This window comes from Streptomyces sp. A0958 (assembly GCF_004795035.1).
Taxonomy (GTDB): Bacteria; Actinomycetota; Actinomycetes; order Streptomycetales; family Streptomycetaceae; genus Streptomyces.
In genome coordinates, this window is record NZ_SSBK01000019.1 from 1 (window position 1) to 56209 (window position 56209).

Annotated in this window: 52 protein-coding genes, 1 rRNA gene and 1 riboswitch (1 of these 54 cut by a window edge); of the genes, 34 read left to right on the forward strand and 19 right to left on the reverse strand. The window is 71.7% G+C overall.

Annotation, left to right across the window (positions count from 1 at the left end):
• The 11 genes from rrf to E6P78_RS19415 form a co-directional block, all read left to right on the forward strand.
• Positions 1-74: ribosomal RNA gene (gene rrf / locus E6P78_RS19365) — 5S ribosomal RNA — on the forward strand; the annotation flags it as partial.
• A gap of 148 nt (positions 75-222) precedes the next feature.
• Positions 223-831: a CDP-alcohol phosphatidyltransferase family protein gene (locus E6P78_RS19370; RefSeq protein WP_018555060.1), complete on the forward strand. Its 609-nt coding sequence runs from the start codon at positions 223-225 to the stop codon at positions 829-831.
• 112 nt (positions 832-943) lie between these two features.
• The gene (locus E6P78_RS19375; RefSeq protein ID WP_136204876.1) at positions 944-3439 is read left to right on the forward strand and encodes a mannose-1-phosphate guanyltransferase; all 2496 of its coding nucleotides are present in this window, start codon (positions 944-946) and stop codon (positions 3437-3439) included.
• A gap of 127 nt (positions 3440-3566) precedes the next feature.
• On the forward strand, positions 3567-4469 hold the full coding sequence (locus E6P78_RS19380) for a DUF881 domain-containing protein (protein WP_136204877.1): 903 nt from the start codon (positions 3567-3569) through the stop codon (positions 4467-4469).
• A complete protein-coding gene (locus E6P78_RS19385) occupies positions 4466-4798 on the forward strand; it encodes a small basic family protein (protein ID WP_003970459.1) in 333 nt (110 codons plus the stop codon). The genes E6P78_RS19380 and E6P78_RS19385 overlap by 4 nt, the downstream gene beginning before the upstream one ends.
• A gap of 5 nt (positions 4799-4803) precedes the next feature.
• Complete coding sequence (locus tag E6P78_RS19390; RefSeq protein WP_136204878.1) at positions 4804-5592, forward strand: DUF881 domain-containing protein; 789 nt, start codon at positions 4804-4806, stop codon at positions 5590-5592.
• 82 nt (positions 5593-5674) lie between these two features.
• On the forward strand, positions 5675-6538 hold the full coding sequence (locus E6P78_RS19395) for an FHA domain-containing protein (protein ID WP_240799284.1): 864 nt from the start codon (positions 5675-5677) through the stop codon (positions 6536-6538).
• A gap of 41 nt (positions 6539-6579) precedes the next feature.
• Positions 6580-7323 carry a MerR family transcriptional regulator gene (locus E6P78_RS19400; protein WP_136204880.1) on the forward strand — a complete coding sequence of 248 codons (744 nt, stop codon included), beginning with the start codon at positions 6580-6582 and terminating at the stop codon, positions 7321-7323.
• Positions 7324-7376: 53 nt separating this feature from the next.
• Complete coding sequence (locus E6P78_RS19405; protein WP_003946924.1) at positions 7377-7853, forward strand: bifunctional nuclease family protein; 477 nt, start codon at positions 7377-7379, stop codon at positions 7851-7853.
• Positions 7854-8021: 168 nt separating this feature from the next.
• Positions 8022-8639, forward strand: a complete 618-nt coding sequence (locus E6P78_RS19410; protein WP_136204881.1) for a MerR family transcriptional regulator — start codon at positions 8022-8024, stop codon at positions 8637-8639.
• A 92-nt stretch (positions 8640-8731) separates the two neighbouring features.
• Entirely contained in the window at positions 8732-10195 is a 1464-nt protein-coding gene (locus tag E6P78_RS19415) for a DNA polymerase IV (RefSeq protein WP_136204882.1), read from the forward strand.
• Here the strand turns inward: E6P78_RS19415 and E6P78_RS19420 are convergent.
• Positions 10120-10488: a PRC-barrel domain-containing protein gene (locus tag E6P78_RS19420; protein ID WP_136204883.1), complete on the reverse strand. Its 369-nt coding sequence runs from the start codon at positions 10486-10488 to the stop codon at positions 10120-10122. The genes E6P78_RS19415 and E6P78_RS19420 overlap by 76 nt on opposite strands.
• A 115-nt stretch (positions 10489-10603) precedes the next feature.
• A riboswitch (glycine riboswitch) is annotated at positions 10604-10700 on the forward strand.
• A gap of 192 nt (positions 10701-10892) precedes the next feature.
• Between E6P78_RS19420 and gcvP the strand changes: the two genes are divergently transcribed.
• Positions 10893-13778: an aminomethyl-transferring glycine dehydrogenase gene (gcvP, locus tag E6P78_RS19425; protein WP_136204884.1), complete on the forward strand. Its 2886-nt coding sequence runs from the start codon at positions 10893-10895 to the stop codon at positions 13776-13778.
• Positions 13779-13874: 96 nt separating this feature from the next.
• Here gcvP and E6P78_RS19430 read toward each other — a convergent pair whose 3' ends face one another.
• The gene (locus E6P78_RS19430; RefSeq protein WP_136204885.1) at positions 13875-14081 is read right to left on the reverse strand and encodes a DUF5999 family protein; all 207 of its coding nucleotides are present in this window, start codon (positions 14079-14081) and stop codon (positions 13875-13877) included.
• A gap of 325 nt (positions 14082-14406) precedes the next feature.
• Entirely contained in the window at positions 14407-15003 is a 597-nt protein-coding gene (locus E6P78_RS19435) for a hypothetical protein (RefSeq protein WP_136204886.1), read from the reverse strand.
• A 482-nt stretch (positions 15004-15485) separates the two neighbouring features.
• Here E6P78_RS19435 and E6P78_RS19440 point away from each other — a divergent pair, with 482 nt between their 5' ends.
• Positions 15486-16991: a glutamate-cysteine ligase family protein gene (locus E6P78_RS19440; protein ID WP_136204887.1), complete on the forward strand. Its 1506-nt coding sequence runs from the start codon at positions 15486-15488 to the stop codon at positions 16989-16991.
• Between the two features lie 129 nt (positions 16992-17120).
• Here E6P78_RS19440 and E6P78_RS19445 read toward each other — a convergent pair whose 3' ends face one another.
• Positions 17121-18905 (reverse strand): substrate-binding domain-containing protein, encoded by a 1785-nt coding sequence (locus E6P78_RS19445; protein ID WP_206307847.1) that lies wholly within the window; start codon positions 18903-18905, stop codon positions 17121-17123.
• 184 nt (positions 18906-19089) lie between these two features.
• Here E6P78_RS19445 and E6P78_RS19450 point away from each other — a divergent pair, with 184 nt between their 5' ends.
• Complete coding sequence (locus tag E6P78_RS19450) at positions 19090-19869, forward strand: type II CAAX endopeptidase family protein (RefSeq protein ID WP_136204888.1); 780 nt, start codon at positions 19090-19092, stop codon at positions 19867-19869.
• Positions 19870-19946: 77 nt separating this feature from the next.
• On the opposite strand, the gene E6P78_RS19455 is transcribed toward E6P78_RS19450, so the two are convergent.
• Complete coding sequence (locus E6P78_RS19455) at positions 19947-20765, reverse strand: PhzF family phenazine biosynthesis protein (RefSeq protein ID WP_136204889.1); 819 nt, start codon at positions 20763-20765, stop codon at positions 19947-19949.
• 164 nt (positions 20766-20929) lie between these two features.
• Between E6P78_RS19455 and E6P78_RS19460 the strand changes: the two genes are divergently transcribed.
• Positions 20930-21658 carry a HEAT repeat domain-containing protein gene (locus E6P78_RS19460; RefSeq protein ID WP_136204890.1) on the forward strand — a complete coding sequence of 243 codons (729 nt, stop codon included), beginning with the start codon at positions 20930-20932 and terminating at the stop codon, positions 21656-21658.
• A gap of 6 nt (positions 21659-21664) precedes the next feature.
• Positions 21665-22672, forward strand: a complete 1008-nt coding sequence (locus E6P78_RS19465) for a HEAT repeat domain-containing protein (protein ID WP_168712650.1) — start codon at positions 21665-21667, stop codon at positions 22670-22672.
• 32 nt (positions 22673-22704) lie between these two features.
• Here the strand turns inward: E6P78_RS19465 and E6P78_RS19470 are convergent, their stop codons facing one another.
• The 3 genes from E6P78_RS19470 to E6P78_RS19485 form a co-directional block, all read right to left on the reverse strand.
• Positions 22705-23100 (reverse strand): hypothetical protein, encoded by a 396-nt coding sequence (locus E6P78_RS19470; RefSeq protein WP_136204891.1) that lies wholly within the window; start codon positions 23098-23100, stop codon positions 22705-22707.
• Between the two features lie 339 nt (positions 23101-23439).
• On the reverse strand, positions 23440-24003 hold the full coding sequence (locus E6P78_RS19475; protein ID WP_136204892.1) for a DinB family protein: 564 nt from the start codon (positions 24001-24003) through the stop codon (positions 23440-23442).
• 1141 nt (positions 24004-25144) lie between these two features.
• Positions 25145-25867, reverse strand: coding sequence for an alpha/beta hydrolase (locus E6P78_RS19485; RefSeq protein ID WP_136204893.1), 723 nt, complete (start codon positions 25865-25867; stop codon positions 25145-25147).
• 341 nt (positions 25868-26208) lie between these two features.
• Here E6P78_RS19485 and E6P78_RS19490 point away from each other — a divergent pair, with 341 nt between their 5' ends.
• Positions 26209-26835: a PadR family transcriptional regulator gene (locus E6P78_RS19490; RefSeq protein ID WP_136204894.1), complete on the forward strand. Its 627-nt coding sequence runs from the start codon at positions 26209-26211 to the stop codon at positions 26833-26835.
• A gap of 127 nt (positions 26836-26962) precedes the next feature.
• Here the strand turns inward: E6P78_RS19490 and E6P78_RS19495 are convergent, their stop codons facing one another.
• Entirely contained in the window at positions 26963-27394 is a 432-nt protein-coding gene (locus tag E6P78_RS19495; protein ID WP_136204895.1) for an SRPBCC family protein, read from the reverse strand.
• A gap of 78 nt (positions 27395-27472) precedes the next feature.
• The gene (locus tag E6P78_RS19500; protein WP_136204896.1) at positions 27473-27673 is read right to left on the reverse strand and encodes a hypothetical protein; all 201 of its coding nucleotides are present in this window, start codon (positions 27671-27673) and stop codon (positions 27473-27475) included.
• Positions 27674-27895: 222 nt separating this feature from the next.
• On the opposite strand from E6P78_RS19500, the gene E6P78_RS19505 reads away from it, so the two are divergent.
• Complete coding sequence (locus E6P78_RS19505; RefSeq protein ID WP_136204897.1) at positions 27896-28909, forward strand: EamA family transporter; 1014 nt, start codon at positions 27896-27898, stop codon at positions 28907-28909.
• Between the two features lie 38 nt (positions 28910-28947).
• On the opposite strand, the gene E6P78_RS19510 is transcribed toward E6P78_RS19505, so the two are convergent.
• A complete protein-coding gene (locus E6P78_RS19510) occupies positions 28948-29643 on the reverse strand; it encodes a pyridoxamine 5'-phosphate oxidase family protein (RefSeq protein ID WP_136204898.1) in 696 nt (231 codons plus the stop codon).
• Between the two features lie 80 nt (positions 29644-29723).
• On the opposite strand from E6P78_RS19510, the gene E6P78_RS19520 reads away from it, so the two are divergent.
• Entirely contained in the window at positions 29724-31055 is a 1332-nt protein-coding gene (locus tag E6P78_RS19520) for an aminotransferase class I/II-fold pyridoxal phosphate-dependent enzyme (protein WP_136204899.1), read from the forward strand.
• A gap of 20 nt (positions 31056-31075) precedes the next feature.
• Here E6P78_RS19520 and E6P78_RS19525 read toward each other — a convergent pair whose 3' ends face one another.
• On the reverse strand, positions 31076-32119 hold the full coding sequence (locus E6P78_RS19525) for a DMT family transporter (RefSeq protein ID WP_206307848.1): 1044 nt from the start codon (positions 32117-32119) through the stop codon (positions 31076-31078).
• A gap of 74 nt (positions 32120-32193) precedes the next feature.
• Between E6P78_RS19525 and E6P78_RS19530 the strand changes: the two genes are divergently transcribed.
• Positions 32194-33114, forward strand: a complete 921-nt coding sequence (locus E6P78_RS19530; RefSeq protein WP_136204901.1) for a LysR family transcriptional regulator — start codon at positions 32194-32196, stop codon at positions 33112-33114.
• A gap of 21 nt (positions 33115-33135) precedes the next feature.
• Here the strand turns inward: E6P78_RS19530 and E6P78_RS19535 are convergent, their stop codons facing one another.
• On the reverse strand, positions 33136-33603 hold the full coding sequence (locus E6P78_RS19535; protein ID WP_136204902.1) for a pyridoxamine 5'-phosphate oxidase family protein: 468 nt from the start codon (positions 33601-33603) through the stop codon (positions 33136-33138).
• Positions 33604-33753: 150 nt separating this feature from the next.
• Here E6P78_RS19535 and E6P78_RS19540 point away from each other — a divergent pair, with 150 nt between their 5' ends.
• A complete protein-coding gene (locus E6P78_RS19540) occupies positions 33754-34404 on the forward strand; it encodes a cysteine hydrolase (protein ID WP_136204903.1) in 651 nt (216 codons plus the stop codon).
• A 19-nt stretch (positions 34405-34423) separates the two neighbouring features.
• Here the strand turns inward: E6P78_RS19540 and E6P78_RS19545 are convergent, their stop codons facing one another.
• The 3 genes from E6P78_RS19545 to E6P78_RS19555 all read right to left on the reverse strand — a co-directional run bounded on the left by E6P78_RS19545 (position 34424) and on the right by E6P78_RS19555 (position 38985).
• Positions 34424-36589, reverse strand: coding sequence for a prolyl oligopeptidase family serine peptidase (locus E6P78_RS19545; protein WP_136204904.1), 2166 nt, complete (start codon positions 36587-36589; stop codon positions 34424-34426).
• Between the two features lie 85 nt (positions 36590-36674).
• On the reverse strand, positions 36675-38276 hold the full coding sequence (locus tag E6P78_RS19550) for an MDR family MFS transporter (RefSeq protein WP_136204905.1): 1602 nt from the start codon (positions 38274-38276) through the stop codon (positions 36675-36677).
• Positions 38277-38382: 106 nt separating this feature from the next.
• Positions 38383-38985, reverse strand: coding sequence for a TetR family transcriptional regulator (locus E6P78_RS19555; protein WP_136204906.1), 603 nt, complete (start codon positions 38983-38985; stop codon positions 38383-38385).
• Positions 38986-39183: 198 nt separating this feature from the next.
• Between E6P78_RS19555 and E6P78_RS19560 the strand changes: the two genes are divergently transcribed.
• Positions 39184-40014, forward strand: a complete 831-nt coding sequence (locus tag E6P78_RS19560; protein ID WP_206307853.1) for an IclR family transcriptional regulator — start codon at positions 39184-39186, stop codon at positions 40012-40014.
• 103 nt (positions 40015-40117) lie between these two features.
• On the opposite strand, the gene E6P78_RS19565 is transcribed toward E6P78_RS19560, so the two are convergent.
• Positions 40118-40687: a flavin reductase family protein gene (locus E6P78_RS19565; protein ID WP_136204908.1), complete on the reverse strand. Its 570-nt coding sequence runs from the start codon at positions 40685-40687 to the stop codon at positions 40118-40120.
• A 320-nt stretch (positions 40688-41007) separates the two neighbouring features.
• Between E6P78_RS19565 and E6P78_RS19570 the strand changes: the two genes are divergently transcribed.
• Genes E6P78_RS19570 through E6P78_RS19600 form a run of 7 tightly spaced genes read left to right on the forward strand, consistent with a single transcriptional unit; the run spans position 41008 to position 48804 of the window.
• Positions 41008-41877, forward strand: a complete 870-nt coding sequence (locus E6P78_RS19570) for an alpha/beta fold hydrolase (protein ID WP_136204909.1) — start codon at positions 41008-41010, stop codon at positions 41875-41877.
• A complete protein-coding gene (locus E6P78_RS19575; RefSeq protein ID WP_136204910.1) occupies positions 41874-43571 on the forward strand; it encodes an FAD-binding protein in 1698 nt (565 codons plus the stop codon). Before E6P78_RS19570 ends, E6P78_RS19575 begins: the two co-directional genes overlap by 4 nt.
• A complete protein-coding gene (locus tag E6P78_RS19580; RefSeq protein WP_136204911.1) occupies positions 43568-44599 on the forward strand; it encodes a ferredoxin--NADP reductase in 1032 nt (343 codons plus the stop codon). Before E6P78_RS19575 ends, E6P78_RS19580 begins: the two co-directional genes overlap by 4 nt.
• A 58-nt stretch (positions 44600-44657) precedes the next feature.
• Positions 44658-45566: an acetaldehyde dehydrogenase (acetylating) gene (locus E6P78_RS19585; protein ID WP_136204912.1), complete on the forward strand. Its 909-nt coding sequence runs from the start codon at positions 44658-44660 to the stop codon at positions 45564-45566.
• Between the two features lie 28 nt (positions 45567-45594).
• The gene (gene dmpG / locus E6P78_RS19590) at positions 45595-46650 is read left to right on the forward strand and encodes a 4-hydroxy-2-oxovalerate aldolase (protein WP_136204913.1); all 1056 of its coding nucleotides are present in this window, start codon (positions 45595-45597) and stop codon (positions 46648-46650) included.
• Positions 46651-46658: 8 nt separating this feature from the next.
• The gene (locus tag E6P78_RS19595) at positions 46659-47843 is read left to right on the forward strand and encodes an acyl-CoA dehydrogenase family protein (RefSeq protein WP_136204914.1); all 1185 of its coding nucleotides are present in this window, start codon (positions 46659-46661) and stop codon (positions 47841-47843) included.
• 40 nt (positions 47844-47883) lie between these two features.
• Complete coding sequence (locus tag E6P78_RS19600) at positions 47884-48804, forward strand: VOC family protein (protein WP_136204915.1); 921 nt, start codon at positions 47884-47886, stop codon at positions 48802-48804.
• A gap of 301 nt (positions 48805-49105) precedes the next feature.
• Here E6P78_RS19600 and E6P78_RS19605 read toward each other — a convergent pair whose 3' ends face one another.
• Positions 49106-49351, reverse strand: coding sequence for a ferredoxin (locus tag E6P78_RS19605; protein ID WP_168712651.1), 246 nt, complete (start codon positions 49349-49351; stop codon positions 49106-49108).
• Entirely contained in the window at positions 49351-50508 is a 1158-nt protein-coding gene (locus E6P78_RS19610) for a Rieske 2Fe-2S domain-containing protein (protein ID WP_136204916.1), read from the reverse strand. Before E6P78_RS19610 ends, E6P78_RS19605 begins: the two co-directional genes overlap by 1 nt.
• 334 nt (positions 50509-50842) lie before the next feature.
• Between E6P78_RS19610 and E6P78_RS19615 the strand changes: the two genes are divergently transcribed.
• The 5 genes in view from E6P78_RS19615 to E6P78_RS19635 are tightly spaced (at most 13 nt apart) and all read left to right on the forward strand, a layout consistent with a single transcriptional unit that may run on beyond the window.
• Positions 50843-52003: a steroid 3-ketoacyl-CoA thiolase gene (locus E6P78_RS19615; RefSeq protein ID WP_136204917.1), complete on the forward strand. Its 1161-nt coding sequence runs from the start codon at positions 50843-50845 to the stop codon at positions 52001-52003.
• 10 nt (positions 52004-52013) lie between these two features.
• The gene (locus E6P78_RS19620; protein WP_136204918.1) at positions 52014-54209 is read left to right on the forward strand and encodes an acyl-CoA dehydrogenase; all 2196 of its coding nucleotides are present in this window, start codon (positions 52014-52016) and stop codon (positions 54207-54209) included.
• Between the two features lies 1 nt (position 54210).
• Positions 54211-55104: a MaoC/PaaZ C-terminal domain-containing protein gene (locus E6P78_RS19625; RefSeq protein ID WP_136204919.1), complete on the forward strand. Its 894-nt coding sequence runs from the start codon at positions 54211-54213 to the stop codon at positions 55102-55104.
• Positions 55104-55751, forward strand: a complete 648-nt coding sequence (locus tag E6P78_RS19630; protein WP_136204920.1) for a PaaI family thioesterase — start codon at positions 55104-55106, stop codon at positions 55749-55751. The genes E6P78_RS19625 and E6P78_RS19630 overlap by 1 nt, the downstream gene beginning before the upstream one ends.
• 13 nt (positions 55752-55764) lie before the next feature.
• Positions 55765-56209, forward strand: partial view of an SDR family oxidoreductase gene (locus E6P78_RS19635; RefSeq protein ID WP_136204921.1) — the 5' portion only. It continues 317 nt past the right edge of the window; only the first 445 of its 762 coding nucleotides appear in the window; its start codon is at positions 55765-55767; its stop codon lies off the right edge, out of view.

Consider the following 56209-nt stretch of genomic DNA (forward strand, 5'->3'; position numbering starts at 1 on the left):
ACCCGGAAGCTAAGCCTTTCAGCGCCGATGGTACTGCAGGGGGGACCCTGTGGGAGAGTAGGACGCCGCCGAACTCCTTTTAGGAAGAGCCCCGTGCCCTTGTGGCACGGGGCTCTTCTGCGTTTCCAGGGCCATCGGCACCCCTGTGCACCCGCCTGAGGGGGCTGAGGGTAGGGTCAGGGGGCACATCATTGGCACGTTCTTGACACAGGAGGCCCCCGGGTGGAGGTCCAGGAGACCCGCGTTCAGACGGACCGGGTACTCACCATCCCCAACATCCTCAGCATGGCGCGCCTCGTCGGCGTACCTGTCTTCCTGTGGCTGATTCTCCGCCCCGAGTTCGGCGGACCCCAGAGCGATGGCTGGGCATTGCTGGTCCTGATGTTCAGCGGCGTCAGCGACTACCTCGACGGCAAGCTCGCGCGTCGATGGAACCAGATCAGCAGCCTCGGCCGGCTCCTCGACCCGGCCGCCGACCGTCTCTACATCCTTTCTACTCTCGTCGGGCTGACCTGGCGCGAGATCCTGCCCCTCTGGCTCACCGCCGCTCTGCTCGCCCGTGAGCTGATGCTTCTCGTGATGGTGGGAATCCTGCGCCGGCACGGCTATCCGCCGCCGCAGGTGAACTTCCTGGGCAAGGCCGCCACGTTCAACCTCATGTACGCATTCCCCTTGTTGCTGCTCAGCGACGGAAGTGGTTGGCTGGCAGAGGTGGCCACCGTTTTCGGATGGGCGTTCGCAGGATGGGGTACAACGCTCTATTGGTGGGCAGGAATCCTCTACGTGGTTCAGGTCCGCCGACTCGTCAAGGCGGATGCAGTAGCCGATTGAGCTCGTTGAAGTGGTGCCGCGCAACGTCGCCGGCCCGCGGCTGATGACACAGATGCTGCCCTGACGGGCGAAGTCGGCTCGACCGTCGTCTCTCAAGGAGGACGTTTCCGACATGAAGGCCGTCGTGATGGCTGGCGGCGAAGGCACTCGCCTTCGCCCCATGACCTCGAGCATGCCCAAGCCGCTCCTGCCCGTGGCCAATCGGCCAATCATGGAGCATGTGCTCCGACTGCTGAAACGGCACGGGCTCAATGAGACGGTGGTGACCGTCCAGTTCCTCGCCTCTCTGGTGAAGAACTATTTCGGAGACGGCGAAGAGCTGGGCATGGAGCTCAGCTATGCCAATGAGGAGAAGCCGCTCGGCACCGCCGGCAGCGTGAAGAATGCCGAGGAGGCGTTGAAGGACGACACCTTCCTCGTCATTTCCGGCGACGCGCTCACCGACTTCGACCTCACCGACCTCATCGCCTTTCACAAGGAAAAGGGCGGCCTGGTCACCGTCTGCCTCACTCGCGTTCCCAACCCCCTGGAATTCGGGATCACGATCGTCGACGAGGAGGGCCAGGTCGAACGGTTCCTGGAGAAGCCCACCTGGGGCCAGGTCTTCTCCGACACCGTCAACACGGGCATCTACGTCATGGAGCCCGAGGTCTTCAACTACGTCGAGGCCGACGTCTCCGTCGACTGGTCCGGGGACGTCTTCCCGCAGCTGATGAAGGAAGGCAAGCCCATCTACGGCTACATCGCCGAGGGCTACTGGGAGGACGTCGGCACACACGAGAGCTACGTGAAGGCCCAGGCCGACGTGCTCGAGCGCAAGGTCGACGTGGAGATCGACGGCTTCGAGATCTCGCCCGGGGTCTGGGTGGCCGAGGGCGCGGACGTACATCCCGACGCGGTACTGCGGGGCCCGCTGTACATCGGTGACTACGCCAAGGTCGAGGCCGACGTGGAGATCCGTGAGCACACGGTCATCGGGTCGAACGTCGTCGTGAAAAGTGGCGCCTTCCTGCACAAGGCCGTCGTCCACGACAACGTGTACATCGGCGACCACAGCAACCTGCGCGGCTGCGTAATCGGCAAGAACACCGACATCATGCGCGCCTCCCGGATCGAGGACGGCGCCGTCATCGGCGACGAATGCCTCGTCGGTGAGGAATCGATCATCCAGGGCAATGTGCGCGTCTATCCCTTCAAGACCATCGAGGCCGGCGCCTTCGTCAACACCTCGGTGATCTGGGAGTCCCGCGGACAGGCGCACCTCTTCGGAGCGCGCGGTGTCTCCGGAATCCTGAATGTGGAAATCACCCCGGAGCTGGCCGTCAGGCTGGCCGGCGCCTACGCGACGACGCTCAAGAAGGGCTCCACCGTCACCACCGCCCGGGACCACTCCCGCGGCGCCCGGGCCCTCAAGCGCGCCGTGATCTCCGCCCTCCAGGCCAGTGCCATCGACGTCCGGGACCTGGAGAACGTACCGCTGCCCGTCGCGCGGCAGCAGACCGCGCGCGGAAGTGCCGGCGGGATCATGATCCGGACGTCGCAGGGCGTGCCCGACTCCGTCGACATCATGTTCTTCGACGAACGGGGAGCGGACCTCTCCCAGGCACGGCAGCGGAAGCTGGACCGGGTCTACGCCAGGCAGGAGTACCGGCGCGCCTTCCCGGGCGAGATCGGGGACATCTACTTCCCGTCCAGCGTCTTCGACTCGTACACCGGGTCACTCCTGCGGAACGTGGACACCACCGGAATCGCCGACGCCCAGCTCAAGGTCGTCGTCGACGCCTCCAACGGCAGCGCCGGACTCGTGCTGCCGAGCCTCCTGGGGCGGCTGGGCGTGGACGCGCTCACCATCAACCCCGGACTCGACGAATCCCGCCCCACCGAGTCGGCCGAGACCCGGCGCAACGGGCTCGTGCGCCTGGGGGAGATCGTCTCCTCCGCGCGGGCAGCCTTCGGCGTCCGGTTCGACCCCGTGGGCGAACGGCTCTCGCTGGTCGACGAGCGGGGCCGGATCGTGGAGGACGACCGGGCCCTGCTGGTCATGCTCGACCTCGTCGCCGCCGAGCGGCGCAGCGGACGGGTGGCGCTGCCGGTGACCACCACCAGGGTCGCCGAGCAGGTCGCCGCGTACCACGGCACCCAGGTCGAATGGACGATGACCTCGCCCGACGACCTGACGCGGGTGGGGCGTGAGGAAGGCACCATCTTCGGTGGAGACGGCCGCGGCGGCTTCATCGTTCCCGAATTCAGCAGTGTCTTCGACGGAACGGCCGCATTCGTGCGGCTCATCGGACTCGTCGCCCGTACTCAGCTCACGCTGAGCCAGATCGACGCCCGCATCCCGCGCGCCCACGTCCTGCGCCGCGACCTCGCGACGCCGTGGGCCGTGAAGGGCCTGGTGATGCGCCGGGTCGTGGAGGCCGCCGGGGACCGCGACGTCGATACGACGGACGGCGTACGGGTCGTGGAGGCGGACGGGCGCTGGGTGATGGTCCTGCCGGACAGGGCGGAAGCGGTCACTCACCTCTGGGCGGAAGGCCCCGACGACGCCTCGGCGCAGGCGCTGCTCGACGAATGGGCGGCGGTCGTCGACAGCGCGGGCGACTGAGTCCGGCCACCGGAACGGGTGAACGGGCGGCCGGCCCGGGGACGGGCCGGCCGCCCGTTTCCGCGCCCGGCGGGCCATCGGTGGGGCCATTCGGCGGATGCCGCCGCGACATGCGACGATGTGCGGCATGTCGCAGCAGTCCCCAGGTCGGAGCACGGCCCCGCCGCCCAAGCGCCCCGACGCGTCCATGCTGCTGCTGACCAATGTGATGGAGCACAGCCTGGACGACGGCTACGCCGAAGCGGCGGCGCGGCGCGCGGCCGACGGGCGCGCGGGCATGCCCCGTACGATCAAGGCGAAGCTCGGGTTCGCCGCGTGTCTGGTCCTGGCCGCCCTGGTCGTCACGCTCGGCGCCGCCCAGGCGCGGGTGACGGCCCCGGTGCTGGCCAAGGAGCGCCAGGAGCTGATCGACCGGATCGACGCGGAGACGGCGGCGGCCGACACCCTCGAGTCGCAGGTGGAGGACGTCCGCGACGACGTGGGCAAACGCCAGCGCAAGGCCCTGCAGGAGCACGGGGGCGACCAGGCCGAGCTGGTGGCGCTGCTCTCCGGGGCGACACCCGTGCACGGTCCGGGAGTCAAGGTCGTCGTCGACGACGCCGAGGACACCGACCAGGGTGGTGGCGGGCCGCGTGAGACCAGCGGCTTCTCCGACACGGGGCGGGTCAGGGACCGGGACATGCAGCGGGTCGTCAACGGCCTGTGGCAGTCCGGCGCCGAGGCCATCGCCATCAACGGACAGCGTCTGACGGCCCTGTCGGCGATCCGCGCCGCGGGCGACGCCATACTGGTCGACAACAAACCGCTCGTGCCCCCGTACTCGGTGCTCGCGGTGGGGGACGGCAAGAAGCTCCGCGCGGCCTTCCGCGACAGCGCCGACGGCCAGTACCTGCAGGCGCTGAAGGACACCTTCGACATCAGGACCAGCATCTCCGTCCAGGAGAAGGTGAATCTCCCGGCCGCCCCGAGCCTGATCGTACGGACAGCAGAGCCATACAAGGCTGCAGACACAGGGAAGGGCACATCGTGATCGCCGTACTGGGCCTCGTCGTGGGAGTCGTGGTCGGACTGTTGGTCCGGCCCGAAGTGCCGGCGGTGGTCGAGCCCTATCTCCCGATCGCCGTCGTGGCCGCCCTCGACGCGGTCTTCGGCGGGCTGCGGGCCATGCTCGACGGCATCTTCGTCGACAAGGTCTTCGTGGTCTCGTTCCTCTCCAACGTGGTCGTGGCGGCCCTCATCGTCTTCCTGGGCGACAAACTGGGCGTCGGCGCCCAGCTCTCCACGGGTGTGGTGGTCGTGCTGGGCATCCGGATCTTCTCCAACGCCGCGGCGATCCGCCGGCACGTCTTCCGGGCATGACGCCGATGAGCAACGACGCCTTCGACGACGGCGGGGAGCGGAACGGCGAGCAGCCGGCGAGCGCTCCCCGGGAGCTCACCGGGCGCCAGCGGCTGGTGGCCGGCATCTGGCCGCCCCGGGTCACCCGCGCCCAACTCGTCGTCGCCCTGCTGCTGTTCGTCCTCGGCCTGGGGCTCGCCATCCAGGTGCGGTCCAACAGCGACAACAGCGCCCTGCGCGGCGCCCGCCAGGAGGACCTGGTGCGCATCCTGGACGAGGTGGACGAGCGTACGCAGCGGCTGGAGGACGAGAAACAGCGCCTGGACGACCAGCGCACGGAGCTGGAGAACAGCTCCGACCAGGCCGAGGAGGCTCGGAAGCAGACGGTCGAGAAGGAGCGGCAACTCGGCGTGCTCGCGGGCACCGTCGCGGCGCACGGACCCGGGATCACGCTGACGGTCAACGACCCCGTCGGGGCGGTGCGGCCGGACATGCTGCTCGACGCCCTGCAGGAGCTGAGGGCGGCCGGTGCCGAGGCGGTCGAGGTCAACGGCGTACGCGTGGTGGCCAATACCTACTTCTCCGGCGACGGCGGCGCCGTCAAGGTCGACGGCCGTAAGATCTCCTCCCCGTACGTCTTCAAGGTCATCGGCAAGCCGCAGGATCTGGAACCGGCGCTCAACATCCCCGGGGGTGTGGTGCAGACGCTGGAGAAGGAGCAGGCCACGGTGCATGTGGCGCGGGCCGACGACATTGTCGTGGACGCCTTGCGACCGGCGGAGCGGCCTGACTACGCTCGGTCGTCGGGCCAGTGAGCCCCGGGCGCCCGGGCGTCGGGGGACACGAGCGGAAGGTTGCGGGGGGTCGCCGCATCGTAATCGTGGCGCGTGGTGGAAACTGTCGAGTGGATACGGACGTTGTGCAGATGTCCGGGTCGGCAGGTGTGTTCATTCAGGGTTCGTCCTGCCCCACGGGCGGGTCTGTTTCGGTCAAGGGGAATCGCCCGTGAAGTTGTTTGGGAAGTTGTTCGGCAAGAGCGCACGCGATGAGGCCGCAAGGCATCGCGCGCCGCGCCATGGTCAGCCCGACGAGCAGGGCTCGGAGCGCCCGCTCTTCCGCGACCAGGTGGCGGGCCAGGGGGGTGACCACCCGGGCGGTCCCGGCGCGTCGTCCGTTGACCCTGCCGGTCCCGGCCGCATAGGTTTCGGAGCCCCGAGCCAGGAGGCTTCGTCCATGCCGGTCTGTACGAGGTGTGGCCACCGCAATGCCGAGGCCAGCCGTTTCTGCTCCAACTGCGGTGCGCCGCTGCGGGGCGGAGTCCCCGAGCGTGCCTCGGAGACGACGTCGACCATCTCCATCTCGGGCCTGGAGGCCTACGAGGCGGAGGCGACCGGCCAGACCGCCGTGCCGTCGCTCTCTCCCGAGGCGCAGGCCGCCGTCGACGCCCTGCCGCTCGGCTCGGCGCTCCTGGTGGTTCGGCGCGGCCCGAACTCCGGCAGTCGCTTCCTGCTGGACGGTGAGCTGACCACGGCCGGCCGCCACCCGCAGAGCGACATCTTCCTCGACGACGTGACGGTGTCGCGCCGCCACGTGGAGTTCCGTCGCAACGCCGACGGCAGCTTCACGGTCGGGGATGTCGGCAGCCTCAACGGCACCTACGTCAACCGTGAGCGGATCGACTCCGTCGCCCTGTCCAACGGCGACGAAGTGCAGATCGGCAAGTACCGGCTGGTCTTCTACGCGAGCCAGCGCGGCATCTGACCCGTCCCCGGACTCCGTCCGGGGGACCCTCAGGAAGGTCCATGCTGAGAACACCGAGCGGCGGTGCCGGGAACGGCATCGCCGCCGACGACCGGCCGGTGAGCATCGGCACGGTGCTCCTGCAACTGCGGGAGGAGTTCCCCGAGGTCACCATCTCCAAGATCCGTTTCCTGGAGGCCGAAGGGCTCGTCGAACCACAGCGGACGCCTTCCGGCTATCGGAAGTTCAGCCCCGCCGATGTCGAGCGGCTCGCCCAGGTGCTGCGGATGCAGCGGGACCACTACCTCCCGCTCAAGGTCATCCGCGAGCATCTGGACGCCCTCGCCCGGGGCGAGCAGGCGGCCCTGCCGTCCCCGGGCGGGGAGCGGCGGGACACGGCGGACGGCGGCTGGACCGGCGGGCCCGGGCAGGCCACGGCCGCCCGCATCGGCCGCGCCGAGCTGCTGGTCGCCGCCGAGGTCACCGAGAGCGACCTCGATTCCTGGGAGTCCTACGGCCTCGTCGCACCGATGCCGGAGGGCGGCTACGACGCCGAGATGGTGACCGTCGCCAGGCTTGTGGCGGATCTGGGGCGATTCGGTCTGGAACCCCGTCACCTGAGGGCCATGCGGGCGGCTGCCGACCGGGAGGCGGGGCTCATCGAGCAGGTCGTCGCGCCGCTGCGCCGGCACCGGAACCCGCAGACCAGAGCACATGCCGAGGCCACCACCAAGGAGCTGGCGGAACTGTCCGTACGGCTGCATTCCGCCCTCGTGCAGACCGCTCTGCGGGTGCGGCTCCACTGATGCCGGCCGAGCCCGACTACCCAAACCTGCCGGGCACGTCCTAGGGTTGCTGTGTGAACGAGCTCGACGTTGTGGGTGTCCGGGTGGAAATGCCCTCCAACCAACCGATCGTGCTCCTGCGTGAAGTGGGAGGCGACCGGTACCTCCCCATTTGGATCGGTCCTGGTGAGGCGACCGCGATCGCCTTCGCCCAGCAGGGCATGGCTCCGGCCAGGCCGCTGACCCATGATCTCTTCAAGGATGTGCTCGAGGCCGTGGGCCAGGAGCTCACCGAGGTCCGCATCACGGACCTGCGCGAAGGGGTTTTCTACGCGGAGCTGGTCTTCGCCAGCGGTGTCGAGGTGAGCGCGCGTCCTTCGGACGCCATAGCGCTCGCCCTGCGCACCGGCACGCCGATCTACGGCAGTGACGGGGTGCTCGACGACGCGGGGATCGCGATCCCCGACGAGCAGGAGGACGAGGTGGAGAAGTTCCGCGAGTTCCTCGACCAGATCTCTCCGGAGGACTTCGGTACGAACAACAGCCAGTGACGTCCCCGGGGGGCCGCCGTCGGCATATCCGGAGAGCCTTTCCCCGTCGAGAGTCACGCGAAACCACCCTCAGGGTGATTATCACTCGGCGTGCCGAGTGTGGCGATCGTTGACGCACCCCGGGTGACTGCCTACCTTCGAGTGGGCAGGTCAAGGACGGAGGTCGGCGTGAGAAGCAGCGGCGACGGTACGGCGGCGGGTGCGCCGTATCCGCAGCAGGGGAGTACAGCCGACCGCACCATGAGGCAGCCGGCTGTGCCGGCTGCGGTGGCAGGGGGCGGCGTGGCATCGGCCGACGACATCGGCTATCGCGGGCCGACGGCGTGCGCGGCGGCAGGGATCACTTATCGGCAGCTCGACTACTGGGCCCGTACCGGCCTGGTCGAGCCGAGCGTCCGTCCGGCGTACGGATCGGGCACGCAGCGGCTCTACAGCTTCCGGGACGTCGTCCTGCTGAAGATCGTGAAGCGCTTCCTCGACACGGGTGTGGCGCTCCAGAACATCCGCACCACGGTCCAGCATCTGCGGGCCCGCGGCTTCCAGGATCTGGAGCGCATGACGCTGATGAGCGACGGGGCGACGGTCTACGAGTGCTCCTCGCCCGCCGAGGTCGTGGACCTGCTCCAAGGGGGCCAGGGCGTCTTCGGCATCGCCGTGGGGGTGGTGTGGCGGGATGTGGACGCCGCGCTGTCGCAGCTGCACGGGGAGCGCGTGGACACCGGGGAGACCCTCATCGGGCACAACCCCACCGACGAGCTCGCGCGGCGCCGCAACCGGGCCGTCTGAGCCGCTGAGCCCCCGGTCCGGGACGGGAATCGCGGACCGGCGGGCCCTGGTGGCGCGGCGATTGTCAGTGCCGTAGGGCAGCATCGACTGGTGTGAGAGCCGCGCCCACCATCCTGCATCTGGACATGGATGCCTTCTACGCCTCCGCGGAGCAGGCGGCGAAGCCGAGCCTGCGCGGCAAGCCGGTCGTGGTGGGCGGGCTCGGCCCCCGCGGGGTCGTCGCGACGGCCTCGTACGAGGCACGGCGGTTCGGGGTGCACTCGGCCATGCCGATGGCGCAGGCCAGACGGCTCGCGCCGAACGCCGCCTATCTGGTGCCGCGCTTCGCGCTGTACCGCTCCGTGAGCGACCAGGTCATGGAGCTGCTGGGCCGGCTCTCGCCGCTGGTGGAACCGCTCAGCCTGGACGAGGCCTTCGTCGACCTGGAAGCGGGCTCCACGGCCGACGACGCCGCCTCGGCCCTGAAGATCGGGCGGCAGCTGCGCGAGGCGATCGAGGCGGTCACCGGACTGAGCGGTTCCGTCGGTCTCGCCGGTTCCAAGATGCTCGCCAAGATCGCCTCCGAGGAGGCGAAGCCCGACGGGATGCGGCTGATCGAGCCCGGCACCGAGCGGGAACTGCTCGCGCCCATGCCGGTGCGTACGCTGCCCGGTGTCGGCCCCGCCACCGCGGACCATCTGCGCCGCGCCGGGATGACCACGGTGAACGACCTGGCCGAGGCGGGCGAGGCGGAGCTCGTACGGCTGTTGGGGAAGGCGCACGGCGGCTCGCTGCACCGGATGGCGTTCGGGTACGACGACCGGCCGGTGGTGGCCGAGCGCGACGCGAAATCGGTGTCGGTCGAGGACACCTTCGACATCGACCTGCACGACCGGGTCCGGGTGCGCACAGAGGTGGAGCGGCTGGCCGACCGGTGCGTCCAGCGGCTGCGGGCCGCCGAGCGGTCGGGGCGCACGGTGGTGCTGAAGGTACGCAGGTACGACTTCTCCACCCTGACCCGCTCGGAGACGCTGCGCGGGCCCACGGACGACCCAGCGGTGGTGCGGGAGGCCGCCGCACGGCTCCTGGAGTCCGTGGACACCACCGGGGGCGTGCGGCTGCTGGGCGTGGGCGTCACCGGGCTCGCCGACTTCACCCAGGAGGATCTGTTCGCCCAGGCCGCCGGCGAGCGGGCGGCGGCCGGCCTCCCGGACGGCGTCGAGGAGCGGCCGGAGGCGGCCACCGAAAGCCGCGAGGGACGCGCCCGGGCCGAGCCGGGACCGGAGGGCGCCGAGCAGCTCGCCGCGCGGCGCTGGCCGGCCGGACACGACGTACGGCACGACACCCACGGGCACGGCTGGGTGCAGGGGAGCGGGGTCGGCCGGGTCACCGTACGGTTCGAGGAACCGGGATCGGCACCCGGCCGGGTGCGTACGTTTCGGATCGACGACCCCGCGCTGCGGCCGGCCGACCCGCTGCCGCTCGTGCGGGAGCCGCCGGACTACTCCTCCTGGCCGGCCAGCCTGCCGAAGTCGCGGTCCGGGGCCGGGGCGTCCGGGACGGAGTCCAGACCGTAGTGCCGGTAGAGCTGGAGCTCCTGCTCGGGGGAGAGATGGCGGCCCACCCCGAAGTCGGGTGCGTCCTTGATCAGCGCTCGGTCGAAGGGGACGCGCAACGTGTCCCCGACCAATTCGCTGGGTTCCAGCGGGACGAAGGCGTCCCGGCTGAACAGGCCGGTGCGTACGGCCGCCCACTCGGGTACGCCGGTCGCGTCGTCGAGGTACACCTCGTCCACGGTCCCGATCTTGGTGCCTTTGCGGTCGAAGGCCTTGCGGCCGATCAGACTGCGCGGGTCGATGTCGGTCTGCACGGTCCCTCCCACACGGGTCGCGGCTGGTCCACAGCACTACAGAAGTGCAGTTCCGTGGTGTTGGCCACTCGAGAATTCTCGTCGTGTACCCCGCTGGTAGGCTGTTAACGGCTGCTGACCCCGTGCGGGAGAGTCCTCCGGAACCAACCCGGAGGCGCCGAAGGAGCAAATCCTCCCCGGAATCTCTCAGGCCCCCGTACCGCGCGGACGAGGTCACTCTGGAAAGCAGGGCGGGTTGTGCGCGGCCATGGGCCGGGCGGGGCCTCTCCCTCACCGACGGTGAAAGCCGGCGCCCGTGCGGTGCCGGTGAAGCTCTCAGGTTGAGATGACAGAGGGGGAGGCCGTTCGGGCACCCCGCGCCGTGGTGCCCCTCGCAGGTCGTGACAGACCAGGAGGCCTCCACCATGACCCCCCGTCGCACCCCGCTCGCCGAGCTGGAACAGGGCATTCCGTTCGAGCAGCGTCACATCGGCCCCGACGCCGAGGCACAGGCGAAGATGCTCGCCCAGGTCGGCTACGGCTCGCTGGACGAGCTGACCGAGGCCGCCGTGCCCGATGTGATCAGGAGCACCGAGGCGCTGCGGCTGCCGGAGGGCCGTACCGAGGCCGAGGTGCTGGCCGAGCTGCGCCGGCTCGCCGACCGCAACGAGGTCCTCGCCCCGATGATCGGGCTCGGCTACTACGGCACGTTCACCCCGCCGGTGATCCTGCGCAACGTCATGGAGAACCCCGCCTGGTACACGGCCTACACGCCGTACCAGCCCGAGATCTCCCAGGGCCGCCTCGAAGCCCTCCTGAACTTCCAGACGATGGTCGCCGAGCTCACCGGGCTGCCCACCTCCGGTGCCTCGCTGCTCGACGAGGGAACGGCCGCCGCCGAGGCCATGGCGCTGGCCCGGCGCGTCGGCAAGGTCAAGAACGGCGTCTTCCTGGTCGACGCCGACACCCTGCCGCAGACCGTCGCCGTCATCGAGACCCGTGCCGAGCCCACCGGCGTCGAGGTCGTCGTCGCCGACCTCGACGCCGGCATCCCGGCCGAGATCGCCGAGCGCGGTGTCTTCGGCGTGCTGCTCCAGTACCCCGGCGCCTCGGGGGCCGTCCGGGACATCAAGCCCGTGATCGACCAGGCGCACGAGCTGGGCGCGGTCGTCACCGTGGCCGCCGACCTGCTGGCCCTCACCCTGCTCACCTCGCCCGGCGAGCTGGGCGCCGACATCGCCGTCGGCACCACGCAGCGCTTCGGCGTGCCGATGGGCTTCGGCGGACCGCACGCCGGCTTCATGGCCGTCCGCGACAAGTTCGCGCGCAGCCTCCCGGGCCGCCTCGTCGGCGTCTCCGTGGACGCCGACGGCAACAAGGCGTACCGGCTGGCCCTGCAGACCCGCGAGCAGCACATCCGCCGCGAGAAGGCCACCAGCAACATCTGCACCGCACAGGTGCTGCTCGCCGTGATGGCCGGCATGTACGCCGTCTACCACGGCCCCGAAGGCCTGCGCACGATCGCCCGGCGCACCCACCGCTACGCCGCGATCCTCGCCGAGGGCCTGCGCGCCTCCGGGGTGGACGTGGTGAGCGGGGCGTATTTCGACACGCTCACCGTCCGCGTCCCCGGCAAGGCGGCCGACGTCGTCTCCGGCGCCCGCGAGCGCGGTGTGAACCTGCGCCTCGTCGACGCGGACACCGTCTCCCTCGCCTGCGACGAGACCACCACCCGTACCCAGGTCGCCGCCGTCTGGGCGGCCTTCGGCGCCGACGGGGACGTCGAGGCGCTGGACGCCACCACCGAGGACGCGCTGCCCGGGGCGCTGCTGCGCGCCGACACGATCCTGGCCCACCCGGTCTTCCACCAGCACCGGTCCGAGACCGCGATGCTGCGCTACCTGCGCAAGCTCGCGGACCGTGACTACGCGCTCGACCGCGGCATGATCCCGCTCGGCTCCTGCACCATGAAGCTGAACGCGACCGCCGAGATGGAGTCGATCACCTGGCCGGAGTTCGGCGCGCTGCACCCGTTCGCGCCCGCCGAGCAGGCCCAGGGCTTCCTGACGCTCATCCGTGAGCTTGAGGAACGGCTGGCCGAGGTCACGGGCTACGACGCGGTCTCCATCCAGCCGAACGCCGGCTCGCAGGGCGAGTTCGCGGGGCTGCTGGCCGTCCGCGCGTACCACCGCGCCAACGGCCACGAGAACCGGACCGTCTGCCTGATCCCGTCCTCGGCGCACGGCACCAACGCCGCGAGCGCCGTGATGGCCGGCATGAAGGTCGTCGTCGTGAAGACCGCCGACGACGGCGAGGTCGACATCGAGGACCTGCGTGCGAAGATCGCGCAGTACCGCGACGAGCTGGCCGTGCTCATGATCACCTACCCGTCGACGCACGGCGTCTTCGAGGAGCACGTCGCCGACATCTGCGCCGAGGTGCACGACGCCGGCGGTCAGGTCTACGTCGACGGCGCCAACCTCAACGCGCTGGTCGGCCTGGCCAAGCCCGGCCGGTTCGGCGGCGACGTCTCGCACCTGAACCTGCACAAGACCTTCTGCATCCCGCACGGCGGCGGTGGCCCCGGGGTCGGTCCCGTCGGTGTGCGTGCGCACCTGGCGCCGTACCTGCCCAACCACCCGCTGCAGCCCGCGGCCGGCCCGGAGACGGGCGTCGGACCGATCTCGGCCGCCCCGTGGGGCTCGGCCGGCATCCTGCCGATCTCCTGGGCCTACGTGCGCCTGATGGGCGGGGAGGGGCTGAAGCGGGCGACGCAGGTCGCCGTGCTGGCGGCCAACTACATCGCCAAGCGCCTCGAACCGCACTACCCGATCCTGTACAACGGCCCCGCCGGTCTGGTCGCGCACGAGTGCATCGTGGACCTGCGGCCCATCTCGAAGGCGACCGGCGTCAGCATCGACGACGTCGCCAAGCGGCTCATCGACTACGGCTTCCACTCGCCGACCATGTCGTTCCCCGTCGCCGGGACGCTGATGATCGAGCCGACCGAGAGCGAGGACCTGGCGGAGCTGGACCGCTTCTGCGACACGATGATCGCCATCCGCGCCGAGATCGAGAAGGTCGCCTCGGGGGAGTGGAGCGCGGAGGACAACCCGCTCGCCAACGCCCCGCACACCGCCGCGGCGCTGGGCGGGGAGTGGGAGCACGGCTACAGCCGCGAGGTGGCCGTCTTCCCGGCAGGGGTCTCGGCCGCCGACAAGTACTGGCCGCCGGTGCGCCGGATCGACGGGGCGTTCGGCGACCGTAACCTCGTCTGCTCGTGCCCGCCCCTGGACGCGTACGACAACTGATTCCGGAACGCCGGATCAAGCGGCGCGACGCGGACATGCGTCGGGGCCGGTGCGGAGATTCCTCCGGGCCGGCCCCTTTCCGTACCGGGCGGCCGCTCAGGCCGCCTTCATCACCCGGCCTGCCGCCAGGGGCCTGTGCGGGGCGATGATCTGCCCGTCCGGAAGCAGCTCACCGGTGTCCTCGAAGAGCAGGACGCCGTTGCACAGCAGGCTCCAGCCCTGTTCCGGGTGGTGCGCCACCTGGCGGGCGGCTTCCCGGTCGGCTGAGTCGGCTGTCGGGCAGGGTGGCTGGTGCTGGCACATGGATGGGTTCTTTCGCTGCGTCGAGTTGAGTGTCCCGCGGTGTGGCGAGGTGTTCATGGCCGCCCCCGTTTCGATCGGTCCGCTCCCAGTGTTGCCCCACGGCCGTCAATCCGCAGGGATTTCGCCGCAGCGCTTACCCGCCTCCCATGACGCGTCACCCGCCCGGACGGTTCAACTCAACTGCACTGCCCCTTCGGATGGTTCGGGGTGGCCGGATGGGACTAGTCCGGATGGGCGGGATGCCGCACGCCGGACCGCGCGCTGTGCCCCGCCGCCCGGACCGGGGCGACGGGGCACAGCGCGCGGAAGGGGTCGGCCGCCGGTTTCAGGCGGGGGCCGGGGAGCCCAGGAGCGGGCCCGTCCCCGGGGTGATGCGGGTCGTGATCACGGGCAGCAGGTCGGCGGCCCGGTGCGGGCGGTGCGCCGCGATGCCCGGCGGCGCGGGCGCCAGCGGCACCAGCAGATCGGCCGGGGCCGGGGAGCCGCAGGACGCGTCGGCCTCGGGGTCGCCGTGCAGCCACAGGGCCAGCATGTAGAGGTCGGGGATGGACAGGAGCCTCGGCTGGTAGTGGTTGCTCATCCCCTCAGCCTGACGCAGGGCGAGCTCCGTCGATGCGATGTACGGGCCCTCGAAGAAGTGCGAGAAGGCCCAGCCGTCGGGCGTGAGCATGGTGTCCGCCGCCGCCACCGCCCGCTCCGTGCTGCGGATCTGGAAGCGCCATGCGGCGAGCCGGGTGACGGGCGCGACTCCGCCCGGGACGAGGTCCAGCACGTGGACGGGCAGCGGGTGTTCGGGGCTCAGAGGTCCCTGTGCGGACCGCAGGGCGGGGGTACGTGCCTCGCGGACCGCGGTCGGTGAACCGAGCGCCGCGAGAACGCTTCGCAGCGCGGGCGCGGGGGTCAGGGGAACATGCAGCGGCATAATTGGGTCGCCTCTCACTTCGGAGACACGGTGGTGCGCGGGCGGGTGCAGACGGCGCTGTCGGCGTGCGGGGCCAGAGGAGGCCGGTGACTGAGCCGGTGCGTCAACTCTCTGCCTCGTCCGCGGAGTTTATACGACACGTGTTCACGCGGTGTTTCCACTAGCCGCCACGGCTATTGCCGGCAAGGCGGTATCCGGACTTTATTATGCGGAGATCGTGCTGATTCGGCGCGAGCGGCGCAGCCGCCGCCTCGGGTTTTTCCCGCACCGCGGTCGGCCGAAACCCATCGGGGCTTTACGAGCCCTCCGTGCGGGGAAACCGGCCCCGGCTTCATGCCGAGTGAATGTGCCGGGGGCCCCGGCGCTCAGATTACCGGGTGCGCGCCGTCCGCGGGGCGTTACGGATCACGTCCTGCGGGCATTATCGATCGTGATGCGAGCGGCCCCGGCCGCGTGCTGTCCACTCGAGGAGGGACACTTCGATGGGGGAGAAGGTCGTCGCGGGCGCCTTTGACCTGTCCGACCGGCAGAAGTACCGGAGGAAGCTGCACCAGTGCCTGGAGGCGCTGTCCGGACTTCTGGCCGAGCGGCGGTTCGACCGGCCGCGCAACCTCATGGGCATGGAGATCGAGCTGAATCTGACGGGCTCCGACGCCATGCCGAAGATGTTGAATGGACAGGTGCTGGAGCGCATCGCGAGCCATGATTTCCAAACGGAACTGGGGATGTTCAATCTGGAGGTGAACATAGTCCCCCACCATCTGTCGGGACGCGTTCTCGATCAGCTGGCCGAAGAGCTGAGGACCGGGCTCGGATATGCCGACCGCAAGGCCGGCGAAGTCGATGCCGGGATCATGATGATCGGAATACTCCCGACGCTCGGCCGCGACGACATGGTCCGGTCCAACCTCTCCGACGTGGACCGCTACAGCCTGCTGAACGATCAAATGGTCGCGGCGCGCGGCGAAGATTTCTCGCTGGATATCGAGGGCGTCGAGCGGCTGGTCTGCACCTCCGGATCGATCACCCCGGAGGCGGCCTGCACCTCGCTCCAACTGCATCTCCAGGTGACGCCGGAACGATTCTCCGACGTGTGGAACGCGGCCCAGGCCGTCGCCGCCGTCCAGGTGGCCCTGGGCGCGAACTCGCCCTTCCTGTTCGGCCGCGAGGTGTGGCGCGAGTCGCGCCCGCCGCTGTTCGAGCAGGCCACCGACACCCGGCCGCCCGAGCTGCGCAATCAGGGCGTGCGGCCCCGGACCTGGTTCGGGGAGAAGTGGATCGGCTCGGTCCAGGAGCTGTTCGAGGAGAACCTCCGCTACTTTCCCCCGCTGCTGCCCATCTGCGACGAGGAGGAGCCGCTGCGCGTCCTGGCCGACGGCGGGGTGCCGCGCCTCCAGGAGCTGGTCCTGCACAACGGCACGGTTTACCGGTGGAACCGGCCGGTGTACGGGCTGGCGGACGGCGTCCCCCACCTCCGGGTGGAGAACCGGGTGCTGCCCGCCGGCCCGACCGTCGCCGATGTCATCGCCAACACCGCGCTCTACTACGGTCTGGTCAGGGCCCTCGCGGAGGAGTCCCGCCCGGTGTGGACCAGGATGCCGTTCTCCGCCGCCGCGGAGAACTTCGAGACCGCGTGCCGCCGGGGCATCGACGCCGAGCTGCTGTGGCCGCGGCCGGGCCGCTCCGGGGGGCTGACCCGGGTGCCGGCGGTGAAGCTGGTACGGGACGAGCTGCTGCCGCTGGCCGCCGCGGGGCTCGACGCCTGGAACATCGAGCCGGCCGACCGGGACCACTACCTGGGGATCATCGAGGAGCGCTGCAAGCGGCGGACGAACGGCGCGTCCTGGCAGGCGGACACCTACCACCGGGCGCGCGAGGCCGGACTGGACCGGGGCGCCGCGCTCGCCGCGATGACCCGGCGCTACGCCGAGCTGATGCAGGGCGGTGACCCCGTGCACAGCTGGCCGGTGGGCATCCCGACGCCGTGACGGGAGCGGGCGGAGGCCCCGCCGTGTGCCCGTGTGCCCGTGTGCCCGTAAGTCCGTAAGTCCGTAAGTCGAGGTGTGTGGCCGGGGCCCGGGGTGTACCGCAGGCGCTCCGGGCCCCGGCCGGCGCCGCTACTCGGCGGTGCGGCCGTTCTGGCCCGCGGTCATCACGGCCTGCAGGATCACCGCTTGGATCTCGGCCGGGTCGTTCACCTGGTAGCCGCCGCCACCGGTGACCTGGGCTATCTGGTCCACCTCCTCCCGGTCCGCCTCCGGACCGACCGCGATGGCCAGCAGCCGGACCGGGCGCTCCGGGTCGGCGATGGTCTTCAGCTCGTCGATGAGGGCGGAGCGCGAGATGGACCGCTCATCCTGGTTCGAACCGTCGGTGAGGATCACGACCGCGTTGAACTTGCCCTTCACATACGTGCGCTGCGCCTCCTTGTACGAGGCCAGGATCGTGTCGTACAGGCCGGTCGCGCCGCCCGGCACGGGCTGGAGCGCGGCGAACGCCGCGGCGAGCTTCTCGCGGTGGGTGCCGCCGTCCTTCTCCGCGTCACCGAGTCGGGAGGTCGGCACCAGCCGGCGGTAGTCCTTGTCGCCGTCGAGCGTGGTGGCGAACTCCCAGAGGCCGATCTCGTCGTTCGGCGTGAACTGGTTGAGGGCCTGGATCAGGGACGCCTTGGTGACGTCCATCCGGGACTGGTTGCGTCCCGGCACGATCGTGGCCATCGAGCCCGAGGCGTCCACGACGGTGGTGAGCCGCGCGCTCTGCACGGTGATCGTCCACATGCCGAGCGTCTCCTGCAGCGCCTCGTCCGACGGCGCGGGCGGCTGCTGCTCGGCGTACGGCTGAGGTGCCTTGCCGCCCGCCGCCGCGACGACCTTCTCGTCCGCCGTGCCGTCCGTGGTGCGGAAGCCGTGCTCCTGGAGGGTGCGCAGGGAGCCGTCCTCGGACAGCAGGGTCATGAAGCGCAGCGCGGCCCGGCTCTGGTCCGTGGTCTGCTTCTGCTCGTTGACCAGGGTGAACGGGTAGTTGAGCAGCGGGGTGCCGTCCTTGGGATAGAACAGATCGACCTTTCCGTCGCCCGTGGACTCGGCGTTGTGGGCGAAGGCGGCCTGTTCGGAGAGCAGCACCGCCTGGTTGCGCGCCGGATTGCCCTCCTCGGCGCCGGAACCGTCCTGCGGCAGGGTCGCCACGACCTGGGTGTCCCCGTCCGACATCCGCTGGGCGAGCAGCTTCGCGGTGGCCGCGACCCTGGTGTCGCTGTCCCCGCCCTGCTTGTCGGAGGACGCGCCGATGCTGGCGAGGGCCAGCAGGCCGGTGGCGGAACGCGCGGGGTCGGCCGCGCCGAGCCGTACCTTGTCGGACTCCATGGCCGCCCCTGTCAACTCGGCCCAGGAGTAAGTCTTCCCGGGCCATCCGAGGCTCTTGGCGGCCGTGGGGACCATGGCCAGGGTGACGGGGGAGGTGGCGACCGAATCGCCCGGGCTGATCGCGATGGCGTCCCCGTCGCCCTTGGCCCGGCTCAGCCACAGATCGGAGTCGGGAAGCCATATCTGGTAGTCGGGGGTGCGGGTGCCGCTCGCGAGTGCGTCCGCCACCTTGTACGAGTCCCGGGCCACCACGTTCACGTCGAGGCAGCGGCCGTCGGACCGCAGCTCGTCCTTGCGTGCCCGGTCGGCGACGGCACGCACGGCGGGAGCGATGTCCGGCGAGGTCATCATGGACAGGTGTACGGCGCTTTCCTCGCACGACTTCGAGAACGAGAGCAACCCGCCTTTTGCCGCGATCGCCGCTCCCCCCGCCACGGGGAGAACGAGCACGGTGGCGATGACCACGGTGCGACGGCGGCGCGGTGGACGGTCCCCGCCTCCGGCCGCGGCGCGGTCGTCGGGCAAGCTGTGACGTCCCATGTCGGTGGTGCCCCTCCTTGAGGATGAACAAGGAAATGGGGAACCACACCATCGGCAATGGTGCTCGTCCCCCGGCCTGTCGCGCATGATCTTCGTACCTGCATTCGAGACCCTAGCGGGGCGGCGAGGGGCTTGGGACGCGAATGCACAACTGAGAGCAGGTGTACAGGTGGAGGCGGGGCGTGTGGCTGATTCTTTTCCCCAGGAGGCCGTGTCACGGCGGATTCTTCGGTCCGAGACGGTGCTCGTGCTGGCGCTCTCGCTGGGGGCGAGCGGAGTGTCTGCCCTCATCAGTTTTGTCGGATCACTGACGAAACCAGGGGGTTTGAAGGATCAGGCGGCGACCCTCAACAGTTCGTACGCTCCGGGCCGTCCTTGGCTGGATCTCGCCTGGCAGCTTTTCGGCATCGCGACGGCTCTGGTGCCCGTCGCTCTGGTGGCGCATCTGCTGATCAGGGAAGGGGCGGGGCTGCGGGTCATCGGTTTCGACCGCACCCGGCCGGGCGGGGACCTGGCGCGCGGCGCGGTGGTCGCGGCGGGCATCGGCAGCGCCGGGCTGGCGTTCTACCTGGTGGCCAGGGCCGCCGGGTTCAACCTCACGGTCGTCCCCGAGTCGCTGCCCGAGGTGTGGTGGAAGTTCCCCGTCCTCATCCTCTCGGCGCTCCAGAACTCGGTGCTGGAGGAAGTGATCGTCGTCGGATACCTGCTGCGCCGGCTGGGGCAGTTGGGGTGGACGCCGATGGCGGCGCTGGCCGCGAGTTCGGTGCTGCGCGGCTCGTACCACCTCTACCAGGGCATCGGCGGGTTCATCGGCAACATGGTGATGGGGGTCGTCTTCGTGATGCTGTACCGCCGCTGGCAGCGGGTGGGGCCACTGGTCGCGGCGCACGCGCTCCTCGACATCGGCGCGTTCGTCGGGTACGCGCTGCTCGCCGGGAAGGTGGACTGGCTGCCCACGCCGTGAACGGCGGCCCTGGCTGCGGGGGCATGGGGCCGCGGGGGCGTGCGGGCGTGCTGGGTGGCCCGTACGCCCCACCGTGGTCACGGGGCGACGAGCAGTTCTCCGTCCAGGATCGTGACCGCGTGGCCGGTCAGCAGGGTGCGCGCGCCGCGCAGTGAGGTGCGGACGAGCCCGGAGCGGGCGGAGGCCTGAAGTCCGGTCAGTTCGTCGCGGCCGAGCCGGGCCGACCAGAACGGGGCCAGGGCGGTGTGGGCGCTGCCCGTAACCGGGTCCTCGTCGATGCCCACCGCGGGGAAGAAGCCGCGCGACACGTAGTCGTACGCTCCGCCCGGCGCGGCGGCGGCCGTGGCGATGACGCCGCGCCGGGAGAGGCCGGCCAGCGCCGCGAAGTCGGGGGCGAGACCCCGTACGGCCGCCTCGTCCTTCAGTTCCACGAGCAGGTCGCCGACGTGCGGGCCGGTGTCGTGCACGGACAGCGGCTGGGCGCCGAGTGCTTCGGCGAGCCCGGCCGGCGCGGCCTCGGGGGTCAGCGGCGCGGTGGGGAAGTCGAGCGTGACCGAGCCGTCCGGGTGCGCGGTGGAGGTGAGCGTCCCGCATCGGGCGGCGAAGCGCACGGTGCCGCTCGCGGCTCCGGTGGTGTGCAGGACATGGGCGGTGGCGAGGGTGGCGTGGCCGCACATGTCCACCTCGGTGACCGGCGTGAACCATCGCAGCGCCCAGTCCGCGGCGCCACCCGGTGGCAGGGGATGGGCGAACGCGGTCTCGGAGAGGTTCAGCTCGGCGGCGACCCGTTGGAGGGAGCTGTCCCCGGGGAAGCCTTCGGGGCCGAACAGCAGGACGCCCGCGGGGTTGCCGGTGAAGGGGCGGTCGGTGAACGCGTCGACGGTACAAATCCTCATGCCCCGACCGTAGGCACGGGACAGGGCCGCGGACCAAGGCCAATTCCGGGTCGGCGGCCCGGAAAGAGGCCCCGGCCCCCTGCGATCTGTTTCCCCTCGGCGGGGCTCGGCTTGACCTTGTCACGGTGACAAGCACTTCACTGTGCGGACGAGGAGGTGGTCCGATGACCATGCCGAACGAGGAAACGGCCACGACGCGTGCGCTGCGGGGGCTGGGGCACGCCGATGCGTCGGTCCGGCTGCGGGCGGCACTGGCGGTGGGGTCGAACCCGGACCCGCGGCTCATCGACAGGCTGGTCGAACAGTGCAGGACCGAGCCGGACTTCTCCGTACGCGAGATGCTGACCTGGGCACTCACCCGTCACTCACCGGCGCTGACGGTCCCCAGGCTCGTCGGCGAACTCCGCTCGGAGCGCGCACAGGCCCGCAGCCAGGCCCTGCACACGCTGTCCAAGACCGGGGACCGGACCCTGGAGAGGACCGCGGAGGGGACCGGGGACGGGACCGCGGACGGGACCGGGGAGCGGCAGGCTTGGCCTGCGATCACCCGGGCGCTGCTGACCGACGCCGACGACGAGGTGGCGCGGGCCGCCTGGCGTGCGGCGGTCGTCCTCGTGCCCGAGGGCGAGGAACCCGGTCTGGCCGCGGTACTGGCGGAACAGCTCGGGCGCGGCGAGCGGGAGACGCAGCTGAGCCTCAGCCGCGCGCTGATCGCACTGGGCGAGGTCGTCGCACCCGTCCTGAGCACCGCGACGGCACACCCCGACCCCCGTGTGCGTCAGCACGCGCTCGCCACGCAGCAGCTGCTCCGTGACCCGGACGCCGGGTTCGAGTTCGCCATCGAGGAGGCGAAGCGCATGGTGGCACTGGGCACGTACGGCCAGGAGGGGTGAAGCGCGGTGTTGATCGGTGAGGTGGCACGGAGGTCCGGGGTCAGCGCCCGCATGCTCAGGCACTACGAATCCCTCGGCCTGGTGCGGCCCACGGGGCGCAACGACGTCGGCTACCGGGAGTACTCCGGCGCGGACGTCCGGCGGATCTTCCACATCGAGAGCCTGCGGTCCCTGGGGCTGACGCTGCGCGAGGTCGGGCGCGCTCTGGACGATCCCGGCTTCAGCCCCTCCGGGCTCGTCGACGACCTCGCCCGCCGGACGCGGGAGCGCATCGCGAGCGAGACGGAGTTGCTGACCCGGTTGAGCCGGATCGGTGCCGCCGAGCCCGAGGACTGGGAGGGCGTCCTGCGCACCGTCGCCCTCCTCCAGGCGCTGGGGTCCAGCAGCCCCGGCACGCGCCAACGCGCGGCGCTGTCCTCGGTGGACGAGCCATCGGTACCGGTGCAAGCCCTGGTGGACGCGGCCCTGAGCGAACGGGACCCGATCGTGGCCGGTGCCCTGCGGTGGGCCCTGGCCCAGGCCGGCGGCGGGCTCCCTCTTCTCGCGGATGGCCTAGCGGCGCCCGTGGCCGAGGTCCGGGCGCGGGCGGTCCTGGCCGTCGCGGAGATCCCGGGCGATGCGGCGACCGCGCTGCTCCGGGAGGCCCTGGCCGACCCCGACCTCGCGGTCCGCAGGCACGCGGCTCCGGCGCTCGGCGCGCGGGGGGTGGCCGACGCGGTGCCGACGCTCATCGACATGGTCGCGGAGGAGGTGCGGGACGTCGACGCGGCCGACGCGCTGGGCGCGCTGGCCGCAGACCCGGAGGCCGCCGAACGCATCGCCACCCGCCTCGTCGCCCGCCTCGCCCACGGCGCCCCCGGCCCGTCCGCCCGCCGCCGCCTCACACAGGCGCTCGCGGACATCCCCGGAGCGACGGCGGAGCGCGCGCTCGCGGAACTGGCGCGGGACGAGGACCGGGGCGTGGCGCTGACCGCCGGGTACGTGCTCGGGCTGCGGGGCGGCGAGGACGGGTAGCCGTTCCTCGGACTCACCCTTTCGCGCCCGCGTCAGCCGGTGGCCCCGGCATGCGCGGCGGCTGCCGCCTCCAGCAGACACCAGCCGTCGATCTCCACCACCTGCCGCCCCTCCGGCTGCCACCCGCGGGCCGACGCCGCGTCGAGCAGGGCTCGGACGGCGCCGGGTTCGTGCAGGTTGAGGGAGGCACCCCGGGTGTACCCCACGTCTCCGGAGCCCAGGGGAGCCCCGCCCGGGACGTATCGGCCGGGGCCCTCGGTGAAGACGATGCGCAGTGGGCCGCCCGTGCCGGCCGGCTGTGGGTGAAGCGTGAGGGTCTCGCGGCATGACCGGCCGCCGGCCCCCACGCTGTGACTGTGACGGAGCGTCCACAGATACGCGCACCCGTCGGCAATCAGCCGACGAGGCCGCTTCCGGTTGCGAGGCATGGAACCGAGGGTACGTGGCCTGATCCACAAGCCCAGCCCTGGTCGAAGCCCGCCGAGACGGGCCCCGTTGACCCGGCCCGTTGACCCGGCCCGTTGACCCGGCCCGTTGACCCGGGCCCCGTTGACCTGTGTCAGTGATCGCTGATCGGTTGCCACTGAAGGATGATCCACGCTTGTTTGTGCCACCGCAGGTTGATCACTCGGTGTACAGGTACGCGGGGGACGTGGTGGGGCACCTGTCGATGTGTTGGAGGTGGCTGCCCTTGAGGCCTTTGAACTGGCCGGCTATGAGTCGGACTCCATGTGAGTTCCCGAAGCGCGATCGCCGGTTACGGGAAGTCATATTCGGTGCTGTCCGGCTCCGTCCTGCCAGCGGTAGAGGTCGCGCAGCAGGGAGATCTCGGCGCCGTGATGGATCAGCTCCCTGTTGACGTGCAGGACCCTGTTCTCCATGGGAAACTCCTCGGGACCCACCGTGGGCGGATTGTCCAGGTCAGCGTCCGAGAGCTCGCGGACCCCCGCGTTCCATCTCCCATACATCTCATCGAGCTGTTCCAGCGCCTCGTCAGCGGTCCCCGCGTAGGCGAATGTCTGGGAGTCGACGTCCTGGCCGCCGAAGTACCATCCGACCCGATAGCCCAGGCACGAGACGATGATGTGCGCCAGCCGCCAGGCAATCGTGGTCACCGGGGCAGGCACCGGGGCGGGGGACGCGGAGTCCATCGTCCATTCCCCCGAGCCTTCCGACATCGGTGCGGCCGACGTGCCACGTGGGCGGATGCTCCAGCAGCCGCGCACCGGCTCCCAGAAGTATTCCTCGTCAGTAAGACCGTCCAGCCGTGGCCGCAGGTTCTTACACCAGTACCAGTCCAACTGCTCCGCGAGCCGCTCGCTTCTTGTCATTGCCGCACACTACAGACCCGTCGAGCAGAGTGATCTTCGTCGGCAATCGGTCAACCCCCACTGTCACAGGTCACCCGTTGACCTGTGACAGCGATGATGAGTCGTTTGCCAGCGAAGTTGAGCCGATGGGGAAGCTGTCAGCTAGGGGACGCGGTGGGGGTACCTGTCCGTACAGCCGATCAGGCTGCATGCACTCACGGGCTTTGAGCTGGACTTCTCTGTCGACGGGGTGCGTAAACGTCGTCTCCTGCAGACTGGCTGGGACGTTCGGTTCGAGGAAGTGGAGCCGGTTCGTGAGTTCAGCTGGCGCAAGTACGGCCGGGGCTTCGCGGGCGGGTACTACTCGGTGACCGTGCGGGATCACGTTGGTTACGAATCGTGGCTGGAGAGGGACCGACTGGTCCTCCTGGACCGGGATCTCCACAGGTCACGGCTATCGCCTCGCAGCCGTTCTGGCTTCACTGGCACGACGGGGTCCGCAAGCGCCGGCACGCTCCTGACTACTTCGCCCGGCTCGCTGACGGGCGGGCCCGGGTGGTCGATGTTCGTGCCGAGGACGACATGGACGAAGAAACGCGGGATTCCTTTACCACGACCGGGCGCACGTGCGGGGCGGTGGGCTGGGAGTTCTCCTGGGTCGGACGGCCCGATCCGAGGCAGAGCATCCCGCTGGAACGTCGAGTTCCGGGCCCGAGCGCAACTGGTGATCAACAGCGACCGGCGCCAGCACCAGCCGAAAGAACCAAGCCCACCGACCTGCCGGGGCTGCCGAAGCAGCTACCGGCGACTCAGGCCCAACCCCTGGTGCTCGGACCAGTGTTTCGACGAAGCAGTCGCCCAGCGATCCGACCAGCAGGAATGCGGAGCCTGCGGTGCCTCCATAGCACACCGCAAGCCAGTCTCCACCCGCAAGTGGTGCTCGGGCACCTGCCAGCAAAAAGCGCTCCGCTGGCGGAGGGAACTCCGAGACCGCGCAGCACGGGCCGCCATCTGCGCCGAAGCACGATAGTTGTCACCTTCGGCATGGGAGGCCTGGCCGTTTGGGTCTTACGAGGCAAGCTGGGTATCACCGGTGAGGCACGGTGCTTGTCACCACGGCCACTCAGCAACCTTTCTGCCACCGTTCCGAAGGGGAACCTCGTCACCCGCCTGGAGCGATGGCTGCAACCGAGCCGTCACCCGACGGCCGCAAGAACCTCAGAACCGCCTCCACGAACATCGTCGGCTCGGCGTTGTGGATCAAGTGCCCGGCCGGAATGGTGACGACCCGCCCGCGAGGAACGCGATGGGCCAACTCAGCGATGCCCTCCTGGGGAACATGACTGCCCGGACCGCCAGCTACGGCAAGGGTCTCCGCTGTGATCTTGCTGAGGTTCTCCAACCACCCCGGATCGGGTGTGTCGACCTGCCGCCTGACGGCCAGCACCATCTCCCAGTCGAATGTCAGCTCCCCATCCGGCCTGATCGGAGTGGACTGCTCCCGGGGTCGTGGCACCGGAACATCCTCCAAGACGAGCCGGTCCACACGCTGCGGATACTCCTCGGCGAACAGATAGGCCACGACCCCACCCATCGAGTGCCCAATCAGATCTACTCGGTCAAGAGCCAGCGCATCCAGAAAACCGAGTACATCGTCCCGCATCAGCTGCAGCGAGTAGTCCCCTGGCCAATCACTCCGGCCATGACCACGAAGATCAAGGGCATAGACCCGCCAACTGCGTGCCAGGACGCGCGCCACGACATCCCAGTCCGCAGCATCCTCGCCCAGCGCATGCAGCAGGACGAGCGGCGGAGCTTCCGGCGGCCCCGAGACTTGATAGGCAAGCCGGACCCCACCCACGTCAACCGAGCGATGATCAACCATGCCCGAAAACCTAGTGGGGGACCACCGTCACGGACTTGACGTTCACCAACGGCCGAATCGACCACCCACCAGCATGGTGACAACAAGCCTGCCTCTGTGACAACTATCGTGCCTCGGCTCGCCATCGGCTCAACTTCACTGGCACAAACCCTACAGTGACCCACCTTCGATGACACGAACAGTCATCGGCTCAACTTCGGTGGCGAGCCGCCCACCTTCATTGGCGCAGGCCACCCGTGTCACGGGCGGCGGGGTTTGCCATGCAAACTGTTCCGATATATCGTTGAGGCATCGCGACAGATCAGCGATACGAAAAGATCAACGTGAGAAGGAGAACGGTCATGCGTTCACATGGATATGAGCACGGACACGAACACGGTCATGGGCGCGGACGCGGGCGCGGCCCGGGTGGGCCCGACGAGCGGCGGGGTGACTTCGAAGGGCGTCGGGCGGCGTTCGGGCCGTTCGGTCCGCCGTTCGGTGGCGGCCCCTTCGGTGGCGGGCGCGGCCGGGGTGGCGGCCGGGGGAGGGCGCGGCGCGGTGATGTGCGGGCGTCGATCCTGGCGCTGCTCAAGGACCGGCCGATGCACGGCTACGAAATGATCCAGGAGATCGGCGAGCGCAGCGGCGGCGCCTGGCGGCCCAGTCCGGGGTCGGTGTACCCGACCCTTCAGCTGCTGGAGGACGAGGGCCTGATCACCAGTGCGAGCGAGGGCGGCAAGAAGCTGTTCACGCTCACTGACACCGGTCGCACCGAGGCCGAGACGGGGCCCGAGGCGCCCTGGGAAGAGGTCGGGCGCGGTGTCGACTGGGAGGGCATGAACGAGGTCCGGCAGGCCGGGTTCGGTCTGATGGAGGCGTTCGGGCAGGTCTGGAAGACCGGCTCCGCCGATCAGCGCGAGAAGGCGCTCGCCGTCATCAACGACACCCGCAAGAAGCTGTACCTGATCCTCGCCGACGAGGACTGAGCCCCGGACCGTGGGCGGTGTGACAGTAGGCGAGAGGGAGATCCGTGGAAGGGGCCCGGCGGCCTGGCCGCCGGGCCCCTTCTCGTATCGGGTCGGTTTTCTTCTCGCGCCGGTGGGGGGCGGTCGTTCAGGCGACGACCAGGCCGTCCAGCTTGCGCAGCGACTCGTTGAGCGCGGCCGTCGCCGAGTCCCTGAGCTTGCCGGCCATCAGGGAGACCGCCGCGCCCGTGAACTCGCCGTCGATGCGGAGTGCGGTGGCGTCCCCGTCCGGGGTCAGTGCGTAGCGCATCAGCAGGTTGACGCCCATCGGGCCCTTGCCGGTGGTCGTCAGCAGCCGGCCGGTCTCCAGTTCCGATACCGTCCACGTCACCTCGGCCGGAAAGCCCATGAGCTTCATGTTCTCCTCGTAGGTCGACGCGAGTTCCAGCGCGGCCGGGGCACCCTTGGGGAAGCTGGTGTGGGTGGCGTTCCACTCCCCGTACCTGCTGAAGTCGGTCAGCTGGGCCCAGACCTTCTCGGCCGGTGCTCCGATGCGCGTCTCTGCACTGACTTCGGCCATGCGACCACCCCTTCTCTACGGGTTACGGTGTCGCGGAACGTAGTCGCAGTGGCCGGAACATTCAATACTGATGGAGTGTCAGTTCTGTGCGGCCCGCTCCGGCCCCGTCCGCCGGATCAGTGCCGCGTCGAAGCGGTCGGACGCGCGCGGATGCGGCCCGTCGTCGTGGCAGTGGAACGCGGCCCAGAACAGGTCCGCGGGCAGCGCGTCCGGGGGTGCGTGGACGCGGTAGACGTAATCGCGCCCGTCGAGCGCCGGCAGGGACACCAGCCAGCTCACCCCGGCCCCCCCTCCCCTCGCACCCGGACAACCGCTCCCGCACGGGGGACGTGCACGGCCGGGGCCCCGGTTGCTCCGCGCACCGAGGATCTACGTATCTGTACGTGTCCGTGCGTGTCTGTACGCGTCTGTACGTGTCAGGGGTGCCGACGGCATCGGAGTGTTACCCCGGTCAGGTGTCACAGGGGTGACGCTCCTGACCTCAGCTGTCATGATGTGCCGATGCACGCGTCTCAGGGGAGAAGCGCCGGCCTGGGACTCGCCCTCGCCTCGGCCTTCGCATTCGGCGGTTCCGGAGTGGCGGCCAAGCCGCTCATCGAGGCGGGGCTCGACCCGCTCCACGTGGTCTGGCTGCGCGTGGCGGGCGCCGCGCTCGTCATGCTGCCCGTGGCCTGGCGCCACCGGGAGCTGGTGCGCAGCCGGCCCGTGCTGCTGCTGGGCTTCGGGCTGCTCGCCGTCGCAGGGGTGCAGGCCTGCTACTTCGCCGCCATCTCCCGTATCCCGGTGGGCGTCGCACTGCTCGTCGAGTACCTGGCGCCCGCGCTCGTCCTCGGCTGGGTCCGCTTCGTGCAGCGGCGTCCGGTGACCAGGGCGGCGGCTCTCGGCGTCGTGCTCGCGGTCGGCGGCCTGGCCTGCGTGGTCGAGGTGTGGGCCGGGCTCAGCTTCGACGTCGTCGGCCTGCTGCTCGCGCTCGGCGCCGCCTGCTGCCAGGTCGGCTACTTCGTCCTCTCCGACCAGGGAAGCGGCGAACCGTCACCGGGCGGTGCGGAGCCTCCGCATCCGGTCGGGGTCATCGCCTACGGGCTGCTCATCGGGGCCCTCGTGCTCACCGTGGTCGCGCGCCCGTGGGGCATGGACTGGTCGGTGCTCGGCGGCGGCACGGTGATGGACGGCTCACAGGTGCCGGCCTGGCTGCTGCTGGTCTGGATCGTGCTGCTCGCCACCGTCATCGCGTACGTCACCGGTGTGATCTCCGTACGGCTGCTGTCCCCGGCGGTCGCGGGCGTCGTCGCCTGCCTGGAGGCGGTCATCGCGACCGTCCTCGCCTGGGTACTGCTCGGCGAGCACCTGGCCGCCCCGCAGCTCATCGGCGGTGCACTCGTCCTGATCGGCGCCTTCATCGCGCAGTCGGCCACCCCCCGGCCCCCGTCCGGACCCGTCGCCTCGGGGCCGGGTGGTTCGTCCGCGGGGGCCGGTGAGGACGCGTCCGGCGAGCGGGCCGCCGCCCGGCGCTAGACGGTACGCGCGGCTGGGCCGGGAGGGAGCCTCGCGGGTCAGAGGGCGTTCAGGTACGGGGGAACCTCGATCGCGGGGTCCAGATCGTCCGCCGGGACCGGCGCGGCGAAGGCGGGGGCGACGGGGACGACGCCGGACCAGTGCGGCAGGGCGAGGTCCTGGGGCTCGTCGTTCGGCCCGCCCGTGCGGATCTTGGCGGATACCTCCCGCAGGTCCAGGCGGATCACGGCCGTGGCCGCCAGCTCCTTGTCGTCGGCGGGACGCGCGTCCTTCGAGCGCCCCGGCACCACCTGGTCCACGATCGCGTCGAGGGCCACGCGCCGCTCCTCGGGGTCGGTCACCGTGTGCGCGACGCCGTGGACGACCACGGAACGGTAGTTGAGCGAGTGGTGGAAGGCGGAACGGGCCAGAACCAGGCCGTCGACGTGCGTCACCGTCAGGCACACGGGCAGCCCCGCATCGCTCCCGCCCGCCGCCCGCAGTGGTCGCGAGCCGGTCGAGCCGTGGACGTAGAGCCGTTCGCCGACCCGGCCGAAGAGGGTCGGCAGGACGACGGGCGCCCCGTCGCGCACGAAGCCGAGGTGGCAGAGGTAGGCGCCGTCGAGTATCGAGTGGACCGTTTCCCGGTCGTACGAGGCCCGCTCGCGCGACCGGGTGGGGATCGTGCGGCCGGTCGGTTCGTAGCCGGCCGCGGGGTCCGGGGACGTGGTCTGCTTGGTTGCGTCTTCCGGCATTGCGTCTTCCGGCATTGCGTCTTCCGGCATTGCGTCTTCCGGCATTGCGAACTCCATTGCACTAGTGCATAGTGTTGTTTGTGCTAGGAGAGTATCGGATCGGTGGGCGGCGTGCATCCGAAATTGCCGCCAGTGTGGAGCAGGGGGTCGGTTCCGGGGAGCTGGCGCCCGGTCAGGTCCTGCCACCCATGCGGGAGTTGGCCGGCCTGCTGGAGGTGAATCCCAACACGGTCGCGGCGGCCTACCGCATCCTGCGCGAGCGCGGGGTGATCGAGACCGCCGGGCGCCGGGGCAGCCGGGTCAGGCCGCGCCCGGCGAGCACCGCGCGCGGGTCGATGCGGGTCGAGGCGCCGCCGGGGGTGCGGGACCTGGGCGAGGGCAATCCGGACCCGGAGCTGCTGCCGCGGCTCGGCGAGGCGTTCGCCGCGGTCGCTGAGGCGTACGCGCGGGAGCCGGGCATGTACGCGCAGGCGCCCGTCGACCCGGAGTTCGCCGCGCTCGCCCGCGCCGCCATGGACGCCGACGGTGTCCCGGCCGGGCCGGTGATCGCCACCTCCGGGTCGCTCGACGCGATCGAGCGGGTGCTCGTCGCCCATCTACGGCCGGGCGACATGGTCGCGGTCGAGGACCCGGGCTGGGGCGGGCTGCTGGACCTCGTGGCCGCGCTCGGCATGCGCCCCGTCCCGATGGCGCTGGACGACGACGGGCCGCTGCCGGATGCGCTCGACGCGGCGCTGCGGGCGGGCGCGCGGGCCGTCGTCGTCACCGACCGGGCGCAGAACCCGACGGGTGCGGCGATCTCCGCGGGGCGCGCGACGGAGTTGCGGGCGGTCCTCGCCGGCTATCGGGGCGTCCTGCTCATCGAGGACGACCACGGGCACGCCATCGTGGACCTTCCCCTGTACCCCCTGGCGGGGGCGACGGACCGCTGGGCGTTCGTCCGCTCGGTGGCCAAGGCGTACGGGCCGGACCTGAGGGTCGCCGTGATGACCGGGGACGTGGTCACGGCCGACCGGGTGTCCGGGCGCCAGAGACTGGGGCCGGGCTGGGTCAGCCGGCTGTTGCAGCGGACCGTGGTGCACCTGTGGCGCACGGAGGCCGTGGACCCGCGCGAGGTGGCCCGGTCCTACGCCCGCCGCCGCGACGCGCTGGTGCGGGCGCTGGCCGACCGGGGCGTGGCGGCGTACGGGCGCAGCGGGATGAACGTGTGGGTTCCGGTGAGCGACGAGACCGGGGCGGTGGCGCGGCTGCTGCACGCCGGCTGGGCGGCGGCGCCCGGGGCGCGGTTCCGCATCTCCGCGCCCCAGGGCATCCGGCTCACCGTCTCGCCGCTCACCGACGCCGACATCGGGCCCCTGGCGGACGCGGTGGCGGTCGCGGCGGGGCCCGCGAGTCCGTTGAGCTACGGGTGAGGTGGTGGGCGACAGGCGGATCAGCGCGGGGGGACGGCAGTGGGTGCGGTGCGGTCGGCGGCCGAGGCGGCGCGCGGCCGGCTCTGGGTCAGGGCGGCGCCCGCCAGGACGACGAGCGCGCCCACGGGGGTGTTCCAGCTCAACTGCTCGCCGAGCACGGCCACTCCGGCGGCGGTGGCGATCACCGGGATGAAGTAGGTGACCATCTGCGCGGTCGTCGGCCCGACCTCGTTGACCAGCCCGTACTGGAGCAGCACCGCGACCCCCGTGCCCAGGGCGCCGAGCGCGACGACGGCGAGGGTGGGCAGCAGCGGAAAGCCGTCCGGGACAGCGGTGAACAAGGGCGTGACCAGGGCGAGTTGCGCCGTACCGAGGAAGAGCTGACTGCCGGTGAGGGCGAGAGTGGACGCACCGCTGCCCGCCAGCGTCCGGCGCACGTAGATCCAGCCGACCGGATAGCTGAGCGAAGCCAGGAGCGCCATGGCCGTCCCGTTGAAGTCCAGCCCGGAGAAGCCCTGCCAGACCCCCAGCACCGTCAGGACGCCGAGGAAGCCGAGCCCGAGACCGGCGACGCGGCGGCGGGTCGGCCGGTCCTCCGAGAGGGCGACGAGCGAAAGCGCCATGCCCCACAGGGGTGAGGTCGCGTTGCAGATGCCGGCCAGCGTCGACGGAATGCTCAGTTCGGCATAGGCGAAGAGGGAGAACGGCAGGGCGTTGAGGAAGAAGGCCGCGACCGCCAGATGGCCCCAGGTGCGGGCGGAGCGCGGCAGCCGCTCACGCTTCACCGCCATGACCACGGCCAGCACGGCGGTCCCCGACAGGAGCCGGCCGAACGTGACCTGGAACGGGGCGTACCCGCCGGTCCCGACCTTGATGAGGAGGAAGCTGAAACCCCAGATGAGTGAGAGCGCCGCGAAGCGCAGCCGCCAGTCCGGCGCCGGCCGGTGCGCGGGGCCGGTGGAGGGGGCGACCTGTGCCGGGGGCGTGGAAGAGGGTGCCCCGGCCGCAGATGCCGGCGCCGTGGACGGCTCGCTGGTGGACCGGGCTGCGGGCGGTGCGCTCATGAGGACCACGATGGCCACTCCCACCTCGTAGCACAAGTGAGAGTTTGTTCGAGGCTTCACGTAGCATCGCTTATATGTTGAACCTGGAGCGCCTGCGCACCCTGGACGCCCTGGCCAGGCTCGGTTCGGTCAGCGGTGCGGCCGAGGGGCTGCACGTCACGACGTCGGCCGTGTCGCAGCAGATGGCGAAGCTGGAGCGCGAGGTGGGGCAGCAGCTCCTCGCCAGGAACGGACGCGGGGTGCGGCTCACCGACGCGGGGCGGCTGCTCGCCGACCACGCGGCCCGCATCCTCTCGCAGGTCGAGCTGGCCCAGTCCGACATCGAGGCCCAGCGGGGCGAGGTGGTGGGGGAGATCCGGCTCGGCGCGTTCCCGACGGCGGCCCGGGGCCTCTTCCCCTCGACGCTGCTGGCCCTGCGCGCCGGACACCCCGAGCTCCGGGTGCGCACCCTGGAGCTGGAGCCCGAGGCCGGCATCCGGGCGGTGCTCAGGGGCGACATCGATCTGGCGGTGGTGCTGGACTGGAGCAACAAACGGCTCCCGGTGCCGGGCGGCCTGACCAGGGCGGAACTGTTCGACGACGCCCCGGACATCGCGATGCCGGCGGACCATCCGCTCGCCGGGCGGTCGGAAGTCGACCTGGAGGACTTCGCCGAGGACGACTGGGTGTCCTGGCCGGAGGGCGAATTCTGTTACGACTGGCTGATGTTCACCCTCCGCTCCAAGGGGATCGAGCCACGCATCGCCCACCTCGCGGGTGAGCACCACACACAACTCGCCCTGATCGCCGCCGGAATGGGCGTCTGTGTGGCGCCCAGGCTGGGGCGCGGGCCGGTGCCGGACGGGGTGCGGCTGGTGCCGGTGCGCCAGAAGATGCGGCGGCACGTCCACGCGGTGTGGCGGACGGACGCGGACCGGCGGCCGTCGATCCGGGCGGCGGTCGCGGCCCTGAGCGAGGCGGGCCGGGAGCTGGACGAACCCTGGGGGAACGGGTAGCGGCGGCAGACGGCCGCACGGTCACGCGCCGGGGAGTTTGTTGAAGTCCCAGGAGGTGACGGCGTCGGGGGTGAGGCGCAGCCAGGCGTGGCGCCCGTCGTGCGGCATCGCCTCCATGCCGAAGTACTTCGCCGCGAACAGCCGCTCGGGCGCGACGAGTTCCGGGCAGGGCTCGCCGGTGCGCGGGGCCTCGCCGACGAAGACCGCGTCGCCCGAGAGCTCGACGCCGCGCAGCTCCCCGTACTCCACACCGTCGTCGACCACCACGGCGATCCTCCGGTCCCGGCTCAGCTGCGACCACCGCAGGCTCCGGGTGATCGAGTAAAGCCAGAGCGAGGTGCCGTCCCAGCAGAACCAGAGCGCCCCGACGTGCGGGCGGCCGTCCGCGCCGACGGTGGCGACCCGGCAGGTCCGCTGCCGGGCCAGATAGGCGTCGCGCTCCTCGTCCGTCATCATGATCCGGCGGCCCCGGCGCTGGGTGACGGCCATGGATTGCCTCCTGCGGCTGATCGAGGTCGACCTGACTGGACGTCAGGAAATCATGGCCTCTCTTCCCTCGGCACGCAATGGGGGCTAACCTCGCGCGCCCCGGTCCGGCGCCGCCCCGGCCCGGCCGACCCGCCGCCGAGAGGGGCCGCCGTGCCGTCCAGGGAACAACTCGCCGCGCAGACCGACCCGGCCACCACCGCCCTGCTGACCGTCGAGTGCCAGCAGGGAGTGGTCGGCCCCGACAGCGCGCTGCCCGAACTCGCCGAGGCGGCGGTGTCGTCGGGCGCGCTGCACCAGGTGGCCCGGCTGGTCGCCGGCGCCCACGAGGCCGGTGTCCAGGTGCTGCACGCGGTCGCCGAACGCCGCCCCGACGGCCGGGGCGCCAACCGCAACGCCCGCCTCTTCCGCGCCGCCGGCCGGCTCCCCGTACAGCAGCACTCCGGCACCACGGCCGTCCGGGTCGCCGCGCCCATCGAGGTCGCCGGCGAAGACCTCGTCGTCCGGCGGCTGCACGGACTCTCTCCGATAGCGGGCACCGATGTGGACGCCCTCCTGCGCAACCTCGGCTGCCGCACCCTCGTGGTCACCGGCGTATCGGCCAACGTGGCCATCCCCAACGCGGTCTTCGACGCGGTCAACCTCGGGTACACCGTGGTGGTGCCGGCCGATGCCGTCGCCGGGGTGCCCGCCGACTACACGACCGCGATGATCCGCAACACCCTCGCGCTGGTCGCGACGGTGACCACGGCCGACGTGCTGCTCGACTGCTGGCGCACGCGGGGGGCCGGGGCGCGGAAATGAGCCCCGGGCGCCCCTCCGCTCACAGCCCCAGGGACCTGCGCAGGAAATCCAGTTCCAGCCGCAGCAGCCCGCTCGCCGTGCGGTCCTGGCCGACCAGATGGCCGGCCCCGGACAGCGGCAGCACCGTGTGCGGACGACCGGCGGCGAGGAGGGCCGCCGAGAACCGCAGCGTGTGCGCCACGGCCACGTTGTCGTCGGCGAGGCCGTGCACCAGCATGAGCGGCCGGGTCAGGGACGGGGCCTCGTCCAGCAGCGAGTTGCGCGCGTAGTTCTCCGGCAGCACGTCCGGGTGGCCGAGGAACCGCTCCTCCCAGTGGGTGTCGTAGAGCCGCCGGTCCGCCGGCGCCGCGCCCGCCACCGCCGCGTGGAAGACCTCCGGGTGCCGGAGCACGGCGGCCGCCGCCAGATAGCCGCTGAACGACCAGCCGCGCATCGCCACCCGCGTCGTGTCCAGCTCCGGGCGGGCCTCGGCCGCCGCGTGCAGCGCGTCGATCTGGTCCTCCAGGACGGCCGTCAGCCGGTCCCCGTGCACCGACTTCTCCCACGCCTCGCCCCGCCCCGGCGTCCCCCGCCCGTCCGTGACGAGCACCGCGAACCCCTGCTCCGCGAACCACTGGGCCACCGCCGTCCACCACGCCCGCACCTTCAGCACGACCTGCATGCCGTGACCGGCGTACGGGCTGAGCAGCACCGGCAGCGGACCCGCCTGCGGGCGGTACCAGGACGGCAGGTAGAGGCGGCTGCGCAGTTCCCGCCGGCCCAGGCCGAGGGCCAGCGACCGGGGGGCGACGAGCGGTTCCTCGGCCAGGACCGCGATCCGGCCCGCCTCGGCTCCGGCGCGCAGCACCGTCACCGTCTGGCCCTGCGGGGTCCGGCTGTCGAGCACCACCGTCGGGCCGCCGACCGCAGCCGTGTGCACCCCGGGTACGCCGGAGACCCGGACGGGGCCGTCGCCCCGGCCGGTGGTGTCGTACGACCAGACGTGGATCTCCGTGGGCTCCTCGCTCGCCGTGAAGTACACCCGCCCGTCCGCGGCACCGATCACCTCGCGGACCTCCAGGCCCGGTGGTGTGACGGTGCCGCCGATGTCGAGGCCCTGGGTGTCGCCGCCGGGCCGCGCCGGGACGACGAGCGCCCCGGAGGGCAGGCGCAGCGGGGTGCCGGGGCGCAGGGCGACCCAGGCGGGGTCGTGGGCGCGGTGCACCGTCCGGGTGGTGCCGGACTCCGCGTCCACCGCCAGGACATGGACGGACCGCTGGTCCCGGGTCTGTACGCCGACCAGCGGACCCCGGCCGTCCCAGTCCGCCGACACGACGTACTCGAACGCCCGGTCCGTCCACGCGGCTTCGGGATGCCCCTCGCCGGCGGCCTCGGGGAGACGGACGTCGATGCGCTCGCCGGAGACCCGCACCAGGTGCAGCGACACCTTCGCGTTGGCCGTACCGGCGGCCGGGTACGCCACCTCGCGCGGCGGGCGCCCGGGGTCGGAGGGGTCCGCGATGTACCGGCGTGCGACACCGGCCGTGTCCACGCGGGCCACCAGCAGCGCATCGCTGCCCGGCGACCACCAGTAGCCGTGCGAGCGGCCGATGGACTCCTGCGACACGTAGTCGGACAGGCCGTACGTGACGTGTTCGCCGTCCGGTCCGGCGAGCGGCCGGTCGCCGGTGCCGTCGGCCCGTACCGTACGCAGCGCGCCTCCGGACACGTACGCGATCAGGGAGCCGTCGGGCGAGGGGCGGGGGTCGACGGCCGGTCCGGCCGTGGGCAGTCGGCGGGGCGCGCCGCCGTCGGTGGGGACCAGCCACAGGGTGCCCCGGAGTGCGAAGGCCACCAGCCGCACGGACGCGTCGGTGGCGTAGGAGACCACGCCGGACGAGGTCTCGCGGGCCCGCTCCCGCCGTGCCCGTTCCTCCGGCGGTATCGCGCCGGGGGCTTCCTCCGCGAAGCCGGGCCCGAGCGGATCGGCGAGGAGCCGTTCCGTGCCGTTCTCGTACAGCCAGAGCCGGCTCACCGGATCGGCGCCCGACGTGCCCCGGACGAACAGCACCCGCTCGCCGTCGGGGGAGGCGGTGAACTGCCGGGGCACCCCCAGCGAGAAGCGCCGGGTGCGGGCGAACTGGTCGGGAAAGCGATCGGCGGCGGTGGCGCGGGGAGCGGGCCGCGCCTCGGAGGAGGGAGTCATGGCGACACCATGGCAGGTGAGGCGGCCCGCACGCGGTCCGGGGCCCGCCCGCCCCGGCACGGGGGAGGGCGGAACCCGGGGTGGATCAGTGCGTCGGGGCGGCGGCCTTCGCCGCCGCGCTCTCCTCGGCGAGCCGCTCCATGCCGCTCTGCGTCCGCAGCGGCTTCTCCTTGATGAACAGCACCGCGATCAGCGCCAGGAACGCGAAGGGGGCGCCGATCAGGAAGACGTCGGCGGTCGCGACGCCGTAGGCGTGCTCGACCACCTGGCGCGCCGGTTCGGGGAGCGTGCTGAGGTCGGGGACGCCGCTGCCGGCGCCTCCGTTGTCCGCCGCGCCGCCGAAGCCCTTCTTCATCTCCTCGGCCACCCGGTGGGCGAGGACGGCGCCCAGGGCGCTCGTACCGATGGCCCCGCCGAGGCTGCGGAAGAACGACAGCACCGAGGTGGCCGCGCCGAGTTCGGCGGCGGGGACGTCGTTCTGGGCGGCCAGCACGAGGTTCTGCATCAGCATGCCGACACCGACGCCGAGCACCACCATGTACACGCTGAGCAGGCCGAACGAGGAGTCGGCGCCGATCGTGGAGAGCAGGCCCATGCCCGCGGTCATGATGATGCCGCCCGCGATGAGGAAGCCCTTCCACTTGCCCCGGGCGGAGATGATCTGCCCGGCCACGGTCGTGGAGATCATCAGACCGAGGATCATCGGAAGGCTCATCAGGCCGGCGGTGGTCGGGGTCTTGCCCAGCGAGATCTGGAAGTACTGGGAGAGGAACACCGTGCCGCCGAACATGGCCACACCGACCAGCATGCTCGCCACCGTCGTCAGCGCCACGGTGCGGTTGCGGAAGATGTCCAGCGGAATGATCGGTTCCTGGACGCGGGACTCGACCCAGACCGCGGCGGCCAGCAGGACCACACCGGCGGTGACGAGTGCGGCCGTCTGCCAGGAGGCCCAGTCGAAGCGGTTGCCGGCGAGGGTCACCCACAGCAGCAGCGCGCTGACCCCGGTCATGATGAGGACGGCGCCGACGTAGTCGATCTTCACTTCCCGGCGGACCGTCGGCAGTTTCAGGGTCAGTTGGAGCAGCACGATGGCGAGCAGCGCGAACGGCACCCCGATGAAGAAGCACCAGCGCCACCCCAGCCAGGAGGTGTCCACCAGCACACCGCCGATGAGCGGGCCCGCGACCGTACCGACGGCGAAGACGGCGCCGAAGATGCCGGAGTAGCGGCCGAGTTCACGCGGCGGGATGATCGCCGCCATCACGACCTGGGCGAGTGCGGTGAGACCGCCCGCGCCGATGCCCTGCACGACCCGGCTGACGATGAGCAGCCCGACGCTGTGCGAGAAGCCGGCGACGAGCGAGCCGACGATGAACATCGACAGGGAGAGCTGGATGAGCAGCTTCTTGTCGTACAGGTCGGAGAGTTTGCCCCAGATCGGGACCGTCGCCGTCATGGCGAGGAGTTCGGCCGTGACGACCCAGGTGTACGAGGACTGGCTGCCGTTGAGGTCGGCGATGATCCTGGGCAGGGCGTTGGAGACGATGGTGGAGGCCAGGATGGCCACGAACATGCCGGCCATCAGGCCCGACATGGCCTGGAGTATCTGGCCGCGCGTCATGCCTGACGCGGGCCCCTCGGTCGCACCGGCGGCGCCGGTTTCGGGTGTGACGGCAGCGGTCATCGGCCGACGTTCCTCATTCTCTGGTGACTGGCTCCGCGATCAGCGCTTCTGCGCGGAGTGGTGGTGCGGTGGGTGACGTGGGCCCGGCGGGGTGCGCCGGACGCGCTCAGGTCTTCAGGCCGGCGGCCAGCGAGGCGAACGCCTCGCGGTACAGGCCCTGGAAGGTGCGTGTACGGCCCGACGCCACCCAGACCTCGACGGCGGCGCGTACGGCGGCCAGGGCCACATGCGCGAGGAGCCGGGGGTAGAGGTCGGTCTCGGGGTCCTGGCCGAGGCGTTCGGCGACGACGGCGACCATCGCGGTCTCGTCGGCGCCCCGCGCGGCCAGGAAGTTGGGGAGCAGGGCGGGGCTCTTCCTCAGGACCGCCATCTGGAGCTCCCAGCGTTCGTGGTCCTCCTCGATCTGGGCGAGTTCCTGGGCGATCGCCTCGCTGAGGGCTTCCAGCGCCGTCAGGTGCTCCGGGGCGTTGAGCACGGCCCGGCGGGTCCGTTCGGCGTTCTCCTGGCCGGGGCGCGTGATCGCGTCCTCCAGGCACGGGAAGTAGTTGAAGAACGTGCGGACGGAGACGCCGACGGCGTCGGTGACCGCTTCCACGGTCACGTCCTCGAAGCCGCGGTCGGCGGCCATGCACAGGGCCGCACCGGCCAGGGCGTCACGCGTGGCGCGCTTCTTGCGTTCACGCAGCCCCAGGGGCGGGTCGTCGCTCATGAAGGTGCATGCTATGCAATTTTGCAGCCTCCGCAAAATTCCGAACCGGCCGTACGCATCTCTTCACGGCGACCGGGGGCGCTGTTACATTCCGGAAAACAAGAATTCATTTCAGTCTGTGACTGGAGGCTCCCCATGACGGCTGTCCATGATGCTCCTCACGTGCATGTGCCGGTGCGTCGCGAGCTGCCACCGTCGATGGTCGAGCGGGTGACGCTGATCATGGACGTCTTCGAAGGCAGGACGGCCCGGCTGTCCCTGGAGGAGGTGGCCCGGTCCACCCGGCTGCCCCGGTCGACGGCGCACCGGATTCTCGACCAGCTGGTACGGCTTCGCTGGCTGGAACACAACGGACTCGGCTACGGGCTCGGGCGCCGCGCGCTCGGCCTGGGCGGCGGGGACGGCGCGCACAGCAGGATTCGTGAGGCCGCCGCCGCCCGGCTGCACCACCTCCAGATCAAGACCGGCATGGTCGTCCACCTGGCCGTCCTGGACGGGGCCGAGGTGCACTACCTGGACAAGGTCGGCGGGCGCTTCGCCGCGGCCGTCCCCTCCCGCGTCGGTGGCCGGGCACCGGCCCACTCGACCGCGCTCGGCAAGGCCATGCTGGCCTGGCTCGAACCGGAGGACGTCGAGGCCAGGGCCGCCGGGCTGATCGGCCGGCTGACCCAGCGCACCATCGCCGACCTCGGCACCCTGCACCAGGAGCTCAACCGCGTCCGCCGCCGCCACGGCCTCGCCTTCGAGCGCGGCGAGTGCTTCCCGGACATCGCGTGCGTGGCCACCGCAATCCGGGGCCCGGAGGGGCCGGTCGCCGCGATCTCGCTGGTGGGGGACGCCTGGTCGCCCCTGGAGAAGGTGGCGCCGCTGGTCGTGGACGCGGCACGGCAGGTGTCCGCCGAGCTGTTCCCCGAGCGGCAGACCCCGGTCCGGGGCGCGCGGCGGGCGGCGGCCGTACCGGAGGAGACGTGGTCGCCGCAGGCCATGGACAGCCTGCTCGCCGCGGGGCAGTACGGGGACTGGCAGTAGGGCGGGGGCGGGGGCGGGAGCGGGGCGGGTACGTATACGGTCCCGCCGCCGCCGTACGCGTCGGCGCGGCGCCCTCATCCCCGTGCGCGTCGGCCCGGCGCCCTCATCCCCACAGGTCGCCCCACCCCCACGGGCCCGGGGGTGCCGGAGCCGCCGGGCCTCCGATGCCGAAGCCGCCGCGGAAGAAGAGCATCGGCCGGCCCTCGCTCACGGTCTCCAGGGCGAGGACCCGGCCCAGCACCACATCGTGGTCGCCCGCGCCGTGCACGTCGTGCACATCGGCGTGCACCCGCGTGAGGACGCCCGGCAGGGACGGGGTTCCCCAGCGGGAGACCTCCCACTCCAGGCCCTCGTACTTGCGCCCCTTGCCCGACCCGAACCGGCCGCAGAGATCCGTCTGCTCCTCGGCCAGGACGTTCACGGCGAACCGCCCCGCCTCCCTGATCCTCGGCCAGGCGCGCCCCCGGTGGTCGGCGCAGAACAGCACCAGGGCCGGTTCCAGCGAGACGGACGCGAACGACTGGCAGGCGAAGCCGGCCGGGACACCGTCCCGGCCCAGCCCCGTCACCACCGTCACCCCGGAGGCGAAGCTCCCCATCGTGCGCCGCATCCGCAGAGGGGTCGGCTCGGTCTCCTCGCACGCCTCGGGCGCGGACAGGGGCTCTGCGGTCATCGGGTTCACCTCTGGGGGACGGGGGCGGGGCGGTCCGCCCGGGACCGGGCAGGGGGCCGACCCTAGGACCGCCTTCCGGGCCGCCGGGAGCGCGTTCCCGATCAGTGGAACGACGCCCCGGAAGGTGTTCCGGGGGCGGTCGGGGCCCGCCTGACGACGGGCATCCCGCTGACCGAGACGTCCGCCGCGCGGCCCCGTACCCCGTGGTTACCGTCCAGGAACCGTTCACACGGCACCCATGGGCCGCCCGGCGCCGAAGACCGCCCCGGGGCCCTCGGGCCCTTCAGGTCCACCGGACACCGAGCTCGACCGAGGCAGGGATGATGACGGAGCTGAGCCACGACTCCACACTCCGCGAACTCGCCACCGACCAAGGCGTGTTGCGTTACCACGAGGCCGGTGACGGCCCGCCCCTACTCCTGCTGCACGGCTCGGGGCCCGGCGTCACGGGCTGGCGCAACTACCGGCACAACCTCGCGGCGTTCGCCGAGCACTTCCGCTGCCTCGTCCTGGAATTCCCCGGGTTCGGGGTCAGCGACCCGGCCGACGGGCACCCCATGGCGACGGCCGCCTCGGCCGTGACCCGGTTCCTGGACGGGCTCGGGCTCGACCGGGTCGACATCATCGGCAACTCGATGGGCGGCATCATCGGCACCCGGTTCGCCCTCGCACAGCCGGAACGGGTGCGGCGCCTCGTGACGATCGGCGGTATCGGCCGCAACCTCTTCAGCCCCGGGCCCGGCGAGGGCATCAAGCTGCTCTCCGAGTTCACCGACCACCCCACCCGCGAGGGCCTGGTCCGCTGGCTGAACTCCATGGTGTACGACCGGTCGCTGGTGACCGAGGAGCTGATCGCGGAGCGGTGGGCGCAGGCCACCGACCCGGAGACCCTGGCCGCCGCACGCCGCATGTACGGCACCGAGGCGTTCGCCGCCCAGGCCGCCGCGGCTGCCGCGTCGGACGCCGCGCCCTACTGGGCGATGCTCCACCGGCTGCGCGCGAAGACCCTGCTGACCTGGGGCCGCGACGACCGGGTCAGCCCGGTCGACATGGCGGTCCTGCCGATGCGCACCATTCCCGACGCGGAGTTGCACGTGTTCCCCGACTGCGGGCACTGGGTGATGATCGAGCAGAAGGCCGCCTGGGAGAGCACGGTGCTCGCCTTCCTCACCCGTGAGGACGCGGCGTGAGCGCCCCGGCCCAGGGTGCCTGGGACGAGGAGTTCGACTTCGTCGTGGTCGGCAGCGGCGGAGGCGGCATGGCCGCCGCGCTGACGGCGGCCGACAGCGGCCTGTCCACCCTCGTGGTGGAGAAGGGCGCCAAGTACGGCGGCACCACCGCGATCTCCGGCGGCGGCATCTGGATACCGAACAACCCGACGCTGCGGGCCAAGGGCCACGACGACAGCCGGGCCTCCGTACGCCGCTACCTGGACCGGCTCACCGAGGACCGGGTGCCCGGCGCCCGCCTCGACGCCTACATCGACCAGGGGCCGGCCGCGATGGAACTGCTCGGCAGGAGCCGGTGGATGCGGTTCTTCTGGGTCAGGGGATACGCCGACTACCACCCCGAGTACGACGGCGGGCGCCCGCTCGGCCGGTCCGTCGAGGCACTGCCCTTCGACACCCGCAAGCTCGGCGAGGACGAGAAGTACCAGCGGCCCAACAGCCTCAAGGGCCCGCTCGGGCTGTGGATCACCGCCAAGGACTACCGCGACCTCGCCATGGTCAAGCGGACCTGGCGAGGACGCCGGGCCTCCCTGACCGCCGCCTGGCGGGTCTCCTCCAACATGATCCGCCGCCGCCACATGGCCACCGGCGGACGGGCCCTGGTCGCCAGGATGCGCATGGCGCTGAAGGACGCGGGCATCCCCCTCTGGCTGCGCACCCCGATGACCGGACTCGTCACCGAGGGCGGCACGGTCACCGGCATCGTCGTCCAACGGGACGGCAGGACCGTCCGGGTCGGCGCCCGGCACGGAGTGCTCCTGGCCACCGGCGGGTTCGACCACAACCAGGAGATGCGCGAGAAGTACCTCCCCGAGGGCAGCCGCGACGACCACAGCGCCGGCGCCGTCGAGAACGTCGGTGACGGCATCCTCGCCGGCCAGGCACTCGGCGCCGCCCTCGACTTCATGGACGACGCCTGGTGGATGCCGTCCGTGCACCATCCGGCCGGCGCGACCATCCCGCTCGTCTCCGAGCGGTGCATCCCCCCGTCGGTCATCGTCTCCGGGAACGGACACCGCTTCACCAACGAGTCGTCGCCGTACGTGAACTTCGTCCACGACCAGCTCGCCGGCGGGCACGTCCCCGCCTGGTTCGTCATGGACGCCAAGGCCCGCGCCCGCTACCCGTTCGCCCAGATCCTGCCCGGCGTGCCCTTTCCCAAGGCGTTCTACGAGAACGGCACCGTGCACCGTGCCGACACCGTCGCGGAGCTGGCCCGGAAGATCGGCGTGCCGGAGGACGCGCTCACCGCCACCGTCGAACGGTTCAACGGCTTCGCCAGGTCCGGCAAGGACACCGACTTCGGGCGCGGCGACAGCGCGTACGACCGCTACTACGGCGATCCGACGCTGAAGAACCCCAACCTGGACGAGATCGACAAGGCCCCCTACTACGCGGTCCGCATCGAGGTCGGGGACCTCGGCACCAAGGGCGGCCTGGTCTGCGACGAGCACAGCCGGGTGCTGCGCGAGGACGGCACGGCCATCGCCGGCCTGTACGCCACCGGCAACACCTCCGCCTCCGTGATGGCCAACGAGTACGCCGGACCGGGCGCCACCATCGGCCCGTCCATCGTCTTCGGCTACGTCGCCGCCCGGCACGCCGCCACCGCCTCGGCGCCCCGCCCGGCCGGCGCCCCCGGAGGCACGCCATGAGCCCGGCCCCGCTGACCGTGCGCGTCGTGGAGGTGATCCGGGAGACGGCCGACGCCCACTCCCTGGTCCTGGAACCGGCGGACGAGCACCGAGACGCGTTCGCCTACGCGCCGGGCCAGTTCCTCACCGTACGGGTGCCGTCCGAACGCCCCGGGGGAGCCGCCCGCTGCTACTCCCTGTGCAGCTCCCCGGTGCGCGACCGGCATTTGAAGGTCACCGTCAAACGCACCGCCGGGGGCTACGCCTCCCACTGGATCTGCGACCACGTCACCGCGGGCGACACCCTGGAGGTGCTGCGGCCCGCCGGCACCTTCACGCCCGACTCGCTCGACACCGACTTCCTGCTGCTCGCGGCGGGCAGCGGCATCACCCCGGTGATGTCGATCCTCACATCCGCCCTGTACGCGGGGACCGGCCACGTCACCCTGGTCTACGCCAACCGCGACGAGCGGTCCGTCATCTTCCGCGACGAACTGACCCGCATGGCAGGGGAGTTCGGTGACCGGCTCACGGTGCTGCACTGGCTGGAGTCCGTCCAGGGCCGGCCCACCGCATCCGGTCTGCGGTCACTGGCCGGTCCGTACGCCGGACGGCCCGCCTTCGTCTGCGGGCCCGGCCCCTTCATGGACCTGGCCACCGGCGCGCTCACCGACCTGGGCGTGCCGGCCCGGATGATCACCGTGGAGCGGTTCACCTCCCTGTCCGGCGACCCATTCGCGCAGCGCACACCCGCACCGCAGCCCTCCGGGCCCGTCAGCACCGCCGAGGTGGAGCTGGACGGGAAGCGCCGCACCGTCGAATGGCCGCAGGACACGCCGCTGCTGGACGTGCTGCTGGCGGCCGGCCTGGACGCCCCGTACTCCTGCCGCGAGGGCAGTTGCAGCGCCTGCGCCTGCGTCCTCGTCAAGGGCGAGGTGGCCATGGAGCGCAACGACGTCCTGGACGCGCGGGACCTCGCGGACGGGCTGATCCTCGCCTGTCAGGCCCGCCCGGTCAGCGACCGGCTGCACATCACCTACGACGGCTGATCACCGCACACCCCCTGCCCGCCCCCCGTACCCACTCGACCCGGATGAGGTTCGAACCGTGACCAAGGCGACCGCCGCGATCGTCGGATCAGGCAACATCGGCACCGACCTGATGTACAAACTCCTGCGCTCGCAGACCATCGAGCCGCGCTGGATGATCGGCATCGACGCAGAGAGCCCCGGCCTCAAGCGCGCAGCCGACCACGGCCTGCACGCGAGCGCCGACGGCATCGACGCCCTGCTGGACGGCCAGGAGCGCCCCGACCTGGTCTTCGAGGCCACGTCCGCGTACGTCCACCGGGCCAACGCGCCCAAGTACGCCGCGCTCGGCATCCAGGCCATCGACCTGACGCCCGCCGCGATCGGCCCGGCGGTCGTGCCCGCCGTCAACCTCGGCGACCACCTCGACGCGCCGAACGTCTCCCTCATCACCTGCGGGGGACAGGCCACCATCCCGATCGTGCACGCCGTCTCCCGGATCACCGACGTCCCGTACGCGGAGATCGTCGCGAGCGTCGCCTCCCCGTCCGCCGGGCCCGGAACACGTGCCAACATCGACGAGTTCACCCTCACCACGGGCCGGGGCATCGAGACGATCGGCGGAGCCGCCAAGGGCAAGGCCATCATCATCCTCAACCCGGCCGAGCCGCCGATGCTGATGCAGGACACCGTCTTCTGCGCCGTCCCCGCCGACGTCGACCGGGACGCCGTCACCGCCTCCGTCCACGAGACGGTCGCCCGCGTCGCCGCGTACGTACCCGGCTACCGGCTGCGCGCCGAGCCGCAGTTCGACGGGCCCACCGCGGTCAGCGGCGGCCTCGCCCGGGTCGCCGTCCTCATCGAGGTGGAGGGCGCGGGCGACTTCCTGCCGCCGTACTCCGGGAACCTCGACATCATGACCGCCGCCGCCACCCGGGTCGGCGAGGGCTTCGCCCAGCGGATCTCCGCCCGCCGCGCCGGTGCCTGACCCCCGCTCACCGAGGAGTACACGCGTCATGCCCTACAGCCCCGACCCGGACATCCGTGTCACCGACTCGTCCCTGAGGGACGGCTCGCACGCCAAGCAGCACCAGTTCACCGTCGACCACGTCACCTCCATCGTCGCCGCCCTGGACGACGCGGGCGTACCCGTCATCGAGGTCACCCACGGCGACGGCCTCGGCGGGTCCTCCTTCAACTACGGCTTCAGCCACACCCCCGAGCAGGAACTCATCAAGGCCGCGGTGAAGACCGCGCGCCGGGCGAGGATCGCCTTCCTGATGCTGCCCGGCCTCGGCCTCCAGGACGACATCCGCGAGGCCGCCGACAACGGCGCCGCGATCTGCCGCATCGCCACCCACTGCACCGAGGCCGACATCTCCGTCCAGCACTTCGGTCTGGCCCGCGAACTCGGCCTGGAGACCGTCGGGTTCCTGATGATGTCGCACAGCAGCCCGCCCGAGGCCCTGGCCCGCCAGGCGCGCATCATGGCCGACGCCGGCTGCCAGTGCGTGTACGTGGTCGACTCCGCGGGCGCCCTCGTCATGGAGGAGACCAGCGACCGCATCGCCGCCCTCGTCGCCGAACTCGGCACCGACGCCCAGGTCGGCTTCCACGGGCACGAGAACCTGGGCCTCGGCGTGGCCAACTCGGTCCTCGCGGTACGTGCCGGAGCCACCCAGATCGACGGCTCGACCCGACGGTTCGGCGCGGGCGCCGGCAACACGCCCGTCGAGGGGTTCGCCGCCGTCGCGGAGAAGCTGGGCATCCGTACCGGCATCGACGTACTGAAGATCATCGACGCGGCCGAGGACGTGGTCCGGCCCGTCATGGACGGCGAGTGCCTGCTCGACCGCCTCTCCCTGACGATGGGCTACGCCGGGGTCTACTCCAGCTTCCTGAAGCACGCCGCCTGGCAGGCGGCCACCTACCAGGTGTCCGGCGCCGAGATCCTGATGGAGGCGGGCCGCCGCAAGCTCGTCGGCGGCCAGGAGGACCAGCTCATCGAGATCGCGGTCGCCCTCGCGGCGAAGAACCGGCCGGCCGCCGCCGAACACTCTTCCGGAAAGTGAGAACAGCCATGTCCAATCCGGTACTCGAAGCCGTAGAGCAGCGCGCCGACGAGATCCGCGCGCTCGGCCCCGCCAACGAGGCGCTCGGCAGGCTGGACGACCAGGCGGCGAAGATCCTGCGGGACGTCGGCGCGATCCGCATGCTCCAGCCGAAGACGTACGGCGGCCTCGAACTGCACCCGCGCGAGTTCGCCGAGACCGTCATGAGGATCGCCTCCTGCGACGGCGCGACCGGCTGGGTCGCCGGGGTCGTCGGCGTCCACCCGTGGGAGATGGCGATGGCCGACCCCCGCGTGCAGGAGGAGATCTGGGGCGAGGACCCCGACACCTGGATCGCGTCCCCCTACGCACCGATGGGCCTGCTCAGGCCCGTCGACGGCGGCTACGTCTTCAACGGCCGCTGGCAGTTCTCCTCCGGCACCGACCACTGCCGGTGGATCTTCCTCGGCGGCTTCCTCGCCGACGCCGAGGGCAACCGGCTCAGCCCTCCGCAGTCCGTGCACGTCATCCTGCCGCGCGCCGACTACGAGATCGTGGACGACTCCTGGGACGTGGTCGGGCTGCGCGGCACCGGCAGCAAGGACGTCGTCGTCAAGGACGCCTTCGTGCCCGCCCACCGCGTCATCGAGTACGCCAAGGTGGTCGACGGCTCCCTGGCCGCCGAGTCCGGGCTGACCAACCCCGCCTACCGGCTGCCCTTCTCGGCCGCCTTCCCGCTCGGCATCACCGCCGCAGTGATCGGCATCTGCGAAGGCGCCCTCGCCCACCACCTCGACTACCAGCGCACCCGGGTCCAGATCACCGGCCAGGCCGTGCGGGACGACCCGTACGTCCTCTACGCCATCAGCGACGCGGCGGCCGAGATCGCGGCCTCCCGCTCGGCGCTGCTGGACAACGTCTGCCAGATGTACGACGCCGTCGCGGCCGGCCAGGAGATCAGCTTCGAACGGCGCGCCGTCGGCCGGCGAACCCAGGCCGCCGCCGCCTGGCGGGCGGTCCGCGCGGTGGACGAGATCGTCGCCCGCTCCGGAGGCAACGCGATGCGCCTGGACAACCCGATCCAGCGGTTCTGGCGCGACGCGCACACGGGGCTCGCGCACGCCATCCATGTGCCCGGCTCGGTCTTCCACGCCTCGGCCCTCACCGAGATCGGCGTCGAGCCGCCGCAAGGGCCGATGCGCTCGATGATCTGAGGTTCCGGCCCGCAGCACGCCCGTTCAGAGAGGAAGACCCATGACACAGATCCGAGGACTCGGGTATCTCCGGGTCCAGTCCCGTGACATCGACCGCTGGCGCGAACTCGCCGTAGACGCCCTCGGCTTCGCCGTGGGCTCCGGACCCGACCCGGACGGCCTGTACCTGCGCATGGACGAACGCCGCTCCCGGCTCGTCGTCCTGCCCGGCGACACCGACCGGGTGCTGTCCGTCGGCTGGGAGGTGCGCGACCGGTTCGCGCTCGCCGCCGTCGGCCGCGCCGTCGAGGCCTCCGGTACGGCGGTCAAGCCGCTCGACCGGGAGGAGGCCGACGACCGGGGCGTGGAGGAGGCCATCACCTTCGCCGACCCCGCCGGGGTGACCGTCGAGGTGTTCCACGCCCCGATCCTCGACCACAGCCCCGTCCTGACCGGGCTCGGCCAGCGGTTCGTCACCGGCGCGCAGGGCATGGGCCACATCGTCCTGCCCACCACCAGCGCGGACGAGACGATCGCCTTCTACACCGAGGTGCTCGGCTTCCTGCCGCGCGGCGCGATGCGTCTCGGCGGCGGTTCGTCGTCCCGCCGGGTCCGCTTCATGGGCGTCAACCAGCGCCACCACAGCCTCGCCGTCTGCCCCGCCCCGCACGGCGAGGCGCCCGGCCTCGTCCATCTGATGGTCGAGGCGGACACCCTGGACGCGGTCGGCCGCGCCCTCGACAACGTCGCCGAGCACGGCTTCTCGCTGTCCTCCACGCTGGGCCGGCACACCAACGACAAGATGGTGTCGTTCTACGTGCGTGCCCCCGGCGGCTGGGACATCGAGTACGGCTGCGAGGGCATGCTCGTGGACGAACGGCACTACACCGCCGAGGAGATCACCGCCGACAGCTACTGGGGCCACGACTGGTCCGGCTCCGAACCACTGGCCGCCTTCACCCCGCCCGGCCCGGCCGCCTGAGCGGTGCCCGGCCGCGCGGCGGACCCGCCGCGCGGCAGCGGGTGGCGGCGGGCGTCGTCGGTGCGGGGCCCGCCGACGAGCCGCCGGCCGGGGCCGTGGCCGTACGCCCGGCCGTGGCGGCACCGCGGGAGCGCGATGCCCTGGTGGCCCGGCACCGGGTCCAGGAGAGCTCGGTGCACCGCCTATGCCGCCCAACTCGCCCTCGGCGCGCCCGAGCCGCTGTCGGCCGATGTGACGCTGGACGCGGGGATACTCCGCCTGCTCCGCGCCTGGGAGCCGGCGGAGTATCCCCGCGCCGCCGTCAGCTGTCCACGACCTCGATCGCGCCGTACAGCGCCGCCTCGCGGATCGTCTCGCGCAGCGCGCCGCAGCCCTCGAAGGCCGTGGCCGCCGTATCGCGTTCCGCGCAGGCGGCCATGGCCGGGGCGTCCCACTGCACGCTCGTCTGCTGCCAGCTGCTCTTGCGCACCAGGACCCGCGCGGCGCACCGCTCACAGGCCAGCGGTCGCATCGGGGTGCCGTCGGCGAGCCGGTTGTCGACGCGCATCAGGCCGGCCCTCCCGCGGCGGCGGCCCTGCGGGCGAGGTTCGCCTCGACCTCCTTCTGCCACGCCTCGACGGGCCGGGTGGTGTCCAGCTCGAACTCGAAGCGGTCGGTCATCTCCGGACGCACATCGGCGACGTCCACGTAGAACTGCTCGTACCAGCGGCGCAGCTGGTAGACCGGGCCGTCCTCCTCGCAGAGCAGCGGGTTGTCGATGCGCGCCTTGTTCTTCCAGATCTCGATGTCCTGCTCGAACCCGAGCTTGATGAACTGCGCCATTCCGGATGCGAGTTGGTCGGCCGCCTCGCCCTGCATGGCGGGTGAGCGCTGCACGGTGATCCCGTACTGGAGGACGAACCGGTTCGCGTCGACGGGGTAGTGGCAGTTGATCAGGACGCAGTCCACGTCACCGGTCTCGTAGTGGTACGTGAGGTCGTCGATCATGAACGACGGGCCGTGGTACGAGGCGACCGAGGTGCTGCCGATCGTCTTCTGCCGCTTGCCGTCCTCCTGGGGGCGGGCGTCGGGGCGGCCGGTGGCGCGCATGCGCTGGGTGGCGGTGTGCCCCTCGAAGACGTTCTTGAAGTACGTCGGGAAGGAGTAGTGGACGTAGAAGAAGTGGGCCATGTCCACCACGTTGTCCACGACTTCGCGGCAGTTGGCGTCGACGACGGTCTCGTACCAGAGCCAGTCGGTCCACTCCTGGCTCGTCGCGCCCTCGATGCGGGGGATGCGCACGTCGTCGGGGGGCGGGTTGCCCTCCGGGTCGTTCCAGACGAAGAGCATCCCGTCCTGGTCCAGGGTCCGCCAGGCCGCCGTGCGGGCCCGCAGCGGCACCCGCTTGGAGTACGGGATCTGCTTGCAGCGGCCGTCGCCGCCCCAGCGCCAGTCGTGGAACGGGCAGGCGACCTCGTCGCCCTTGACGGTGCCCTGCGAGAGGTCGCCGCCCATGTGGCGGCAGTGGGCATCCAGGACGTTGAGGGTGCCGTCGCCCGCCTGGAACACCACGAGCTTCTGCCCGAAGGCCCGCACCGCGTGCGGCTTGCCGTCCTTGTACTTCTCCGACAGGCCCAGGCAGTGCCAGCCGCGTGCGAAACGGGTGGGTGCCGCCGTGGCCTCGATGGCCCTGACGTCGTCGTGTGCCGACTCGACTGCGCTCACGTTGCTCTCATCCCCTTCGAGGACCCTTGGTCTCCAGGTTCCGGACGCTAGGCCCGGAGTCCGGCGCGCGGGCGGGGAGTCCCACTGACCGGTACCCGGTGCCGGAGGCCCGCCGGCGGCCCGTCCCGGTCGGTGGGACCGGGCCCGCGCCCCGGCACCGGCCGCGCCTACAGTCCGCCGCCCTGTCCGACGGCAGATCGCACATCTGACGCCGGGGCCCAAGCGGGCCCGGCCACTGAGCGGGACTGCCCCTTGCCAGTTTCGAGAATGAATTCTAGTTTTCAATCCCCAGTGTCCCCGGCCCCCCACGGGCCCCTCACACCTACGGAGAGCCATGACCGAGGCCGTCATCGTCGAAGCCGCGCGCACACCGGTCGGCCGGCGCCGCGGCGTCCTGGCCGGGCTCCACCCGGCGCAGCTCCTCGGGCTCGCCCAGAAGGGCCTGGTGGAGCGCGCCGGCGTCGCACCGGACACCGTCGAACAGGTCGTCGGCGGCTGCGTCACCCAGGCCGGTGAGCAGTCCAACAACGTCACCCGCAACGCCTGGCTGCACACCGGACTCCCGCAGACCACCGCCTGCACCACCATCGACTGCGCCTGCGGCTCCTCCCAGCAGGCCGTCCACCTCGTCGCGGGCCTCATCGCCTCCGGCGCCATCGAGACGGGCATCGGCTGCGGCGTCGAGTCCATGAGCCGCGTCTTCCTCGGCGCCGCGCTCACCCCCGACAACGGCTCCCCGGTCCCGGAGAGCTGGACCCTGGACATGCCCGACCAGTTCACGGCCGCCGAACGCATCGCCCGCAACCGGGGCATCACCAGGGCCGACGCCGACGCCCTGGGCCTCGCCTCCCAGCAGAAGGCCGCCCGCGCCTGGGCCGAAGGACGCTTCGACGGGCAGATCATCGAGATCCAGGCACCCGCCCTCGGCCCCGAAGGCGCAACCGGCGCGACCGTGTCCGTCACCCGCGACCAGGGGCTGCGCGACACCACCCCCGAGGCCCTGGCCGCGCTCCGACCGGTCCTGCCCGACGGCATCCACACCGCGGGGAACTCCTCGCAGATCAGCGACGGCGCCGCCGCCGTCCTCCTGATGAGCCGGGAACGCGCCGCCCGCGAAGGGCTGCGCCCGCGCGCCCGGATCGTCGCCTCCGCCATGGTCGGCTCCGACCCGTACTACCACCTCGACGGCCCCATCGCCGCGACCGAACGGGTCCTGCGCACCGCCGGCATGACGCTCGCCGACATCGACCTCGTCGAGATCAACGAGGCGTTCGCCTCCGTCGTCCTGTCCTGGGCCCAGGTCCACAAGGCCGACCTGGACAAGGTCAACGTCAACGGCGGCGCCATCGCGCTCGGACACGCCGTCGGCTCCACCGGTGCCCGGCTGATCACCCAGGCCCTGCACGAACTGGAGCGCACGGGCAAGTCCACCGCGCTGGTCACCATGTGCGCCGGCGGCGCGCACGCGACCGCCACCGTCATCGAACGCATCTGAGGGGCGCGCCATGACCATCGGACTCACCGAGGAGCACCTCGACCTGCGCGACGCCGTGCGCGCCTTCGCCACCCGCCACATCACCGAGGACACCCTCCGGGCCGCGGCCGACGCCGACAAGGAGACCCTGCCCGCCCACTGGAGCGGCCTCGCCGCACAGGGCCTGCTCGGGCTGCACCTGCCCGAGGAGGACGGCGGCGCCGGCTACGGGCTCGTCGAACTCGCCGTCGTCACCGAGGAACTGGGCCGCGCCACCGCCCCCGGGCCCTTCCTGCCGACGACCCTCGCATCGGCCGTCCTGCACGCCGCCGGACACCGCACCCACCTCGCCCCGCTCGCCGCCGGCACCACGCTCGGCGCGGTCGGGCTCGACGCCGGCACCCTCGCCCTGGCCCGCGCCGCCGACGGCACGGTCACGGTCACCGGCACCTCGGGGCTCGTCGTCGGCGGCCACCTCGCCGACGTGTTCGTCCTGCCCGTCTCCGACGGCACCACCACCACCTGGCTGGTCCTGCCCCGGGCCGCCGTCGACACCGCCGACGTCCGCAGCCACGACCTGACCCGCCGCTCGTCCCGCGTCACCGTGCGGTCCGTGCCCGTCCCGGCCGCCGACCTGCTCGAGCTCGACCCGCAGACGCCCCGCGACCTCGCCGCGACCCTGTGCGCCGCCGAGGCCGCCGGCCTCGCGGACCACTGCGTCACCACCGCCGCCGCCTACGCCCGGGTCCGTGAACAGTTCGGCCACCCCATCGGCCTCTTCCAGGGCGTCAAACACCGCTGCGCCCGCATGCTCGCCCAGGCCGAACAGGCCCGCGCCTGCGCCTGGGACGCCGCCCGCGCGGCCGGCCCCGGCGGCGCGGACGACCCCCGCGAGGGATCGCTGGCCGCCGCCGTCGCCGCGGCGGTCGCCGTCGACGCCGCCTTCGACGTGGCGAAGGACTGCATCCAGGTGCTCGGCGGCATCGGCTTCACCTGGGAGCACGAGGCGCACCTCGCACTGCGCCGGTCCCAGACCCTGCGCATCACGCTCGGCCCGTCCGCCGCCTGGCGCCGCCGCGTCGCCGCCCTCGTCCTGGACGGGGTCCGCCGCAGGCTCGGCGTGGAGCTGCCGCCGGAGGCCGAGGCCGAACGCGAGGGCATCCGCACCGAACTCCGGGCGGCCGAGGCGCTGGAGGGCAAGGAGCGTACTGACCACCTCGCCTCCCACGGCTACACCGCGCCCCATCTGCCGGCGCCCTGGGGCAAGGGGGCGGGCCCGGTGACGCAGCTGGTCATCGCCGAGGAACTGGCGGCCGCCGGACTCACCCCGGTCGACATGATCATCGGCGGCTGGGTGGTGCCCACCCTCATCGCCCACGGCGACCCGGCCCAGCAGGAGCGGTTCCTCGCCCCGAGCCTGCGCGGCGACCTCGTGTGGTGCCAGCTGTTCAGCGAACCGGGCGCCGGCTCCGACCTGGCCGGGCTCACCACCCGCGCCGAGAAGGTGGACGGCGGCTGGCGCGTCACCGGGCAGAAGGTGTGGACCTCCATGGCCCTCGACGCCCACTGGGGCGTCCTGCTCGCCCGTACCGACACCGACGTGCCCAAGCACAAGGGGATCTCCTACTTCCTCCTCGACATGACGAGCCCCGGCATCGACATCCGGCCGCTGCGGCAGATCACCGGCGAGGCCGAGTTCAACGAGGTCTTCCTCGACGGGGTGTTCATCCCCGACGACCTGCTCGTCGCCTCCCCGGGCGACGGCTGGAAGCTCGCCCGGACCACCCTCGCCAACGAACGCGTCGCCCTGTCCCACGACTCGGTCGGCTCCGGCGCCGAAGCGCTTCTGGAGACCGCCGCCGCCTCGGACGGCCTCGACGACGAACGGCTCACCACGCTCGGCGGCCACCTCTGCGACGCGCAGACCGGCGCCGTCCTCGCCCTGCGCACCACCCTGCGCAGCGTCTCCGGGCAGCAGCCGGGGGCCGAGGCGTCCGTCGCCAAACTGCTCGGCGTCGAACACCAGCAGCGGGTCTGGGAGACCTGCATGGACTGGCAGGGCACCGCATCCCTCAGCGGCGAGGGCGAACGCCACGACGCCACCTGGATGTTCCTCAACTCGCGCTGCCTGTCCATCGCGGGCGGTACGACGGAGGTCCAGCTGAACATCATCGGCGAGCGCATGCTCGGCCTGCCCCGCGACCCCGAGCCCACCCGGAAAGGCTGACATGCCCGTCGACCGCGACAAGGCGCTGACCGCGGACCCCGCCGTCCGCGAGATCCACTGGACCACCCGTGACGTCCTCCTCTACCACCTGAGCCTCGGCGCCGGCGCCGACCCGGCCACCGGCCCCGAGCTCCACCTGACCTACGAGAACGGCCTCACCGTGCTGCCGACCTTCGCCGTGGTGGCCGGCTCCGGGATCTCCGCCGGCGAGGCGGAACCACCCGGCTTCCACCTGCCCGGCATCGACATCGACCTGCGCGCAGTCCTGCACGCAGGCCAGGGGCTCCGGGTCCACCGGCCGCTGCCCGCCTCCGGCACCGCGACGCTCACCTCGCGCGTGGCCGAGGTCTGGGACAAGGGCAAGGCGGCCCTCATCGTCCTGGAGACCGCCGCGACCGGCCCCGCTGACGAACCGCTGTGGACGTCCACCACGCGGGTCTGGGCGCGCGGCGAGGGCGGCTTCAGCCAGGACCCCGGCCCCGAGGAGGAGCGGGTGACACCCCCGAACCGCCCGGCCGACGCCGTCGTCACCTCCACCACCACACCCCAGCAGGCCCTGTGGTACCGGCTCAACGGCGACCTCAACCCCCTGCACGCCGACCCGGAGTTCGCCCGCTCGGCCGGGCTCGACCGGCCGATCCTGCACGGCCTCGCCTCGTACGGCATGGTCTGCAAGGCCCTCGTCGACGGCGTCCTGGACGGAGACCCCGCCCGGCTCACCGGCCTCGCCGTGCGCTTCTCCGGCCCCCTCGTCCCCGGCGAGTCCCTCACCACCTCCGTATGGCGCGAGGGCCCGTCCGCCGACGGCACCGAACGGCTCGTGCTGCACGCGTCCTGCCCCGAACGAGACGGCGTGCCCGTGCTCACCCACGCGACGGCGACGGTGACCGCGTGATGAGCGACAGCCCGGCGCGGCCCACCGCGCCCACCGAAGGTCCCCGACTGGTCGCCGAACCCCACAAGGACGGCGTCGACGCCGCCGTGGCGGCGGCCCGCCGGGTGATCGACGCCCTGCTGCACGCCGGGGACGGGACCGGCGCCGACATGGAGGAGATCGCCGGCCGGCTCGACGCCGTCGCGGACGGGCTCACCGAGCGGGCACCCGCCCTGAGCCGGCGCCTCGCCGAGATGTGGCGCGGCGAGGGCGTCACCCGGCACGACCCCGTCACCGGTCCGGAGAACGCCCTCGCGCCCCCGCTCAGCCTGCGCGGCCTGGACGACGGCTCCGTCGAAGGCGTCGTCACGCTCGGCCTGCCCTACCAGGGCCCGCCCGGCCATGTGCACGGCGGCATATCGGCGCTCCTCCTCGACCACACGCTGGGGGTCGCCAACCACTGGGGCGGCACCTCCGGGATGACCGCCGAACTGACCCTGCGCTATCTGCGGCCCACCCCGCTGTTCGAGCCGCTGGCCGTCACCGGGCGGCAGGTCTCGGTGGACGGCCGGCGCATCCGCACGGTCGGCGAGATCACCGCCGGCGGCAGCGCCTGCGTCACCGCCGAGGGGCTGTTCATCGCCAAGCACCTGCCCAGGCCGAGCTGAGGGGGCGGGAACGATGGGACACCTCGACGGCAAGGTAGCGGTCGTCACCGGGGCCGGCCAGGGCGTCGGGCAGGGCATCGCCCTCGCCCTCGCCGCCGACGGAGCCTCGGTCGCCGTCCTCGGACGGACCGCGGGCAAGCTGGACACGACCTGCGCGCTGCTGCGCGAACGCGGGGCGACGGCCGAACCCTTCGTGCTCGACGTCCTCGACACCGAACGCCTCCCCGCCGCGGTCGATGCCGTGGCCGAGCGCTTCGGCCGGATCGACATCCTCGTCAACAACGCCTACACCGGCTGCTACGGCCCGCTCCTGTCACTGAGCGACGAACAGTTCCGGCGGGGCTTCGACAGCGGACCGTTCGCGGCGTTCGCCCTGATGAAGGCCGCGCACCCGCACCTGAAACGCGACGGCGGCGGCACGATCGTCAACCTCGTCACCTCCGCCATGGTCCGCTGGG

What these genes read in the sequence shown, in the direction of transcription:
- E6P78_RS19600 (WP_136204915.1), top strand. Translation starts at nt 47,884, where the DNA reads ATGACACAGATCCGAGGACTCGGGTATCTCCGGGTCCAGTCCCGTGAC.
- E6P78_RS19485 (WP_136204893.1), bottom strand. Translation starts at nt 25,867, where the DNA reads ATGGTTGATCATCGCTCGGTTGACGTGGGTGGGGTCCGGCTTGCCTAT.
- E6P78_RS19475 (WP_136204892.1), bottom strand. Translation starts at nt 24,003, where the DNA reads ATGACAAGAAGCGAGCGGCTCGCGGAGCAGTTGGACTGGTACTGGTGT.
- E6P78_RS19555 (WP_136204906.1), bottom strand. Translation starts at nt 38,985, where the DNA reads ATGAGCGACGACCCGCCCCTGGGGCTGCGTGAACGCAAGAAGCGCGCC.
- E6P78_RS19400 (WP_136204880.1), top strand. Translation starts at nt 6,580, where the DNA reads ATGCTGAGAACACCGAGCGGCGGTGCCGGGAACGGCATCGCCGCCGAC.
- E6P78_RS19495 (WP_136204895.1), bottom strand. Translation starts at nt 27,394, where the DNA reads ATGGCCGAAGTCAGTGCAGAGACGCGCATCGGAGCACCGGCCGAGAAG.
- E6P78_RS19580 (WP_136204911.1), top strand. Translation starts at nt 43,568, where the DNA reads ATGAGCCCGGCCCCGCTGACCGTGCGCGTCGTGGAGGTGATCCGGGAG.
- dmpG (WP_136204913.1), top strand. Translation starts at nt 45,595, where the DNA reads ATGCCCTACAGCCCCGACCCGGACATCCGTGTCACCGACTCGTCCCTG.
- E6P78_RS19525 (WP_206307848.1), bottom strand. Translation starts at nt 32,119, where the DNA reads ATGAGCGCACCGCCCGCAGCCCGGTCCACCAGCGAGCCGTCCACGGCG.
- E6P78_RS19510 (WP_136204898.1), bottom strand. Translation starts at nt 29,643, where the DNA reads ATGCCGGAAGACGCAACCAAGCAGACCACGTCCCCGGACCCCGCGGCC.
- E6P78_RS19440 (WP_136204887.1), top strand. Translation starts at nt 15,486, where the DNA reads ATGGGGGAGAAGGTCGTCGCGGGCGCCTTTGACCTGTCCGACCGGCAG.
- E6P78_RS19505 (WP_136204897.1), top strand. Translation starts at nt 27,896, where the DNA reads ATGCACGCGTCTCAGGGGAGAAGCGCCGGCCTGGGACTCGCCCTCGCC.
- E6P78_RS19530 (WP_136204901.1), top strand. Translation starts at nt 32,194, where the DNA reads ATGTTGAACCTGGAGCGCCTGCGCACCCTGGACGCCCTGGCCAGGCTC.
- E6P78_RS19605 (WP_168712651.1), bottom strand. Translation starts at nt 49,351, where the DNA reads ATGCGCGTCGACAACCGGCTCGCCGACGGCACCCCGATGCGACCGCTG.
- E6P78_RS19565 (WP_136204908.1), bottom strand. Translation starts at nt 40,687, where the DNA reads ATGACCGCAGAGCCCCTGTCCGCGCCCGAGGCGTGCGAGGAGACCGAG.
- E6P78_RS19445 (WP_206307847.1), bottom strand. Translation starts at nt 18,905, where the DNA reads ATGGGACGTCACAGCTTGCCCGACGACCGCGCCGCGGCCGGAGGCGGG.
- E6P78_RS19390 (WP_136204878.1), top strand. Translation starts at nt 4,804, where the DNA reads ATGAGCAACGACGCCTTCGACGACGGCGGGGAGCGGAACGGCGAGCAG.
- gcvP (WP_136204884.1), top strand. Translation starts at nt 10,893, where the DNA reads ATGACCCCCCGTCGCACCCCGCTCGCCGAGCTGGAACAGGGCATTCCG.
- E6P78_RS19560 (WP_206307853.1), top strand. Translation starts at nt 39,184, where the DNA reads ATGGTCGAGCGGGTGACGCTGATCATGGACGTCTTCGAAGGCAGGACG.
- E6P78_RS19380 (WP_136204877.1), top strand. Translation starts at nt 3,567, where the DNA reads ATGTCGCAGCAGTCCCCAGGTCGGAGCACGGCCCCGCCGCCCAAGCGC.
- E6P78_RS19455 (WP_136204889.1), bottom strand. Translation starts at nt 20,765, where the DNA reads ATGAGGATTTGTACCGTCGACGCGTTCACCGACCGCCCCTTCACCGGC.
- E6P78_RS19545 (WP_136204904.1), bottom strand. Translation starts at nt 36,589, where the DNA reads ATGACTCCCTCCTCCGAGGCGCGGCCCGCTCCCCGCGCCACCGCCGCC.
- E6P78_RS19535 (WP_136204902.1), bottom strand. Translation starts at nt 33,603, where the DNA reads ATGGCCGTCACCCAGCGCCGGGGCCGCCGGATCATGATGACGGACGAG.
- E6P78_RS19430 (WP_136204885.1), bottom strand. Translation starts at nt 14,081, where the DNA reads ATGTGCCAGCACCAGCCACCCTGCCCGACAGCCGACTCAGCCGACCGG.
- E6P78_RS19630 (WP_136204920.1), top strand. Translation starts at nt 55,104, where the DNA reads ATGAGCGACAGCCCGGCGCGGCCCACCGCGCCCACCGAAGGTCCCCGA.
- E6P78_RS19470 (WP_136204891.1), bottom strand. Translation starts at nt 23,100, where the DNA reads ATGCCTCGCAACCGGAAGCGGCCTCGTCGGCTGATTGCCGACGGGTGC.
- E6P78_RS19490 (WP_136204894.1), top strand. Translation starts at nt 26,209, where the DNA reads ATGCGTTCACATGGATATGAGCACGGACACGAACACGGTCATGGGCGC.
- E6P78_RS19625 (WP_136204919.1), top strand. Translation starts at nt 54,211, where the DNA reads ATGCCCGTCGACCGCGACAAGGCGCTGACCGCGGACCCCGCCGTCCGC.
- E6P78_RS19550 (WP_136204905.1), bottom strand. Translation starts at nt 38,276, where the DNA reads ATGACCGCTGCCGTCACACCCGAAACCGGCGCCGCCGGTGCGACCGAG.
- E6P78_RS19435 (WP_136204886.1), bottom strand. Translation starts at nt 15,003, where the DNA reads ATGCCGCTGCATGTTCCCCTGACCCCCGCGCCCGCGCTGCGAAGCGTT.
- E6P78_RS19460 (WP_136204890.1), top strand. Translation starts at nt 20,930, where the DNA reads ATGACCATGCCGAACGAGGAAACGGCCACGACGCGTGCGCTGCGGGGG.
- E6P78_RS19375 (WP_136204876.1), top strand. Translation starts at nt 944, where the DNA reads ATGAAGGCCGTCGTGATGGCTGGCGGCGAAGGCACTCGCCTTCGCCCC.
- E6P78_RS19570 (WP_136204909.1), top strand. Translation starts at nt 41,008, where the DNA reads ATGATGACGGAGCTGAGCCACGACTCCACACTCCGCGAACTCGCCACC.
- E6P78_RS19595 (WP_136204914.1), top strand. Translation starts at nt 46,659, where the DNA reads ATGTCCAATCCGGTACTCGAAGCCGTAGAGCAGCGCGCCGACGAGATC.
- E6P78_RS19615 (WP_136204917.1), top strand. Translation starts at nt 50,843, where the DNA reads ATGACCGAGGCCGTCATCGTCGAAGCCGCGCGCACACCGGTCGGCCGG.
- E6P78_RS19620 (WP_136204918.1), top strand. Translation starts at nt 52,014, where the DNA reads ATGACCATCGGACTCACCGAGGAGCACCTCGACCTGCGCGACGCCGTG.